Source organism: Neisseria sp. P0008.S010 (assembly GCF_051962715.1).
Classification (GTDB): Bacteria; Pseudomonadota; Gammaproteobacteria; order Burkholderiales; family Neisseriaceae; genus Neisseria; species Neisseria elongata.
In genome coordinates this window covers 1-53,949 of record NZ_JBQCVA010000014.1, presented here as the reverse complement: position 1 = coordinate 53,949, position 53,949 = coordinate 1, and the positions used below count along the sequence as shown (strand labels likewise).

Sequence of the window (53,949 nt, the reverse complement as noted above, 5' to 3'; positions counted from 1 at the left end):
AGGTCAATAATGCGCTTTTCTGATCCTTGCCGATGATGGTGTCGGCCTCCCAATCGCCGATGCGGGTTTTCCGATCGACAATGGCGGGGCGGTTTTCTATGCCGACGCGGTTGGGTACTTTGCTTCCGGTCCGGGTGCGGCCGTAGCGTTTGCGGTAGGGTTTGCTGCATATTCCGAGGTGTTGCCACAAAGTGCCGCCGTTGCTTTTGTCTTGGCGGAGGTAGCGGTAAACGGTGCTGTGATGGAGCGTGATCCGGAGGTGTTTGCGCAGGTAGGCGCATACTTGTTCGGAACCGAGTTTGCGGCGAATAAGGGTGTCGATGTGTTGAATGAGCTGCGAATCGGGCTTATGGGGTTGTCGCTTATGCTGTTTGGTCAGCCGGCTTTGCCGTCGGGCTTTATTGGCGCTGTATTGCCGCCCTTGGGTACGGTGCCGCTTGATTTCGCGGCCGATGGTGCTTTTGTGGCGGTTGGGCTGTTTGGCGATTTCGGCGATGGTGCAGTGGAGGGACAGGTATTGGATATGGTATCGTTCGTCTTGGGTCAGTTGTGTGGCCCATGGCAATCTTTCTTGCAGGAAAGGCCGTATGCTGTCGCATACCGGCCTTTTTCTGTTATGGAAAGTTGCACTTCAAATGCGAATCCGCCCTGTACTAGATTAGCCCTAAATTCCATTTCAGACGGCCTTCCACTCGATGAATCCGCCAGCAAAGTGTACAATCTACCGTTTTTTATTACTCTTCCCTTCATGCAACGAACCCTCTCCTCCACTGCCATAGCCCGTCTAAAAAACCACCTCAAATACGGCGGTCTCATTACCTACCCCACAGAATCCTGCTACGGACTCGGCTGCCTGCCAACACACACAAAGGCACTGAAAAAACTTATCCGCCTCAAACACCGCCCCCAACACAAAGGCATGATCGTCATCGGTGACAAACTCGACCGCATCTGCACCCTTTTACAACCCCTCGACGAAACCGACCGCCACCTGCTCGAAAGCCAATGGCCGGCACGCAAAACCTTTCTCTTACCCGCCGCCGATCGCACCCCCACCCTACTGCGCGGCCGTAACCACCGTAAACTCGCCGTCCGCATCCCTGACCACACTGGCGCACGCAATCTCTGCCGCCTACTTGGCCAACCGCTAGTATCTACCTCCTGTAATAAAGCCGGCAAACGCCCCTGCCGCAATCAACGCGAAGCTCGCCGCCAATTCGGCCGCCACGCCCTCATTATCAACGGCCGCTGCGGTGGTGCGAAAAAACCCAGCCTGATTATCGACTGGGAAAACGGCAGACAACTGCGCTAATCAATTTGAAAATAACCCACTTACACCAATGAAAATATGAGTTTCACCACCGAAATTAAAAAACTATCTGCATTCCTAAAGTATAGGAAATCGAAAAGAGGATTATCGCCGCCTCGCAAACAAAGCAAATCGCTTGCTATGTTCCCAATGATAACTGGAACGGATATTTGCTAACGGGAAGCAGTCCGGCTCCAATTCAAGTCTATGAAGATGAAGAGGTGGCGGGAGAAAATAAATATATCTTTACGAACTCCATTTAAAACACAGGAATATTTCAAAAAACCAAAAACAACAGCCGGCAAAAACAAATGCAGTTTGCCGGCAATCATTCAAACCATAACAAAAAGCGCGAACCTTACGATTCGCGCTTTTTTCAGACGGCCTCAATTATTTCTTGTCGTCTTTTACTTCTTCAAAGTCGGCATCTACGACGTCGTCGTCTTTCTTGGTTGAGGACGGCTCGGCTTGTGCGCTTTCGCCTGCTTGGGCTTCAGCTTGCGCTTGTGCGTAAACCATTTCGCCCAGTTTTTGGCTGGCTGTGCCCAGCGCTTCGGCTTTGGCATCGATGGCGGCTTTGTCGTCGCCTTTCACGGCTTCTTCGGCTTCTTTCAACGCGGCTTCGATTTTTTCTTTCTCGGCTGCGTCGAGTTTGTCGCCGTAGTCCGCCAAAGATTTTTTCACAGAGTGAATCAGGGCTTCGGCTTGGTTGCGGGAAGCGACCAATTCAGTCAGTTTTTTATCTTCCTCGGCATTGGCTTCGGCATCTTTCACCATACGTTCGATTTCTTCTTCGCTCAAGCCTGAAGAACCTTGGATGGTGATGTTGGCGGCTTTGCCGGTGCCTTTGTCTTTGGCGGAAACGTGCAGGATACCGTTGGCGTCAATGTCGAAGGTTACTTCGATTTGCGGCATACCGCGCGGTGCGGGTGCGATATCGCCCAAGTTGAACTGACCCAAAGATTTGTTGGCAGCCGCGCGTTCGCGTTCGCCTTGCAGTACATGGATGGTTACTGCGCTTTGGTTGTCTTCGGCGGTAGAGAACACTTGCGACGCTTTGGTCGGGATGGTGGTGTTCTTCTGAATCAGCTTGGTCATCACGCCGCCCATGGTTTCGATACCCAAAGACAGGGGCGTTACGTCCAGCAGCAATACATCGCTGCGGCCGCCGCTCAATACTTCGCCTTGAATCGCTGCGCCTACGGCAACGGCTTCGTCAGGGTTCACGTCTTTGCGCGGCTCTTTGCCGAAGAAGTCTTTAACGGCTTCTTGTACTTTCGGCATACGGGACTGACCGCCGACCAAAATTACGTCGTCGATGTCGCCGGTGCTCAAACCGGCATCTTTCAATGCGGTGCGGCAAGGCTCGATAGAGCGGGCAATCAGGTCTTCAACCAGGCTTTCGAATTTGGCGCGGGTAATTTTCATTGCCAAGTGTTTCGGGCCGGTTGCGTCCATAGTGATGTACGGCAGGTTGATTTCGGTTTGCTGGCCGCTGGACAATTCGATTTTGGCTTTTTCGGCAGCTTCTTTCAGGCGTTGCAATGCCATCACGTCTTGTTTCAAATCAATGCCTTGTTCTTTTTTGAACTCGGCGATGATGTAGTCGATGAGGCGTTGGTCGAAGTCTTCGCCGCCCAAGAAAGTGTCGCCGTTGGTTGCCAATACTTCGAATTGTTTGTCGCCGTCGAGGTTGGCGATTTCGATGATGGAAATATCGAAGGTACCGCCGCCCAAGTCATATACGGCTACTTTGCGGTCTTTGTTGTCGCCTTTGTCCATACCGAATGCCAAAGCGGCAGCGGTCGGCTCGTTGATGATGCGTTTTACGTCCAAACCGGCGATACGGCCTGCGTCTTTGGTGGCCTGACGTTGGCTGTCGTTGAAGTAGGCCGGAACGGTAATCACGGCTTCGGTTACTTTTTCGCCCAAGTAAGATTCGGCGGCTTCTTTCATTTTACGCAGGACTTCTGCGGAAACTTGCGGCGGAGACAGCTCTTTGCCTTGCGCTTTCACCCATGCGTCGCCGTTGTTGGCTTTGATGATTTCGAAAGGCATGGATTCGATGTCGCGTTGGACTTCTTTGTCTTCAAATTTATGACCGATCAAACGTTTTACAGCGTAGATGGTGTTTTTAGCGTTGGTTACGGCTTGGCGTTTGGCGGGTGCGCCGACGAGGACTTCGCCGCCGTCCAAATAAGCGACGACAGACGGGGTAGTGCGTGCGCCTTCTGCGTTTTCAATAACTTTGGTTTGACCGTTTTCAGAGATGGATACACAAGAGTTGGTTGTACCTAAGTCGATACCGATTACTTTTGCCATAGTGTTAATACTCCTTCAAATAATAGAATTTTCAGACGGCCTGTTTTGTTTCCGACCGCTGTTGCTTGGCATGCAAAATAGGGGACAGACGGCGGTTTTCAAGTGCTGTGTTGTAAAAAAATGACAACTTTTTGAAATTTAAAATCAAAATGTTAATTTAATTTTTCCGTTTCCCCTTATGTTTCAGACGGCCTCTGAGGCCGTCTGAAAACAAAATGCGGGATGGTTTGGGAACTGCGCCTATTCGGCGTTTTCCGCACTTTTGGCCACAACCACCATGGCCGGACGCAAGATGCGGTCGTTCAGCAGATAGCCTTTTTTCAAGACGCGGATGATGGAATTGGCCTCTTGCTCGCTCTCCTCCGCCTGCATTGCCTGATGTTGGTGCGGGTCGAGTTTATCGCCGGGCTGCGGGTTGATTTCTTTGATATGCGTGGCATCGAACGCTTTTTGCAGTTCGTTCAGCGTCATCTGCACGCCCATTTTCAGCGCGTCGAAATTACCGCTTTGGTCGAGCAGCGCCATTTCGAGATAGTCTTTGACCGGCAGCATTTCGGCGGCGAATTTTTGTCCGGCGAATTTGTGCGTATCGGCGATTTCCTGCTGATGGCGGCGACGCAGGTTTTGCTCGTTCGCCAAGCCGCGCAACTGTTCGTCTTTCAACTGTCCTTGTAGTTCTTCCACTTGCGCCTGCAATTCTTCGTAAGTGGGTGCGGCGGCTTCGGCTGCGGCATCTTCCTGTTCGGTCGGGATGTTTTGTTCTTCTTCGGGTGCGGTGTTTTGTTCGCTCATGGGTTTGCCTTTTTTAAAGTAACGGAATGGATTTTTCATGGGCGGCAATATAAGGCCGTCTGAAGCAGTTTCAAGCGCGCGAAAGGTTTCTCCGGCGTTTTTTGTGCTTTCAGACGGCCTCTATCCATCAGTGGCTGTTATTTATTGTTGGGCTGTGATTCCAATGGTGCGGAAAGCGGCAGCTCGGGCATGGTTCGTGCCGATTCGGACACACTGCCGGACAGGGTGTTCAGGAAGGCGACGATATTGTCCGTATCCTCTTTAGACAATTCTTTGCCCAACTGCGCCATGCCCATGATATTGACCGCCTTATCCAACTCCCGAACGCTGCCGTTGTGGAAATACGGATAGGTTTTGGCCACATTGCGCAAACCGGGCACGCGGAAGAAGAATTCGTCTTCGGTTTTTTTAGTTACGTCGGCACGGCCTTTGTCGTGTTTCGGGTCTTCGATAAACTTCCAATACGGGCCTTTGACCAAACCGAATTTCTGGAAGCTGTTGCCGCCGAGGTTGACGCCGCTGTGACAGGCGATACAGCCGTTATCCATAAAGGCGCGCACGCCTTTGCGTTCCTGCTCGCTTAAGGCGGAAACGTTGCCTTTGAGGTATTCGTCCCAACGGGTCGGTGTCAGCAGGGTGCGTTCGAATGCGCCCAAGGCGGTAGTGATGTTTTTGAAGGAAACCGCGCCGTCTTCAGGGAAGGCGGTTTTAAACAGTTCTTGGTATTCGGGGATTTTGGCGATTTTGGCTGCGGCTGCTTCTTGCGAGTCGTTTGCCATTTCCACAGGGTTCACCAAAGGTCCGCCGGCTTGTTCTTCAACGTCGGCCGCGCGGCCGTCCCAGAACTGCATGCCGAGCAAGGCGGCGTTTAAAGCGGTCGGGGAGTTGCGTCCGCCGAACTGTCCTTTATGGCCTTGGCTGGTCGGCAGGTTGTCCACGCCTGCGGTGGCAAGGTTGTGGCAGGAGTTGCAGCTTACGGTGTTGCCTTTGGAGAGGCGCGGCTCATACCATAATTGATGGCCGAGTTTGACCTGTTCGTCGGTAAACGGGCGCAGTTTCTGCATTTCTTCGGCACTCGGCAGCGGTTTGAAGATGCCTTGTGCGCGTTTGAGCAGCTCTTGATCTTTAGGTGAGGCATTGCTGTCGGCAACCACGGCGGAAGCCGCAGAAGCCGCATTCGAAGCGGCATTTTCGGCAACAGCAGGAGAGGCCGTCTGAACGGCGGTTTCCGAAGCTCCCGAAGCCGCTTCAGGCGGAAAGGGTAAACAATACGGCCAACTCCGTCATTGCCTGCCCGCGGCCTCAAAACGCGGCAACGGCTTTTATGGCATAATGACAGCTTTCCGGCAGCCGTTTTCCGCCCGTCCCACAGGGCGGCACCGCCACAACCGAATACCGCAGATTATTTTCAGACGGCCTTGCCCTTTCCGCCGCCGCGCGAAAGCCCGAGGCCGTCTGAATACCATGAAGGAACAAACAATGAACCCCTTTTCCTCCTTAGGCCTCGGACAGGAAATCGTTTCCGCCCTCACCGAGCAAGGCTACGAAAACCCCACGCCGATTCAGGCCGCCGCCATTCCCAAAGCCCTTGCCGGACACGACCTCCTGGCCGCCGCGCAAACCGGCACCGGCAAAACCGCCGCCTTCATGCTGCCCAGCCTCGAGCGGCTCAAACGCTTCGCCACCGCTTCCACCTCCCCCGCCATGCACCCCGTTCGGATGCTGGTACTCACCCCCACCCGCGAACTGGCCGACCAAATCGACCAAAACGTGCAGGCCTACATCAAAAACCTGCCCCTGCGGCACACCGTCCTCTTCGGCGGCGTAAACATGGACAAACAAACCGCCGATTTGCGTGCCGGCTGCGAAATCGTCGTCGCCACCGTCGGCCGCCTGCTCGACCATGTCAAACAAAAAAACATCAACTTCTCCAAAGTCGAAATCGTCGTCCTCGACGAAGCCGACCGCATGCTCGACATGGGCTTTATCGACGACATCCGCACCATCATGCAGATGCTGCCCAAACAACGCCAAACCCTGCTCTTTTCCGCCACCTTCGCCGATCCGATACGCAAATTGGCGCGCGACTTCATGAACAGCCCCGAACAAATCGAAGTGGCGGCGCAAAACACCACCAACGCCAACGTCGAACAACACGTCATCGCCGTAGACACCTTCCAAAAACGCCGCCTGCTCGAACGCCTGATTGTCGATTTGGACATGAACCAAGTCATCGTATTCTGCAAAACCAAACAAAGCGTCGACCAAGTCACACGCGACCTGCAACGGCGCGAAATCTCCGCCCAGGCCATCCACGGCGACAAATCGCAGCAAACCCGCCTCGAAACCCTTTCCGCCTTCAAAGAGGGCAACCTGCGCGTCCTCGTCGCCACCGACGTCGCGGCACGCGGGCTGGATATCGCCGAACTGCCCTTCGTCATCAACTACGAAATGCCCACCCAGCCCGAAGACTACGTCCACCGCATCGGCCGCACCGGCCGCGCGGGGGCGGACGGCGTCGCCATTTCGCTAATGGACGAAACCGAACAAAAAATGTTCGAAGCCATCAAAGAGCTCACCGGCAACAACATCCCCATCGAACGCATCGAAGGTTTCGAACCGCGCTGGTGGGACAACGGCGGCACGGAAGAAAGGCCGTCTGAAAACGGAAGGCCGCGCCGCGGCGAACGTGCGGAACGCGGGGCAAGCAGCCGCGGCGAAAGGCGCACACGCGGCGACAGCCGGGCCGAGCAGGAATCCCACCCCAAAGACCCGGGCGAATCCTGCGGCAAAATTGCCGGCCGCAGCCACCGCAACCGGCGCGGCGAACGTGCCAAATGTGCATTGGTCCAGCCCAATTTCGGCGTGAAATAACCCGAAATCACCCATAGCAAAAGGCCGTCTGAAACACCCCGAACAGGGCTTTCAGACGGCCTTTTGCCGTTATCCATCATGACGGACGGAATATACAAGCGGCAGCGTACCTCAAAAAACGAAAGAGATTGGATTCCCAATCAGGCAAAACGCCATACCAATTACTTTCGCATGATGCCTGCCGCCGGTTGCCATCCTGTATGGCAACCGGCAACGCCGCTATTCCAAACTGCCATACTCCTGTTTTTCCTCATCCCAGCGGTAGACTTTCCGTTCGCCGTTTTTCATACCCTTCTCTCGCCAAATGATGTCGTAAAATCCATTATGCTGCTGCGGCGACATTTTCAGGATGTATGTGTCGGTATATACATCATGCTGGCGTGTGCCGTCCTTATTCCAGCTGCCGGCAATGTTTTCAAGCGTAAAAGTGTTGGCGTTCAAAACGGGTTTCAGACGACCTTCAATAACGGCAAACAACACCATAAACTCTTCCAAACTGCCGCCTCCTGCATAACCGACCGTATTCTGCAAGCACAGGCCGAAGGCATCGGTTTTATCGTTCAGGCGATAAGCGGCAAAATCGAGACGGGCGGGCAGTGCGATTTGCAAACCGCTATCGGGGATTTGCACGACAAATTGCCGCTTCCCTTCCATAGCAGGTTTGGGGGATGGATAAAATTCGTCTTTTTCTTCATATTCATAATGTTCGGTATAAGGCGTGGCAGCAAGGGCGAATTTACCATCGGTATCCTTTGTCAGCACGGCAAGGGTCATTTGAGCGACGGGGTTGCCCGAGTCGGCTCCGCATTGCGCGTAGTGATTCGGGTTTTCGCGGTAAACATCGCCAAGCGGATGTTTGTTCAGGCACACCAGCGCGACTTGGAGGCCGTTTTTCCAAGGCCGCAGCGACATCATATTCAGTTTTTCCACGTCTGCGTCGGGTGCAACCAAACTCAGGATTTCGCGTACGCGCGCATCTTGGCGCGACAGGCTGCCGAAGCCGTCGGCAAGCGGCTTGCCGTCCGTTTGTTTTGTATGCTGCTGCGTGATTTCCGTATTTTTGACCTGTGTCCGCCCTTTGCCGGATGAGTGTGCGGTTTCCGCCGTGGAAGGCGGGGCGGCGGCGAAGAACGCCAAGGAGAGAAATAATCCGGTTTTATTCATGTTTTGTATCCTGCTTGTTCGAATAAATGTGGCGGGTCGTCTGAAAACGACAGGCTGGAAATGAAGTCGGGATTCTAGCAATACAAACCGGCAAAAGAATCAGGCTTGATTTTCAGACGGCCTTTTCTTGCTACAATCCGTTTTTTGCCATACCCGACATCATGAAAACCGCCACCCGCCTTTCCCTGCTTTTACTGCTCGCCGCCTGCCAACCCGACTCCGCAGCCGTAGATACCGCCGCGCCGACCGCGCGCAAGCCTTCTTATTTTGAGTCTGACAAACGCCAAGCCGCCACGCCGGTTAAAACGCAAACGCCCGCGCTGTCCGCCATCCGCAGCCGCGCCGATTTCGACCTGCTTTCGCGCGTTTACGAACAAGACAGCGAATACGAAATCCCGCACGTCCTCTTCCTTATCGACCGCGAAGACAACAACCGCACCGACTACATCAACACGCCGAAATACCGTCTGCACGAAACCTATCTCGCCGAGATTTTGAAGCCGATGCCGACGCGCAAAGAATTGTTCGAACAATACCGCAGCCCGAACCGCCGCTTCCTGTTCGGCACCATCAGCTGGCAGAACAGCACTCAAGAATACGTTTACGAATTTTGGGAAGGCGACAAAATCACGCCCGAATTGCTGAAATTGGCAGAAGGCCGTCTGAAAGACAGTTTCTTCGCCCCGCTGCGCTACAAAACCAATTCCCTGTGGCAGGAAACCGTTGCCGCGCAAAGCAAAGTCCCCTTCGTCACCCAAGAAAGCCTGATACAGAATTTCCCCTATCTGCCGTTGCATAGGGGGAAAGCGGTAGGCACATTGCGCGTCATCACTCAGGAAGACGACCTTTACGATGTCGGTGCGGACGACATCATCATCTTGAAAGAAGTGCCGCTGGTGTTGCCGCCCGTAGCAGGCATCATCAGCGAAAAACCGTCCACCGCGCTGTCGCATGTGAACGTCTTGGCGCGCGGCTGGGGCATTCCCAACATCTACCTCAAAGATGCCGAAAAAATCCTCGCCCCCTATATCGGCCGCCGCATCGAATTGGAGGCAGACGCAAAACAATACCGGGTCGCCCAAACCAACCGAAACACAGCCGCCAAGACATTTTCAGACGACCTCTCCCTGCCGCAGCCCGACACTGCCGATTACAGCCTGCGGCCGCTTGCCAACTTGCGCCGTGAAGACAGCCGTTACTGCGGCAGCAAAGCCGCCAACCTCGGCCATATCCGCGCCCATATCGCAGGCAGCAACGTCCCCGACGGATTCTGCATCCCCTTCGCCTACTACCGCGCCATGATGGACAAACTCGGCATCAACGCGGCAACACTGGCGCAAATCGAAACGCAAAGCGGCGGCGACAACCGCAAACGCCGCACCGCCCTGCTCGCCTTGCAGAAAAAAATCACCGATGCCGAAATCCCGTCCGAATGGAAACGCACATGGGCGGAACAATGGCGCAGCCAATTAAACAGCAAAGGCGTGTTCGTCCGCAGCTCATCCAATTCCGAAGACCTGCCGAATTTCAGCGGCGCAGGACTGTACACCACCGTGCCGAACGTAACCGGCGAAAACGCGCTGGCCGAAGCAGTGAAACAATCTTGGGCTTCCGTCTTCAATTACAGCGCGTACGAAGCCCGCCGCATCGCCGGACTACCGCACGACAGCGTGAAAATGAGCGTCTTCGTCCAGCAAAGCATCAATGCCGACCTCTCCGGCGTACTCGTTACCGTCAATCCCTACGATACCGCGCAAAAAAACACTTCCTACATCGCCGCCAAACGCGGACTGGGCATTCGCGTGGTCGAAGGAAAACGAGTGGCGGAACAAGCCGTTTACAACCGCCGCAACGACGCCGTACAACGCCTCAGCTCCTCCAACGAAACCACCGCGCTGCAACTGGATGAAAACGGCGGCGTCAGGGAAGTGCCGATAACCGGCGGCAACGTCATGAACCACGACCAAATCCGCCGCCTCGACCAAACCGGACAGCAAATCAAACAGCTTTTCGGCAACGGCGAACAAGACATCGAATGGGCTTTCGCGGGCGGAAAACTCGTCATCCTTCAGGCAAGGCCTTATTTAAACGGCAGGCGGTAACATGGAAAGGAAAGAGGCCGTCTGAAAACGCAAATAAACCGATTCGGCATTGTCCGTTTCTAATGCGGGAAACAAACGCCGCCGAACATCGGACAAAACAGTTTTGACCCAATTCAAACATATGTTTTCAGACGGCCTTCCAAGCCCCTGCGCCTTCGGTTATGATTCCGTTTGAAATACCAACAACCAAACGTTAATAAAAGGAGCGAAACATGGCGACACAAGACGATCTGAAACGCATGGCAGGTGAAAAAGCGGTGGAATTTGTGCCCGAAAACGAATACATCGGCATCGGCACAGGCTCCACCGTCAATTATTTCATCAAAGCCCTGGCCGCCAGCGGCAAACAAATCAAAGGCGCGGTCAGCAGCTCCAAAGCCACCTCCGCGCTGCTGGAACAATACGAAATCCCCGAAGTTACCCTGTCCGACGTCATCCGCCTGGCGGTGTATATCGACGGCGCCGACGAAATCAACCACAGCCTGCAAATGATTAAAGGCGGCGGCGGCGCACTGTTGCGCGAAAAAATCGTCGCCAGCGCGTCGGACAAATTCGTCTGCATCGCCGACGAAAGCAAATACGTTTCGCGCCTGGGCAAATTCCCGCTGCCGGTGGAAGTTATCCCCGTCTCCCGCTCGCTGGTGGCGCGCCAACTGCTGAAACTGGGCGGCGAACCGCAACTGCGCGTCGGCTTCATCACCGACAGCGGCAACGAAATCCTCGACGTGGCCGACATGGATTTGTCGCGCCCGCTGACGCTGGAAGACGAGCTGAACAAAATCACCGGCGTGGTCGAAAACGGCTTGTTCGCGCGCGATGCGGCCGACGTGCTGATTCTGGCGCGCGCCGGCGGCGTGGAAGTGATTAAAGTCGGCGGCTGATAAGGCGTTATTCAGGCATCAAAGGCCGTCTGAAAACCCGCAATCCGGTTTTCAGACGGCCTTTCAAATACAAAATACAAACCCGCCCCTCTGCCGGACAACGAAGTTTCCCGCATATCGGTTAAAATGCCCCCTTTTGATTTTTAACCAGCATCCCGCGCTATGCCCGATTGGAAAATCCCCGCCCTGTGCCTCGTTGCCGCCCTAGCGTTTATCGAACCGTCCGACATCTTTTCACGGCTCAAAACCCCGCTGGCCGCCAAAACCGTACGCGGCCGCAGCGGCACATCCGCCCGGCCCGCGCCGCAAGGCACGCATTACCGGGGACGGGTAACGTCCGTGCACGACGGCGACACCGTCCGCATCACCGACACCGACGGCCGCAGGCACAAAGTCCGCCTCGCCTACATCGACGCACCCGAAATCGGCCAAGCCCACGGCATCGAATCGCGCGACCGCCTGCGCCGCATCCTGTCGGATAAAACCGTAGACGTACAGGTAACCGATACCGACCGCTACGGCCGCGAAGTGGCCTACCTCTTTTCAGACGGCCTCGACATCAACCTGAGCCAAATCGAAAACGGCGCGGCCTGGCACTACACCTCCATCGCCAAAAAACAACAGCTCAAAGCCGATTTCGCCGCCTACGCCGCCGCCGAAGCCTACGCCCAAGCCGGACGCACCGGCCTTTGGGCGAAGCGCGAACCCCTCGCGCCCTGGCTGTTCCGCAAACAACAACACACCGCACAACCGCAATGAACAAACAAACCCGCCAAGAAATGTTCGAACGCTGGCGCGCCGAAAACCCGCACCCGCAAACCGAACTGAACTACACCACACCCTTCGAACTCTTGATTGCCGTCCTGCTTTCCGCGCAGGCCACCGACAAAGGCGTAAACAAAGCCACCGCCAAACTCTTCCCCGTGGCCAACACCCCGCAGGCCATGCTGGACTTGGGCTTGGAAGGCGTGATGGAATACACCAAAACCATAGGCCTCTACAAAACCAAGTCCAAACACATCATCGAAACCTGCCGCATCCTATTGGACAAACACGGCGGCGAAGTGCCGCAAACGCGCGAAGCACTCGAAGCCCTACCCGGCGTAGGGCGCAAAACAGCCAACGTCGTCCTCAACACCGCCTTCGGCCAACCCGCGATGGCCGTGGACACCCACATCTTCCGCGTCGCCAACCGCATGAACCTCGCCCCGGGCAAAAACGTGCGCGAAGTGGAAGACAAACTGATCAAAGTCATCCCGAAAGAATTCATCCTCGACGCCCACCACTGGCTCATCCTCCACGGCCGCTACACCTGCAAGGCGCAAAAACCCCTCTGCCACCGATGCATCGTCAACGACCTGTGCGAATACAAAGGCAAAACCATAGAACAGGCCGTCTGAAAACATGGGCTTCCGCGTAGTTGAAACGCAGCCGCCGCACAATACCGAACCGGCGAGCCATTCCCCAACCACACCGACTGAAACACAACCTACCCGACCATGACACACACACACGATAAGCCGTCTGAAACCCGCGTAACCGCCCTTTCAGACGGCCTCACCCCCTCCTTTGCCGACCGCCTGATACACTGGCAGAAACAACACGGCCGCCACAACCTGCCCTGGCACAGCCGCGACCCCTACCGCGTCTGGCTGTCGGAAATCATGCTCCAGCAAACCCAAGTCGCCACCGTGTCCGGCTACTACCCGCGCTTCCTCGCCGCCTTTCCCACCGTATCCGCCCTTGCCGCCGCAGCCGAAGACGACGTACTCGCACTCTGGCAGGGATTGGGCTACTACAGCCGGGCGCGCAACCTGCACAAAGCCGCCAAACAAATCATGGCCGACTTCGGCGGACAGTTCTCGACCGAACGCACCGAATTGGAAAAACTGTGCGGAGTCGGCCGCAGCACCGCCGCCGCCGTTGCCGCCTTCGCCTTCCTCAAACGCGAAACCATACTCGACGGCAACGTCAAACGCGTACTCTGCCGCGTCTTCGCCCAAGACGGCGACCCGCAGGACAAAAAGTTCGAGCACACCCTCTGGACACTGGCCGAAAGCCTGCTGCCGCCCCAAAACGCCGACATGCCCGCCTACACACAAGGCCTGATGGACTTGGGCGCGACCGTATGCAAACGCAGCAACCCCGCCTGCCCCGCCTGCCCCATGAGCGACATCTGCCAAGCCAAAGCCCAAGGCCGTACCGCCGAACTGCCGCGCAAAAAAACGGCGGCAGAAGTCAAAACCCTGCCGCTCTACTGGCTGATATGGCACGACGAAAACGGCGCGCTCCTGCTGGAAAAACGCCCCGCCAAAGGCATCTGGGGCGGCCTCTACTGCACCCCCTGTTTCGACAGCCTGCAAGCCCTGCACGACTTTGCCGCCCGACACGGCCTCACCGCCGAAGACTTAACTGAACTCCCGCCCCTAACCCACCGCCTGACCCACCGCATGCTGCTGATTACCCCGTTTGCCGTTGCAGGAAAAAAGCCGTCTGAAAACCTTTCAGACGGCCTCCGGGTGATGCCGGAAAAACTGGCGGACTACGGCCTGCCCAAACCGCTGGCGGCATGGCTGGCGGGAAAACAGCCCACCCTGTTTTAAAAGAATAAAAGGCCGTCTGAAAGCTGGGAAAACGGATTTACCGCCGTTACCCCCGCTTTCAGACGGCCTTTTATGCCCCTGGTGCGACAATTCAGATAAAGACAGATTCACTGACGCTTCAGCCCACAGCCGTACCCGACCTTCCATACAGGCTTGCTCCATCGGCGGCTTACCGCCTGACACCGGGAAACTGTTTATCCGCAGCGCACTAAACCGCCCGCCCGGTTTGCAGCGGTACACCGCTCAAACGGCTCATTTCCGCCACATACGCCGCCACCTTCGGCGGCATCTCCAGCCCGCGCACAATCGTCAGATTGCGCAAAATCGGGAATACCAAAATATCCTCCATCCCCAATTCTCCGCCCAATGCGTCGGCAGAAACCACCAAGCCTTCCAATTCGGCAAAATCATCCGCCAAACGCGGCAGATATTCCGGCGTTTTCGCCATATTTTCCGCGAAATTGCCGATAATCTGCTCCTTTTTCGCTGTGAAGTAATCCACTGCGCTTTGTTCGGCAAATTCGGGCAAATCCGCCAGCACGTCCCGCGGCTGTACCAACTTATTGACATAAGTGCCGACTTTGTCCAACCAAGCCTGCACCTGCGGCCGCACTTCTTCTTTCAGACGGCCTTTCCCTGCCATTTCGTCGATATAGCGCACAATATCCAAACTCTCGCCCATAAACGAACCGTCGTCCTTCTGCAAAATCGGCACCTGCTTCGCGCCAATCATCTTAATCGGCGTTTCCTCGTCGTTATTCTGTAAGATAACTTCTTCAACCGGCATGCCGCGCAGGCCGAAAATCATACGGGCGCGGACGCAAAACGGACAATGGTCGTAAATATAAAGTTTCATCGTCTCTTCCTTTCCCCAAGCGGGAAACATCATGATTAAAAAAGCCGGGACAGCCAAATTCCTCATCGTCCGGCCTGCGATACACCTCTGCCGGAATCATACCGTAAACCGCATATCTGGCAAAGCGTTGTTTCAAATGAATGTTTGACAAAATTTTACAAAAATAAATGCACAAATTTTAATCAAATCTTTATTATTGTTTTTTCTAAAATATTTTCTAAAAAATGAACAAGCGGTAGTTAATTTAGATTAACGGGCACACAATATGCCTGTTTTTCACTCATTTTCATGATTTACTTAAGCCGTTTGCAGGCATATACTGCCCGCAACTTTACTACTGTTTGAAAACAGAGGTGAACGTCGCCGGGCGGTCCGGTTAAAAAACCACACTTACTTATTGATTAGAACAAGTAATCCGCCTATGCCCCTGTGCCGGCTCAGGCAGCTTCCTCTTACCTAACACAATATCTTTGGAGTTTATTATGAATTACGATAAAGCAGTATCTGAAATGTTGAACGTTGACGGCGCATTGGCCGCAGCAGTTGTTGACTTCGCCAGCGGCATGATGCTCGCAGGCGGCGGTTCTCCCGCAATCGACCTTGAAATTGCCGCTGCCGGCAATACCGAAGTGGTCAGCTCAAAAATGAAAACCATGAAAATGCTGGGTCTGAATGACGTTATCGAAGACATCCTGATTACCTTGGGCAAACAATACCACTTGATTCGCCCACTGCAAAAACACGAAGGCCTGTTCCTGTATTCCGTATTGGACAAATCCAAATCCAACTTGGCTTTGGCTCGTCGCTCTTTGGTTGATGTAGAACGCAACCTGAGCTAATTTTTATTATCAAAAAATCGGCTGTTTTACAGCCGATTTTTTTTATCTTATAATATCTCGGTATTATTTATAAATCTTTAGAATTACACGCACCTAACCCATCCTTTTAGTTTTAGGATAAATTTTGGGATTAAACCATTTTATTAATTCACTTACGTTTGGGAGTTCATTATGAATTACGATAAAGCAGTATCTGAAATGTTAAATGTTGACGGTGCTTTGGCCGCGGCAGTTGTGGACTTTGCCAGCGGCATGATGCTCGCAGGCGGCGGCTCTCCCGCAATCGACCTTGAAATTGCCGCTGCCGGCAATACCGAAGTGGTCAGCTCCGAAATGAAAACCATGAAAATGCTGGGTGCAACCGATGCCATCGAAGACATCCTGATTACCTTGGGCAAACAATACCACTTGATCCGCCCGCTGCAAAAACACGAAGGCCTGTTCCTGTACTCCGTATTGGACAAAGCCAAATCCAACTTGGCTTTGGCCCGCCGCTCTTTGGTTGATGTAGAACGCAACCTGAGCTAATCCCTTTCTTGAAAACGGCTGGTTTCCAGCCGTTTTTTGTTTTTGCAGACAACCTGATTTCCACAAATAATCGGCGTTTTAGCTTCTCAGAAACCTTGTTTTCCTACCCTGCCCGTTTCAGCTACAATATTCGTCCATCCCTTCTCCCATACCGTTTCGGAGCATCCCATGGCTGGCATTAACCCTGCACCCTCGTCATCACAATCCGATTTTCAGACGGCCAAACAATGGTTCGAACAATACTGCTCCCAACAAAACGATTCCGACCGTGCTTTATTACATCATGCCTTAGAACTAGCCGAAAACACCTATCCGCCCGAGGCAACTACTGAAAGCGGCGAGCCGCTGTCAGAACACCTGCTGAAAGCTGCACAAATGGTGGCAGACATTGACCTGCTGCCGGAAGCAGTCGCCGCAACCATACTGACCGACATTTCCACCTATCGGGACAACTGGTTCGAAACCGTTGCCGAAAAATGCGGAAAACCCGTTGCCGAACTGGTGCGCGGTATCGACGAAGTACAGAAACTGACCCAATTTATCCGCGTCGACAACCTCGCCACTTCCGAAGAGCGCGCGCAACAAGCCGAAACCATGCGTAAAATGCTGTTGGCGATGGTCACCGACATCCGCGTCGTCATCATCAAGCTGGCTCTGCGCACACAAACCATGCAGTTCCTCAGTAACGTCCCCGACAGCCCCGAAAAACGCGCCGTCGCCAAAGAAACCCTCGACATCTTCGCTCCGCTCGCCAACCGTTTGGGCGTGTGGCAGCTCAAATGGCAGCTCGAAGACCTCGGCTTCCGCCATCAAGAACCCGAAAAATACCGTGAAATCGCGCTGCTTTTGGACGAAAAACGCACCGAACGCCTCGAATACATCGAAAACTTCCTCAACATCCTGCGCGCGGAGCTCAAAAAATACAACGTCCACTTCGAAGTCGCCGGCCGCCCGAAACACATCTACTCCATTTACAAAAAAATGGTGAAGAAAAAACTCAGCTTCGACGGGCTGTTCGACATCCGCGCCGTGCGGATTCTGGTCGATACCGTCCCCGAGTGTTACACCACGCTGGGTATCGTCCACAGCCTCTGGCAGCCCATTCCCGGCGAGTTCGACGACTACATCGCCAACCCCAAAGGCAACGGCTATAAAAGTTTGCACACCGTCATCGTCGGCCCGGAAGACAAAGGCGTGGAAGTGCAAATCCGCACCTTCGATATGCACCAATTCAACGAATTCGGTGTCGCCGCCCACTGGCGTTACAAAGAGGGCGGCAAGGGCGATTCCGCCTATGAACAAAAAATCGCTTGGTTGCGCCAACTTTTGGACTGGCGCGAAAACATGGCGGAAAGCGGCAAGGAAGACCTCGCTGCCGCCTTCAAAACCGAGCTTTTCAACGACACGATTTACGTTCTGACTCCGCATGGCAAAGTCCTCTCCCTGCCTACGGGCGCGACCCCCATCGACTTCGCCTACGCTCTGCACAGCAGCATCGGCGACCGCTGCCGCGGCGCGAAAGTCGAAGGGCAAATCGTGCCGCTGTCCACCCCGCTCGAAAACGGACAGCGCGTCGAAATCATTACCGCCAAAGAAGGGCATCCTTCCGTCAACTGGCTCTACGAAGGCTGGGTCAAATCCAGCAAGGCAATCAGCAAAATCCGCGCCTACATCCGCCAGCAAAACGCCGACACCGTGCGCGAAGAAGGCCGCGTCCAACTCGACAAACAGCTTGCCAAACTCACGCCCAAACCCAACCTGCAAGAACTTGCCGAAAACCTCGGCTACAAAAAACTCGACGACCTCTACACCGCCGTCGGACAGGGCGAAATTTCCAACCGTGCCATCCAGAAAGCCTGCGGCACGCTGAACGAACCGCCGCCCGTGCCCGTCAGCGAAACTACCATCGTCAAACAGTCCAAAATTAAAAAAGGCGGCAAAACAGGTGTACTCATCGATGGCGAAGACGGTTTGATGACCACACTTGCCAAATGCTGCAAACCCGCGCCGCCCGACGATATTGTCGGCTTCGTTACCCGCGAGCGCGGCATTTCGATACACCGCAAAACCTGCCCGTCTTTCCAACACCTCGCCGAACAAGCGCCTGAAAAAGTGTTGGACGCAAGCTGGGCGGCGTTGCAGGAAGGACAAGTGTTCGCCGTCGATGTCGAAATCCGCGCCCAAGACCGCTCGGGACTTTTACGCGACGTATCCGACGCGCTCGCCCGCCACAAACTCAACGTTACCGCCGTGCAAACCCAGTCCCGCGACTTGGAAGCCAGCATGAGGTTCACGCTCGAAGTCAAACAAGTCAACGACCTCCCGCGCGTCCTCGCCAGCCTCGGCGACGTCAAAGGCGTCTTGAGCGTAACGCGCTTGTGATGCGGATACATCCGGCCCTACCGCTTTAACGCCTGGTTTTGACTCAACCTTCATCCGCAAAAAAAGGCCGTCTGAAAACGATATTTAAGGTTTTCAGACGGCCTTTTCTCGGACTACTTCAATTCACAAGGTCTAAGCCATATTTTCAGCCACTACCCCGCGTTCTATCGGCTGCAACAGCGGCAAACCGTTCAACCGCTCCAAGGCCGTCTGAAAAGCAGACAGACTGACCGTTTCCGAACCGAAACGCTGCAAATGATGCGTATCCTGCTGGCAGTCGATTAACCCGACACCGCAGCGGGCAAGGAAAGGCACGGCGCAGGCAAAGGCGATTTTCGATGCGTCGGGCATACGGGCGAACATTGATTCGCCGTAAAACACCCGCCCGATCTGCACTCCGTAAAAACCGCCTGCCAACCGCCATTCCCCGGCTTCATCAGGCAACCGGCACTCGAAAGAATGGGCATGGCCTAAACGGTGCAGCCTGCCATAGGCCGTCTGAAAATCCGGCGTAATCCAAGTTCCGTCCTGACCCGGGCGCGGCACTGCGGAGCAGGCGGCGATAACGTCGGAAAAACAAGTATTGACGGTAACGCGGTAACTTTTGTTCCGCAGCGTTTTCGCCAGCGAACGGCCGATATGCAGCTTTTCCGGCAGCAGTACGGTGCGCGGGTCGGTGGTAAACCAGTAATACAGCTCGTTTTCGGAAAACCACGGGAAAATACCTTGGCGGTAGGCCGACAAAAGCCGCCCCGCGTCCAAATCTCCGCTTACACCGACCAGCCCGTCATATTCCGCCGCCAAGCGGGCGGCGTTGGGAAACCTATAATCATTGGGAGACAGATAAGGAATTTGCATAAATCCCGCCGCAAAAAAACGGCCATTTTACGGGCAAATCCCATCCTCTGCCTCACCTTTGTTGCGGCAAATCGACAAATATTAACAAAACAACCGATTCTACTGCACATTTTTTGAAACACGACTAATTAGCGTTTATATTTCATTCCCTTTATCCCATTCCGCACACAGAAAAGGAAAAATATGCCTGCCCAACGCAAACTCCCCCTCTTCCCGCTGGCCGTACTGCCGCTGACACTGGCCGCCGCCTTCGCCCATGCCGACGGAGACACCGTCGTAGAAGGCGCATCGCTCGACACCGTTTACGTTACCGCCGAAAAACAACTCCAGCAATCGCTCGGCGTTTCCCGCATTTCTAACGAAGACATCGAAAAACGGCCTGCCGTAAACGATATTTCCGAACTTGTCCGCACCATGCCCGGCGTAAACCTCACCGGCAACACCGCCACCGGCCAGCGCGGCAACAAACGCCAAATCGACCTGCGCGGCATGGGACCGGAAAACACCCTGATTTTGATTGACGGCAAACCCGTCCATTCGCGCCAGTCGGAACGCATCAGTATGCGCGGCGAACGCAACACGCGCGGCGACAGCAACTGGGTGCCGGTTGAAGAAATCGAATCCGTTACCGTCCTGCGAGGCCCCGCCGCCGCCCGCTACGGTTCCGGCGCGATGGGCGGTGTGGTCAATATCGTTACCAAAAAAGTACCGAAAGAATTCAAAGGATCGGTGAACTATTACACCAACCAGCCGCAAGACAGCAAGGAAGGGGCGACCAACCGTGTCGGCTTCAACCTCGGTGGCCCGATTATCCAAGACGTATTGGGCTTCCGCATCTACGGCAATTTCAACAAAACCGATGCCGATTCCACCGACATCAACCGCGATTCCATCACCACCCTTACCACGCAAAACGGCCCGATACGGGAACGCGGACGTATCGTTGTGCCTGCCGGACAAACCCGCACCGTTACCAACACCACCTATGGAGCGGCAGGGGTGGAAGGCGTGAAAAACAAAGACATAGCCGGCCGCCTGCAATGGAAAATCAGTCCGTCGCAAACCCTGATTTTCGACAGCGATTACAGCCGTCAGGGCAATATCTACAACGGCGATTCGCAAAATTCCAATGCCGCCAATACACGGACCGTCATCACCGATACCGCCACAGGCGCGGTGATTTCCGACACCGAATCGACCCTGCGCGAAATCTACCGGAGCGGCATCAAGGAAACCGCCCGCCTCTACCGTTCCTCCTACGCCCTGACCCATGACGGCGCGTGGGACTGGGGCGACACCAAAAACGTATTGAGCTACGAACGCACCACCAACAGCCACCTGCCCGAAGGTTTGGCAGGCGGGCCGGAGGGTAGCTATGTCGGCACGGAATACGTCCAAAGCCGTCTGAAAAACCTGCGTTTCAGCAGCGAGGCCAACATACCGCTCAAACTCGGCGTAGAAAACGTACTGACCGTCGGTGCGGAATTTACCGACAGCAAGCTGGACGATCCCTCATCCAACCGCCAAGGCTTTACCGACCAAGGCCAAACATCGACCTTCCCGGGCGTTTCCGCCATACGCGGCGGCAAAACATCGCAGCAGAACAAGGCAATCTATGTCGAAGACAATATTTCGCTGACCCCGTCCACCAAACTGATACCGTCCCTGCGCTACGACCACAACAGCAAAAGCGGCGGCAACTGGAGTCCCGCGCTCAACTTCTCCCAGCAGATTGGCGCAAACTTGCTGGTCAAAGGCGGCATCGCACGCGCCTACAAAGCCCCCAACCTGTACCAAAGCAACCCCGAATTCATCCTGTATACGCGCGGCAACGGCTGCCCCGTGGAATTGGGCAGCAACCCACACTGCTACTTTATGGGCAATGCCAACCTGAAACCCGAAACCAGCGTCAATAAGGAAATCGGCATCGAATTCGACAAAAACGGCTGGCAGGCCTCGGCAACCTACTTCCACAACGCCTACCGCAACAAAATCATCACCGGCACGGAAATCATAGCCCGCAGCAGCACCAGCACGGGCATCCTCTACCAATGGGACAACTCGCCGAGGGCGACTGTTTCCGGCCTAGAGGGCAACCTCGTCGTGCCCCTGCACAACACGCTGAAATGGAGCAACAACTTCACCTACATGCAGAAATCGGAAGACTACAAAGGCAACCCCCTGTCGCTGATTCCGAAGTTCACCATCAACAGCACGCTGGCCTGGACGCCGAACGAACGCTTTGACGCCAACCTGACCTTCACCCAATACGGCCGCACCAAACCGCGTTCGGTCGCCATCAACAACATCGAACAAAGCGGCAGCGGCGGCAGCGGCGAAACCCTGGCTTCCGCCCGCAACCAAACCGTTTTGGGCGGATACGGCATCTGGGGCATCAACGCCGGCTACAACTGGAACAAACGCGTGGCCGTGCGCGGCGGCATCAGCAACCTGTTCGACAAAAAACTGTACCGCACCGGCAACGGCGCGCAGACCTACAACGAACACGGCCGCGCCTTCTACGGCAGCTTAAAAGTATCGTTCTAATTAGATTCCGTATCCGTAGGCAAAGAGGCCGTCTGAAAACATCTTTCAGACGGCCTCTTATCCCGTACGCACTTTATACCCATCCCCGTCGAACACTATTTTTCAAAACCGTCCGAAACCGCGCGGGCATCAATAAGCGCACAACGGCAACCGGCATTTTGTATAATCTGCCTATTCCGTGCCCACACTGTCCGCAGCCTGTTTTCAACCAAGCGGCCCGTTTCAGACGGCCGGCAAAACATCCCAATCAAAGAGACCCCATCATGCAAAAAACCATCCTTTTCCTCTCCTGCCTGCTCGCCGCAACCGACCAAGCCGCACCAAACTTTCCCGGCCTGCGCACCCAACTGGGCGATTGGGACACCGTTTGCGACAACACCGGCACCTGCCGCGTAGCGGGCTATCACAATGACGGTTCGGACAATGCCGTATCCGTCCTGTTCACCCGCCCCGCCGGCAAAAACGCTGCCACCACCGCGCAGATTCAGATTATCGAAGAATGCGAAACACCCGCCGCCTGCGCCCAAGCCGACAACACCGGCGGCGAACTGTTTTTAAACGGCCAATCGCTGGGCACGGTCGCCTTCGGCAAAGACGACTACACTGCCGCACTCAGCCCGAAGCAGACGGAACAACTCATCGCCGCCTTCGCTGAACGCCAGCCGCTGTCGATTTCCGACCGTCAGGGCAAGGTGTGGATAATCCCCGACAAAGCCTTTGACCAAGAACGACTGGCCGAAGGCAAATTCTGGGTGACGTCCGTACAATCGTTTGACTTTCCCCGTGACCATGATGAAACCAACAAAAAAAACGCGCTAAAAAATCAAACCGTCGGCCTGTTTGCAAACGGCAGCAAAATCACCGACATCCTCATCGATGAAGACTTCACGCTCGCCACCATTCCCGAAGGCGGCCGCGCCGCCGTCGAAGCCGTGCTGGCGACAGCCAACCGCGTAACCCTGCGTATCGGCAGCAAAGAACGCGAACTGTCCGACGACGGCGCATACGCCGCACTGCTCGCCGCCGATGCCTATCAAGGGCGCGTGGGCGACGGCAGCGCGTGGGTGAAAAACGGTGCCACACGGTTTGCCGCCCAAAGCCCCGCCGTGCTACCGCCCAAAGCTGTGCCCAAAATTCAGGCCGCCCGCGTACCCGCCGAAACGAAAGGCAAAGAATACGCCGCCGGCACGCCCGAATACCGCAAATTATGGCAGCTTATCCGTAAACCTTACCAAACCGGCGAATGCGCCATTCTGCAAGATTCCAAACGCAACCGCAGCATTACCGTTTATCCCTTAAGCGGCGGCAAAGTACTGATCGAAACAGGTTGCGAACTGTTTGCCTATAACAGCAACGGTTTTTTCGCCGTCGCCGACAGCAAATTCAGCCGCATCCACACCATATTGAAAGATTCGAGCCTGGGCGGATACGGCGGCTTCGACGTAGACAAGAACGGTACGGCTACACTTTCAGGCAACCAAAAAGGCCGCGGCTTGGGCGACTGTTGGAGCACGGTTGAATATGTGTGGGACGGCAAAGCCTTCATCCGCAGCAAAAGCGAAAGCGACACGCAGTGCAAAGGCTTTGCCGGCGGCGCGTGGGAGCAGCCCGACTTTGTGGCGGACGTGCTTGCACCGAAATAAAAGGCAGGCCGTCTGAAAACGGAGTTTCTGCGAAGCTAAAACGTAAAAATCAGTAGCGTTGTTTACAGTATTTCCAGGAGAATACTGAAACATAAACATGCACGAGAACACCCGCCACCCCGCACCACCGCCAAGCCATTTGGTTGGACTACACACAGGAAAAGGAAAGCGTCACCTCCCCGGCCCGATGCTACCAAGTCAGCCGCGTCACCATCTACCGTGCGCTTAAAACCGCAAGGGGCAGGCTGCTCAAACCCCAAACCGGCACCAACAACCGTTTCAAACAGGCCAAGTATGGAATGAAACGCCTGGCCAAGGTAGAACGCAGCATTCGGGAAAACTCAAAAAGCAGGCCAAACACTACAATCAATCCTACCCTGGGGAAATGTACATCCCGACACCAAACGGCTGCCGCTGCTCAAAGGGCAGAAAGCTGCCAATCAGCAGGATTACCTGTTTGTCGCCATCGACGATTTCTCAAGGGAGCTATACGCTGCTATTTCGCCGGACATTGCCGGGCGTTTCCAAAATGCGACAAATTGACTGAGTTTTTTGGGCGTGTGTTTGCCCTGACGATACAAACAAATCTGTCTGTTCGTCTGAAGACGAACCGCGCCGTATTCGGCGCTTTCTTTTTCCCGCTCAATGTTGACGGCAATTTTGCCCAAAAGCGTTAAGAATTGTTCCTGAAACAGGTTGAACGAATCGAGTATGTTGCCCTACGATGGTTCTGCGTATCAAGATGCACCCATTTGGTTGTTTAGATTCGCTTTAATGTAATTGAATTCAAATATTTAGAAAATTTTTTAGATAGCATTCGGCAGCAGGTATTTAACAAACGCAGGTCGGCTCAAACCCCAATAAAACGGTCAAGTTACCCGAAATGTTGGGTTTGAACCTAGTATATGCACGTGAGGGGCATTTGCCGCCTACGCGCCCTATGTTTCAAAATAGTCTGAAACCGCAAGGATGGAGGCATTTGCGTTTTTCAGGCTGCCCCAATTTACCGCTGAATCTGTGAGGTAATCGTGCTGTCGGTAATCTTGTCGTCTTCCGCCAGCAGCATGGCTTTGGAGAGGACGACCGAGAGCGTGTTGTCGCCCTCAAACGGGATAAACAGTTTGTCGGATGCGTCTTTTTTGCGGCTGTCGGGTACGATGCAGAGGTATTGGTCGTCCGGCAGCATCAGGATGTTGCTGCTGCCGATGTGGATTTTGTAGGTACGCAGCTTGCCCTGCACGATGAGGAAGTTGCCGTCTATGTGGGCAACCTTGGCGATTTTCAGGCGCGGCAGCAGGGTTTCCAGTACGGCTTTTCGGGTTTTGGCGACTTCGCCCAAATCGCCGAAGGAATAGCTCTGCCAGTAGCTGTAAAAACGTGCCTCTCCGCCGTTGTCTTCCCAAGTCGGGTCGTTACCCACGCTTGCCACGCCGACAAACAAATCGACGTCGCGCAGCACTTCGGAAAACACGCGCGGCGGAATATCAATTAAGTCCAGCGCGGTAGCATTGTAATCGTCGTCCAACCGGTGAAAGCGCACTTGGTCGGTGCTGACATACTGCCAGATGCCGCTTTCCGTCCATGCTTCTTCGCTGTCCACCGCGTTTGTCCAAAATTGGGCGAGCAGGTTGTATTCGGGCAAATCCAACGATACGGTTGCGTAGTCGCCACCGTCCCACGCGCCTGCCAGCGAGCCTCTCCAGCCGCGCCCCTTGGCAAGCGTCATGTATTGGTGTTGTTTCAGGATGTGGGCGGCAAAACGGTTGCTGTATGTTTTGGTGTTGATTTCGGCTTCGGTGAGCAGATAGATTTCGCGGTATGCCTGTTTTAGCGGCTGGCGGATTTCTTTGTCCAACAGCAGTTTGCGCCACCGGGCGATGCTTTGCTGCGTAGCGAGCGCGGGATGCCACAAGCTGACTTGCAGGCAGCCTGAAACATCGGTTTGCGCGCCCGTTTCGTCCACCCATGTTCCGTCCAGCCACAGCGCGGATTTGCCCTGCGTGTCGTTTTCGTCGCAGAAAAACTGCCACACCAGCGGGCGCGTGAGGCAGGACATCAGCCCGTGCTGCCAGTAATACTGTTCGGCGTGTTCCAGCGGTACGCGGTGTTCAGAGCGCATCATCTGGTCCAAGCGGTCGCGTTGGGCGGTGAGCGTGGCGTTGAGGTTTTTCTGTGTGGCTTTAATCTTTTTCAGTTTGTCGGCGTAGTCGGTTTTCACAAAGGCGGGCACGGTTTTCTGCGGCGAGCCGTCGGGTTTGAACCAGCGCAGTTCGGACTTGCCCACGCCCGTAACCGCCAGACGGCAGGTGTATCCGCCAAAATCATAGTCGCGGCAGCCTTCCTGCAAGCCGAAGTCGTCCACCGCCATGTCTTCGATTTCGTTGCGGGACACGCCCCGCTGTGCGGCGGCTTCGTCCAGATATTTGGTAATCGCGCTTTGCACGTTGCTGAACTTAATCCGCAGGCGCAGGCGTGAAAGGCAGGCGATGCCGTCCAGCCCTTTGGAGCGGAACAGCGCATAGAAGCAGGCATTGCCCACGGCGGCATAGCGTGCGCCGAGATTGGGGATTTTTTCGTATGAATGCAGCGCAAGCTGGGTAAGGGCGGACAGGGTGGCGCTGTCGTGGAAATGGCTGCACATCCACACCAGCCCTTTGAGCGCGGTCTGGTTGAGGCTGCAAACGGGCAGGACATGGGTGTTGTAGCTATATGACCCGCCGCTGTATTCCTGGGTAACGGTTTCGGTCTGCACTTCGCTGCCGCAGACAAATTCTATCCAGACGTACAGCATTTTTTTGAACCTGTCCGCACCCAGCGCGTCAATCAGCGTTTTGGCTTCTTTCAGGTATTTTTCGCTCGGCTTACCCGCATTGGCGGACAGGGCAAGCGTAATGATTTTGCTCCACACGTCCTGCTGTTCGGGCGGCAGCGCGGCAAGCTGCGGATTGGCGTATCGGGCAAACGCATCGTCTTGGGCGGGAAAGCGGGCTTCGGCGAAACTGCCTGCCAGTTCGGCCAGGGCGGCAAGGTTGGCGGTGGCGGCTTTTTTGTCCCACAGGTGTTTCGCAAAGACGCGGTAACGGTCGCAGGCGTTTTTCAGGCAGCCTGAAAGCGTTTCGCTCGGATTGGGGAATTGTTTTTTAATTTGGTTTATCAGATATTTGAGCGGATAGAAATCTGCCTGCTGCTCGGACAGTCCGTTGTCATCCAGCATAGCGGCAAAAATGCGCTGCACATCCTGCTCCGTCATCGGCAGTGTTTTGCGCGCCAGAGCCACCGCCACTGCCGCACGGATGGTGTCGTAATTGTGCAGCCCGTCCCTACCTTTTTTGTTAAAAACTTTATTCCGTCCCCAGCCGCGTATCAAATCGATGCAGTGGATCAGTAAATCGACGCGGTATTCGGGCGCGGCTTTCTCCACTTCGGCAAAGCTGGGGCAGAGTTTCAGATTTATCGTGGCGTATTGGTGCGAACGTTTTTGGCCCCATTCATTTTGCAGTACGCTGAGAAGCTGATTGAACTCAGCACGGCGGCTATCAGAAATTTGCACGGTTTGGTTTTGGGTCATGGGGATTTCCTTATGTGTCGGGGATTGGGTCATTTCGCCGCAAAGGCGGACAACGTCGGCAAGCGTTTTCTTGTCCGCGCTGTTCAGGCTGTATCGGGTGGCTTCGGCAAAAGCGCGGTAGCGTTCTGCGGCGGTTTTCAGGCTGCCTGAAAGTGCGGCGGAGACGGCGTTGCCGTGCTGTTTTTGGATTTGGCGCAGCACGGCGGCAACGGGGTAAAATAGAAACGCCGCTTCGGTGAGCAGGCCGTTGTCGGCAAACATCGCATCCAAAATACGCACGGCCTGCGCTTCGGTCATCGGCAGGTTTTTGCGGGCAAGGGCGGCGGCCACGGCAGCCTGAACGGAACTGTAAATCTTGGGATAGTTGTCCGTTTCGTCCGCCAGCCATTCGAGGTTGTCCGCACCGCGTATTTTTTCCACTGCCATAACCAGCACGTCCACGCGGAAATCGGGTGCGGCGTTTTCTATTTCGGCGGCATAAGCGGGGATTTTCTTGGTGTCCGCGCGTTCGTTGGGGCCTGCTTTCTGCCTGTGCCATTCGGCCCGGCAGGTGTCAAAAATGCGGTTGATTTGTTCGCGCCGTTCCGTGCTGATGGCGGGGTCTGGTCAGTAAGATTGTGGCATGGGGACTCCTTAGGGATTGGGGGGAAAGGCAATTTCCACGGGTTGGGGCATTTCAAAGCAGAAGTTTGCGTAGGGTGGGCACTTGTTGCACACGCGTTTTCAGGCTGCCTGAAAGCCCTTTTGTGCGGGCGGCCGACGGGATTTGCCGCACGCCCTATCTGCCGCAGGGCTGTTTGAAGGTTTTGATGCGGGTTTTGCCGCTTCGGGCAGTATAGACGACTTTCAGGCTGCCGTCGGGCAAAAAGCGTGTGCCTTGGTAATCCAGCGTGGAAAGCGGGGTGGCGGTCTGCGCCATGTCGGGCAGGACGATGCGGCGGCGCACGGTGTTTTCGCGGTCGAACAGTTTGGCAACGGCAAGCCTGCCCTCCCCGTCCGTGCCCAAATAGCAGCCGCTTGGCTGGTGCAGGGCGACAAGGTTGGGGGCGGTGTAGCGGCGTGTGCCGTCCGTGAACTCGTCCGCGCTGCTGTAATTTCCGGCGGAAATGTGGACGGACGCGGTGTTGCCGTCCCAACGGATTTCGGGTTTGTGCGGGGTGGCCGTCCATTCTTTCAGGCTGCCTGAAAGCCGGGTATAAAGCGTGTAACCGTCGTCCGTGTGGCTTTGCAGGATGTGGAGTCTGCCGTTTGGGGAACGGGCAATTTCCACGGGTTGGGGGGCGGCTGCGGCGGCAAGGGCGGCGGTCAGCAGGAAGGCGGGGAACATTGTTTTTGGGTGCACGGCAGTGTCCTTTTCGGCGTTAGGAGAGATTTCAGGCTGAGGCCGAAGTTTGCGTAGGGTGGGCACTCGCTGCCCACCCTACAAAAACCTTGGATGTTGCAGCGGTTTTCAGGCTGCCTATCCGCCCACCAGCGGCGTGAGTTTGATGAAATTGACGACCAGCCCGTCGTGCAGGTACACGGTGTCGTCCAGCGTTTCCAGTTGGCGGTTGTCGGCAAGGATGAAAAATGCGTTCTGCTCAAAAGCGTTCAGGGCGACGGCAATTTGCTTTTCCGCGTCCACAGGCTGCGGGTGCGCGCCTTTTTTGCCGTGCGCTTCCCGAATCACGATGTCACCCCGCTCGGTGGGGATAACGAGGCTGTGGCGCAGCAGGGCATCGGCGGCGCGGCCGTTGTAGGCGGCGACCTCCTGCCGCACGCGTTCGGCAATCAGTTCCGCCGCGCTGATGCGGTTGGTTTGGAACTTCAAAAACAGCTCGTGCAGCACTTTGCCGCCGAGGTTTTGGTCTTGGATGGTGATGGTGGCTGCGGTCATGGATGACTCCTAACAAACAGAAAACAAATGAATTATACTGTTTTTGGAGCGGTTCAGGCAGCCTGAAACAAAGCATCCTGCACTTTGATGGAGATAAGTGCAGGATGCTGTTTACATTTTAGCTCCGCAGGAGCTTTGTTTAACTTCATTGAAGTTCACGTTTTCACACGGCCTTCCGCGGCAGGTATTTCCCCGCTTCGCGCAGGCTCAGTTTGGCCATTTCGTGCCGGTGGTGGTCGATAAAGCTTTGTACCCATTCGGGGTTGGTTTTGCTGTAATCGCGCAATGCCCAGCCGATGGCTTTGTTGATGAAAAATTCTTTTTGCCCCAGATTGTTGCAGATGATTTTTTCCAGTAGCGCGGTGTCGGTGCGTTGTTTGCGGAGCAGTTGGTGGTCGATGGCGACGCGGCGCAGCCAGATGTTGTCGTGCGTACTCCATGCCAATAGGACGGTGCTGGCTTCGGGGTGACGTAGGGCGATGTTGCCGACAATGCGGTCGAGTACGTCGGAGCTGTCCCACCATGATTTTTCGGTAATCAGCGTTTGCAAACGCGGGATGTCCTGCGGGGTCAGGTGCTGCTGCATTTTTTTCAGATATTCGAGCGCGGTGTATTGCAATTCGCGGTGCGGGTCATCCCAGCAGCGGCGCACAAAATCCCAATCGACCGGCTGTTTGGCGGCGTCTTTGAGAAACGGGCGGCACAGGCGGGCAAGCTCGGGTTTGCCGATGCCGAAATAGGCAAAACGGTGTTTCATGTATGCCTGCATTGGCACGGCGCGTTCGGGATTGGCGTGTTGTTGCAGGACGGCGAGCAGGGCGGGGTAGTCCATAGGGTTTCCTTATCTTGGAAACGGACGGGTTCAGGCCGTCTGAAAGGGTTTTGAATTGGGGTGCAGGCTGCTTTTGTTTTCAGGTAGCCTGAAAACGCTTGGCCGCTACTTCCAGCATTTTCCATTCACCCCCGCGCCCGTGGTAGGTTTCGGCATCAATCTCGAACACGGCTTTGCAGTGTGTGCATTGGAAATAGTGGGTCAGGAAATCGTACCAGCCGTGCAGGCGGCGGTTGCCCTGCGGGTCGGTGTCGATGATGTAACCGCTGCGGGCGAAGGTTTCGACATAATCGGTGTTGATGTGTTCCGCTTGGGCATAGGAGAGCGTGATGTCGGCCAGCGTGCCGTCTGCCAGGCGGTCGGCGGCGCGCAGCAGTATTTTCGATAGTTTTTTGCGGGGTTTTGATGCGGACGGTGGGGCGCAGATCGGCGCAGTAATCGCACATGGTTCGGGTCTTTCGGTGGGGAATGGGGTGCAGGCTGCTTTTCAGTCCCTCATTCCACCGTAATCTCACACTCACATTCCACTTCGAAATTCAACGAATTGGCGATAAAGCACAGGCGGTGTGCTTCGTGGTGCAGGGCTTTGGCCTGTTCGACGTGCTGCGCTTGGGTGATGGTGACCTGCGGGCGCAGCGTGGCTTTGACGAACTTGCCCGGCCGGGCATTGTCGCCTTCGTCCATCACAGCTTCGGCGTGGTCAGCGTAGGCGGTGACGGTGATGCCCGCCGCGCTGCACAAGTGCAGATACCAGAGTTTGTGGCAGGCGGAGATGGCGGCCAGCAACATGTCTTCTGGATTGTGACGGGTTTTGTCGCCTCGAAAAGTGGGGTCGGACGAGCCGAGAAGATCGGGTTTGCCGGCGATTTTGACGGTGTAATCGCGCGAATAGGCGGTGTAGGACGATGTGCCGCTGCCCAAATTGCCCGTCCATTCGATAGTGGCGCGGTAGGTGTGCTGTTTGCTCATGGGGTTTTCCTTTATGGTGTGGGTTGTCGGGTTGTAGGCAGCTTTTCAAACGGCCTTCGGATAGCAATGCAGGCTACCTGAAAACTGCCTACACTTTGGTTTTATACGGCAAACGGCGAATTACAGCAACCCGCCCCGTGGAAGAGGGAGAATGGGGCAAGCGCACCTGCCGATATTTCAGGTAGCCTTTGGGCGGTCGGATCGGGTTAGAGAATCCGTCCCACAGTTACTGCCTGTAAGTGCGAGTTTCAACAAGGTTAAAACCATGTGCGTGTGTTTTGTATACACCCTGCCCATGCAGGCTACGCTTGCTCACACTTCATCAGCGTAATTATTATTAATAAATTCAATACATTCTTTCAATTTTTCTATAACAATTTCAGTTGGCATGACCACTACGATTTCATCAGTTAATAGGCTGTCTATCTTTGTCATCTCTTTGCCGACAATTACCCCAAAGTGCTCTCGATACTGCTCAACTTCACCGCCATTAGGCACTTCTTCCAATATTTCCTTCAATAGGGTTTCAGACATTTCTAACAAATGCCGAACCCCCAATCCACCGTCATCCATTAAGAAATTTGCTAACCAGCCAAAGTTTTCATACCCACTACTCTCATGAAACAGCACTCCAAACCGGTTACTACCGCTTTGAAAGAAATCTCTTGTAAAAATTAAATCCATACTTAAGATCCATTAAATTATTTCATCAGAGGGCAAACAGCAGGCGTAGCCCGCATAGCGGTAGTCGCAAGTCGGACTCTTGAATCCGACATTTGTGCATAACGCCTGCTTCGTTGAATCTACGCTTTCAGGTAGCCTGAAAGGGGCTACCTGAAAATTGAAAACCGCGTACGTGTGCTCCGCATACACTTTGCCAAGCGGACTACACTTGCTGAGTGTCAAACGGATTAGGCGGTTGAAGAAGCCCTCAACCGCTGAGCGAGAAAGGCATTGGATGATGAGATGTCGGGTGATTTGTTTTTAGTGGCGATCGCCAATAGCATTTAAGCATTGCGCTTGAATTGCGAATACAAGGGCATCACAAATCGTTCATCAATAACCTTTCTGATTTAAATAACGGTATTGGCCACAGCCTTCTTGAACTCCACCATCACATGCTTTACCGAACCATTCCTTGCTAAGATGAAAGTCTTGGTGCACACCTCCTCCGGTGAAATACATCGCACCCAGATTATATTGGGCTTCGGCATACCCCTGTTCCGCTGCCTGGCGGAACCATTTGCCCGCTTCGGCATAGTTTTGGCGTACGCCGCGTCCGGTGGCATACATCGCACCCAGATTAAATTGGGCTTCGGCATACCCCTGTTCCGCTGCTTTGCGATACCATCTGACTGCTTCGGCATCGTCTTGGCGCACGCCATATCCTTTGGCATACATCAGGCCCAAATTAAATTGGGCTTCGGCATATCCCTGCTCAGCCGCCTGCCGATACCATTTGACCGCTTCAGCATAGTCTTGGCGCACGCCATCTCCGTTGTCATACATCAGGCCCAAATTATATTGGGCTTGGGGAAACCCCTGCGCTGCCGCCTGCCGATACCATTTGACTGCTTCGGCATCGTCTTGGCGTACGCCGCGTCCGCTGTCATACATCAGACCCAAATTAAATTGGGCTTCGGCATACCCCTGTTCCGCTGCTTTGCGATACCATCTGATCGCTTCGGCATAGTCTTGGCGCACGCCTTGTCCTTTGTCATACATCCCACCCAAAGAAAATTGGGCTTGTGCATTTCCCCGTTCTGCCGCCTGCAAGGTCTCCCGAAAATCTAGTACGCCATCTGCCCATGCCGCTTGGTTCAAACCCAAGGCAATCAGGGCGGCTGCGAGTAATTTTGTAGGATGTTTCATTTTAAGTCTCCTATAGTTTTTAAAACGTTAATGGATGGGCACGTGGTATGTGCCCGAAATCTTCGTATCGCCTGAAAAACGGATTTTATCCCCTGAATTTCATGGCGGCTATTTTATCCCGCCATAGGGATTTCTCCCTACTGCCGCACCAACCCGCAAAACGCCTGTGCGCAACCTGTGTCATATTCTTGTTTGGCACAGAATTCGGTTTATGCATTCTTTTGCGATGTGCAGGCTGCTTTTTTACGCTTTCAGGCCGTCTGAAAACCTATTTCACCGCCGAATTTCCCCCATCCGCAGATATTGCCGCACCCGTGATAAAACTGCTCATCGGGCTGACCAAAAATAAAATTGCGGCAGCGATTTCTTCCGGGCGGGCAATGCGTTTGACTGCGTGCAGCCCTTCTACCCACGCGCGCTGTTGAGGGTCGGCAGACATCATTTCCGTGTCCGTGCCGCCAGGCAGCAGGGCGTTGGCGCGGATGCCTTGGGCGGCGTAATCGGCGGTAATGCTTTTGGCCAATGCGGAAAGTGCGGCTTTGGCACAGCCGTATGCACCCATGTTCGGCAGGGCGCAACTGGTGCCGACAAAGCTGGACGTGAATACCATCGCACCGCCGCCGCGTGCCAGCATGGCGGGGATTTGGCTGCGTGCGCCGAGGAAGGCGGCAGTCAGATTGCCGTCCAGCGTAGCCCGCCATTCTTCGGGAGAAAGCTCCGCCAGAGGCTTGTACGCACCAAGCATGCCTGCATTGTTGATTGCGATGTCCAAGCCGCCGAACTCGCGCTGCGCCGTGCGGACAACCGTTTCGTGCGTTTCAGGCAACACCGCATCGCCTGCCACGGTAACCGCCCGTCCGCCTTGTGCACGAATCAGGGCGGCGGTTTCTTCCAGTTTGTCGGTACGGCGGGCACACAAAACAACATTGGCACCGTGTTCCGCCAACAGTAGCGAAACTGCGCGCCCGATGCCTGACGACGCACCTATGACGGCGGCTGTTTTATCTTTTAAATCCAATAGGTTTGACATAGTCTTTTCCCAGTATTGCTGTTGAAAACGGCTCAAGTTTAGGGAAAGACCTAGGTGAAAGCGACCCGATTATTGATGGGATTGCAGTTCGGGCAGAAAAAGCAGCCTGCACATTTGGCAAACAAAGTGCAGGCTGCTTTTTAGCTTCGCAGAAACTTCTTTTTAACTTCGTTGAAGCTCCGCTTTCAGGTAGCCTTCCCCACCGCCCGCTGCACCCCGAAAATCGAAGCCAGCACCAGCACGAAGCCCGCCAGAGATTTCACATCCATGCCCTGGCCGAGGAACAGCCAGCCCAGCACAAAGGCGCAGACGGGGCTGAGCAATCCCAGCGAAGACACGGCGGCGGGCGGCAGTTTGGCGATGCCGTCGAACCACAGCACATAAGCCAGCACCGCGCCGAACAGGCACAGATACAGGTAGCCGCCGAGGTTGGCCGCGCTTAACGCTTCCAACGGCGGTTCGGCCAGCAGGGCGACGGGCAGCAGACACAGTCCGCCGATAAACAGCTGCCAGCCGGTGAACGCCAACACGGGCAGCGAAGTGCGGCGATGTTTCGACAAATACACGCCCAAGGCCATCGCCGCCGCGCCCGCCAGTGCCGCCAAAATGCCCAGCGTGTCATAGCGCGCCTGCGGCGACAGCACCAACAGCGCAATCCCTGCCACGCCCGCCGCTGCCCAGCCCCAAGCAGCTTTCGGCGGCATGGTTTTGCCAATCAACCAAGTGAACACCAGCACCATCAGCGTTTGCGTGGAACTCAAAACCGCCGCCAAACCGCCCGGCAAGCGGTACGCCGCCACAAACAGCATGGCCTGGAAAAAGCCGATGTTCAGAAAACCGAGCAAGAGAACCATCGCCCATTCGCCGCGTTTAGGTATCCACCGCGTCCACGCCAAAAGCAAAAGTCCTGCGGGCAAAACACGGATTAAAGCGGCAGTAAACGGCCGGTTTGGCGGCAGAAATTCGGTGGTGACCAGATAGGTGCTGCCCCAAATCAGCGGGGCGAGCGCGGTGGCGAGGATGGCGGTGGTGCGGTTGGGCATGGTGGGTTTTCTTTTGTGTGTGGCGCTTTAGCTTCGCAGAAACTCGCTTCGCTTCGTTTTAACTTCGTTGAAGCTGCGCTTTCAGGTAGCCTGAAGGCCGTCTGAAAAACGGGAGGGGGGTGATGGGACAAAAGCAGCATCGCAGGCACACACATCGGTTGGCTGAATTAAAAAATCAGACCGATGGCAGCCTGCACTTGGGTTTTGTGCGGCAGACGGTGGGGCGGTACCAACCTGCTCCCTCCCCTGTGGGGGGAGGGCCGGGGAGAGGGCTTTTGGGGTTTACTGCGATTTTGGGTGCGGGCTGCTTTTAAATTTTCAAGTAGCCTTTCAGACGGCCTGAATATCTGTCCGAAGGCCGTCTGAAAGCCTTATTGTTTCGCCGCCCCGCCTTGACGGCAACTTCGTTTCGCTGCATTATGGCACAACCGAAAGGCAATGATATTCATTGTAATCCAATACATTAGGAGATAAAAAATGACTGACGCACACAAAATCTACACCGCATGGACGCAGATGTGGAACGGCCATCTTGATATTGCCGACGAACTGTTGTCGCCCCATTTCAAAGCCCACCTGACCGCCGACTCCACCCCGCCGCCCGCGCCCGTTACCGACATTGCCAGCGCGAAGGCCTGGATTGCCACCATCCGCGCCAAAGCCGATTTGCATTACGAACTCGTGCTCGGCCCGTTTTGCGACGGCGACATGATTTCCGCCTATTGGCGCGTTACCGCCACGCTCGGCGGCAAAACCGCCGTCAAAGTCGGCACGGATTTCCTGAAAGTCAAAGACGGTAAAATCACCGACTGCTGGACGATGAACAACAACGCCGCATAAAGCGAAGCCCGATGGGTTTCAGGCAGCCTGCACTTGGGTTTTAATAAAGTGCAGGCTGCTTTTCATTTTGCCAAATGTTTATTTAGATGTTTTTTAATAACAATCAATCATGGCAGAAGCGGTAGCCCCAACTCCTTTAAAAATTCATTATGTTTCGCCGTAGCCTCTTTAATTTTTAAATCCAAATCCATCAAAACACTATGATTAGCGACCAAATCGATTTCTTCCTCAATAGGGGTATTGCTGACATAACGGGCAATATTCAGATTGTAGCCGTTATCCTCAATTTCCTGCATAGATACACGGCGTGAGTAGCTCTGTTCTTCTTTGCGGTATTGGTAGCATTCCACGATTTTATCGATATGTTCGCCTGTCAGGCGGTTTTGGCGTTTGCCTTTTTCAAAATAATCGGCGGCGTTGATAAACAAAACGTCGTCTTCTTTTTTACATTTTTTCAACACCAAAATGCAGACTGGAATGCCTGTTGAATAAAACAAATTGGCAGGCAGTCCGATAACGGCGTCGATATTGCCATCTATAAGCAGTTTTGTGCGGATTTTTTCTTCCGCACCGCCTCGGAACAATACGCCGTGCGGCAGAATGATTGCCATCGTGCCGCTATCGCTTAAAAAATGGAAACCGTGCAGCAAAAAGGCGAAATCTGCTGCCGATTTAGGGGCGAGCCCATAGTTTTTGAAGCGGAAATCGTTTGCCAAATCCTCTTTCGGCTCCCAGCGGTAGCTGAATGGCGGATTGGCAACAACGGCGTCGAATTCCAGCTTCTTCGCAGGATTCATTTCATTCAAAATATCCCAATCGTTGAGCAGGGAATCGCCGTGATGAATGGTAAATTCTGTATCCTTTACACCGTGCAGCAACATATTCATCCGCGCCAGGTTGTAGGTGGTAATGTTCTTTTCCTGTCCGTAGATTTTGCCGATATGCCCGTCTGCTTCCACCATCTGATGACGCACATTCAGCAATAAAGATCCCGAACCGCAGGCAAAATCCAGCACATTGTCCAGCTTTTTCTTTTTACCGCTGGCGGGGTTTTGGCTGTCGAGCGTAACAATCCGCGACAAGATCGTAGAAACCTGTTGGGGGGTATAAAACTCGCCAGCCTTCTTGCCAGAGCCGGATGCAAACTGGGCAATCAGGTATTCATAGGCATCGCCCAAAGCATCGCTATCGGTAGAAAATTCATTGATGCCTTCAGCGATTTTCTTGATGACCTCGCTTAATCGCTTATTTCGTTCTTCGTAACTTCTGCCAAGCTTTTCCGAATTTAAATTAATTTCGGAAAACAAGCCGCCAAACGTACTTTCAAAAGACTCGTTTTCAATATATTTAAAACCAGCTTGCAAAGTATTTAATAATTCACTGCTTTGAATACGTGCAAGTTCAGCAATGCTGCCCCAAAGAAACTCGGGCTTAATCACATAATGTACTTTACGGCGCATCTGTTTTTCAAAATCAGCGACGAAGTCAGCATTTTGTTCATACCACACGGCAAGCGGTGTGCGTTTGTCTTCATCGCCCAATTGCGGATAATCTCGCCCCAATTCCTTTTGTGCAGCAAGCTCGTAATTGTCGGACAGATAACGTAAAAACAGAAACGACAGCATATAGTCGCGGAAATCGTCGGCATTCATCGCCCCGCGCAGTTGGTCGGCGATTGCCCATAGCGTTTTGCCGAGTTGGTTTAATTGTTCTTGGGTCATGGTTGCTTCTCGATTAATTGGGGTAAAGAAAAATGGTATTTTTCTAAGAAATTTTGGAAGATCTCTTTAAATAAATCCTTATTATCTTGATTCATTTCCCTGGGTTCATAAATAGAGTGATTACCATGACTCAATAAATTTAGAGCTCGAGCATATAGAATCTCATCATCAATACCTGTCAGGCAATCTGAAAAATCATTGTAACCTAAGAAACTAGAAGTTTTTTCTAAGATACTTCTTAGCATATTAAAGTGATATGTATATATTGAATCACTATCAATAGCCGCTTGTATCTTACTAAGGCTGGCTACATGATGGAAAAAAGGGACATCATCAGTTGCTTGGAGATGAAGATAATTTTTCGTTTTATCTTTGTGTAAAAAATATTTCTTATGCTCCTGTTTTTTTAATTCATTGCACATGACATTAAAGAATAATCCATGATGTGATGAAATGATTGCTTTAAATTGATTTTTATTTTCCTTTAATAATTTTGCCAAATCACAAGCAATTGAAATAGTGTTGTTATCATCTAAAGATGAAACAGGGTCATCAATATAAATATATTTAACCCATTGGTAAGATTCATGTCCATCTGAAACTAATTGGCATAATGCAAGAAAAAAGCACCAAATAAATATGACTTCTTCACCTCGAGAAATTTTAATTAATTTTTCTGGAGCCTTTAGATTGGTAAATGAGATGAACCAATTTTTATAGTCAATTTTAAAATCAAAATCCGCATATCGATTTAGATAAAATGAAATTTTTTCTTCCAATGCTAGGTCTTCCAGTCCACTAAAGAATTTTGAATCAGAATTGAGTAGTAATTTTGGTTCTTTCCCCTCATTAATAAAATCATTATTCCAAAAAAAAAGATCTTCGGTATATGCATTGAAATAAAGAGTATTGGTTTGGTTATTATTCCTCTTTTGATTTTGTTTTTTTACTTCCATAGATAAACAGGTTTTACCTGTGGCATTGTAAGCATAGAGCAAGACAAAATCTTTATTATTCAAATCATCTCGAATTCTATTGGCAAGCCCTCTCATGGTTTTATAGGTTGTGATTTTTATTTTATTATTATTCATGTTAGTTCCTAAATATTGGGAAAAGCTGCTGCATCAGTCCCTTCTTATGGTCTTTCAGACGACCTATCTGTTCGTTTTCTTCGCTGATCAGCTTGTCTAGTGAAGACAGGCATTCGGCTATGGCTGGTTGTTCTTGGGTGGATGGAAAGATAACTAAAATATCATTTAGTCTCTTTGTTGAAATACCTAAAACTTTTGTTCCCTGAGATTCTTTTTGAATTTGTTTTTTCATTAAATTTGACTGAAATAAGTAGCCTAAAAATCCAATAGAAAAGTAACTCTCTATTGGCCTCGCTAATAGAGTGTGTAAACCCGAAACCATAATCTCATTATTTAAATTAACAATTTCTATTGCCTTTCCAATATCATCCAAATCTTCAGAAGCATCTGCAAAAATTAAATCTCCTTCTTTGCAATAATGATTTTCTCTAATTTTTTTCATAAAAGCATCAGAGATAAAAGGTACGCTTTCTTTTTCTATATCAAACAAAGCAGAGAATTTCGTATGAATATCCCCGTAATGAATATTTTTAATTGTTCCATTTCTTTCATCAAGTTTATCTCTTGAGAAAGAATTGGTAGGGAAAAAATTGAATATACTACCCAAGCGCATAACCCTCCAACCTTTACAATCCTTAAATTGCGGGAATCTAAGTTTCGGATAAACTATTGCTTGCTTGCTTGCTTGCTTGCTTGCTTGCAGATCATTGTGGCTTGGGAATAACTGCTGCATCAAGCCTTTTTTATGCTGTTTTAAGGCAGCAAGTTTTTGTTCTCTAAAATTAATCAGTTCGTCGATTGATGAAAGGCAGTCGGCGATTTTTTGTTGTTCTTTCATTTGTGGAATTAATACATTAACTTCATTGAAAAATTCTTGAATCCCAATATTTAATAGCCCATGATTTCTTGCTCCTTCTTGAGCTATTTTCCCAATTTCATTATTTTGCATTCCGGACTCGAAGTAATGTTCAAAAAAACTTCCATATTTTGAGTATTTATCCTTTAACTTGAAACAAATATACAAAGTTGAAACAACGCCTTTATCATAGAGTTTTAAAGGTTTTATTGCTCCGTAAGGATAACCGCTCGAATAACTTTTGTTGTAAGCAAAATCCCCTTTTCCTAGCAAATAATATCCAGTAACATCTTTTGCTGATACGGCTTTATTAAAGAAATCTAGCTGGCTAATTAATCCGTACTGTGCCGAAATTGTCAGAACATTTTGGTTATTCTCTTTATTCTTTAAAGTAATTCGATTAAAAATATCTGATAAAGGTAATTTTTTCCACCCCAACATCGTTTGAAATTCGGGAAACCGCAGTTTGGGCGTGATGTCTGTCTCTTGCTGATTGTTTGTTGTATTCATTGTCTGTGCTCTTTAGTCTTTGCTTAGAAAATATTCAAATAACGGGTCATGACATACATCCTTCCACGTTTATTGCCCGTTATTTCCTGCAAAATGCCCAACTTTTCAAATTCTTTTAACAGTGAATTGGCAGTTGATGACGATACGCCCAAGTTTTTTTCTACGTATTGTGCGGTCTGTATCGGTTGTGTATAAAGCAGTTTCAACAGGCTGTTTGCGGTTTCTGCCCGCTTGCCCAAACTCATAACAACAGTGTGCATTTCTTGTTGCAATGCCAGAATTTGACGAAAAACCTGACAGCCTTTTTTTGCCGTTTCTTCTACACCTTTTAAAAAGAATAAAATCCAATGTTTCAAATCATTCTGCAGGCGTACCGCCATAAGTGCATCGTAATAGCTGGCCCGATTGCGCTCAAAAAAATCTGATATATAGAAAGACGGTTTTTCCAATACGCCATGGCCAATTAAATACAAGGGGATCAGTAAACGCCCGACACGCCCATTACCATCTAAAAATGGATGAATGGTTTCAAATTGGTAGTGGCTGATGGCGATACGAATAAGATGCGGCACAAATATGTCTTCATTGTGCCAAAACAGCTCCAAATCACCCATCAATTCAGGCACGTTCTCATGATGCGGTGGGATAAATGCTGCGTCCATTAAACTTGAACCGCCAATCCAGTTTTGACTGCTGCGAAATTCACCGGGCAGTTTTTCTTTGCCCCTTGCTCCGCTGATTAAAGTATGGTGTGTTTCTTTAAGCAGGCGGTTGGACAGCGGCAGTGTTTTTAGCCCGTCAACTGCTTGGTTCATGGCTTTGATGTAATGTTGTACTTCACGCCAATCATCGCGTTTTTCAGGTTGGATTTGATCTTCGGGCATTAATGCTTCGTCAAGCTGAGTTTGCGTACCTTCAATTTTGCTGGATGTTTGTGCTTCTTTGGTGATATGCATTTGAATAAATAAGTCAATATCAGGCACAATCAGTGAAAAAGCATTCAGTTCGCCCAAGGCTTTGGTTGCCCGCTCCAGCATAAAGTTGATTTTGGGATCTTCCCACGACCACGGCTTGTTGATGAGCGTCGGCTCAAAGCTTTTGTATTGGTAGCGTTTTTCCCATTTGCCTGCTTTGAAAGTTTCGATTTTTTGTGTTGCTGACATAAATTCACCTTGATTTTGTGTTTTCCTTAAAATAGCACACTTCCTTATTTCGAGAAAATGCATTTTCTCAAAATTATAAACGCTGTTATTTCGAGAAAACAGCTTTTCTCAAAATAATTATTGCCGTTATTTTGAGAAATCGCACTTTTTACTCATAAGCCTTCAACCCTGAAATTTCTTTGCCTTTTGCCAATTTTTTCAGCAAAGGCATGAGGTCTTCCATCAGGGCGAGTTCTTTAATACGGCGTTCTTTCCAGCTTAAATCCAGCGGCTCAAGCAGGTCGGTCAGCTTTTCACCGTCGAAAATCATCCTGTCTATGATTTCGTTGATGAAGGCGGACAGAGTTTCGTTAGCGATACCGTGTTTAGCAGAAAGTGCGGTCAGTTTTTTGTCTGTTTTTTCTTGGCGGAATGCCTGATATCCTGTTTTTAATTCATCTACGCTGGTATGTTTATTCCAATCCAAACTACGGATATATTCGATAATATCTTCTTTTTCATCAACTAAATCACTGCTAGAAGCAATGAGTTCTTCAACTTGCTGAATGCTCATTTTTTGTTTTTTCGGTTTAGACGGGTTTTCGGCAATCAATCGTATGATGTAGTCGTAATCAATGATGGCGGATGAAAAGAGAACGAATTCAAAATCCAGTTGTTCAATTTCTTGGGGTAGAACGGCGTCTTTTTTACTTGTTTGTTCTTTGTAACGTTGCGCCATATCTAGATATACGCCCTTGAAAGCACGCTGGGTATCGGCGGGCAGGATGGCTTCTATTTCCTGCTTTTGTTCTTCGCTTAAATCGGTGTATTGCCCAAGCTGGGTTTTGTAGCGTTGTACCTCTTTAAATAGGTTAAGAAAACCTGCTCGGGCGTTGTCGCCTTTAAGGTTATAAGCTTCGGATGGTTCGCATGCTACGCCTTGCGATGACATAAAGTCTTCAAGTTGAGTCATGGCGTTTTTCAGTTTGGTCATGACGATTTCTGCGGGATCGACTATCCAGATTTCTTTGGCGCGCTCTGCGTCCTGCCCTGAAAAGCGTTTGATGGCTTCATCTACCTGCGCCTCTTGTCCGCGAAAATCGAGGATATTGCCGTAGGGCTTGCTTGCGTTCAAAACGCGGTTGGTACGGGAAAAGGCTTGGATTAAGCCGTGGTACTTGAGATTTTTATCGACATAGAGCGTGTTCAGATATTTGCTGTCGAATCCGGTCAACAGCATATCGACGACGATGGTGATGTCGATTTTGTTTTTGTGCGCATAGTCTTTATCGGGATATTGGTGGTCTTTGATGCGTTTTTGAATATCCTGATAGTACACGTCGAATTCACCGATGCTGTGGTTAGTGCGGTATTGGCGGTTGTAATCTTCAATAATAGCTTTTAAGGCTGCTTTTTTGCCTTCAGGATCGGTTTGGTTATCGATTTTTTCCTGTTGCAAATCTTCCTGCATTTGAACGATGTCGGATTGGTTTTTGCGGTCATCTTTCTGCATTGCCTGTGCAGGCGGCGAGAAAACGCAGGCGATGTTCAACGGCTCAAATTCGGGGTTGTCTGCTTGCAGCTTGGCTTGGGAGGTCTTGAATAATTCGTGATATTCGATGGCGTCGTTAATGGATGCGGTGGCAAAAATAGCGTTGAAGCGGCGTTCGCCGCCCGTTGCTGCATCGTGTTTGCTTAAAATGGAATCGACAATCGCCTGTTTGGTGGCGGGATGGGCGGCGGAAACGGGTTTATCGCCTTCGGCTTTGTAATAATCAATATGGAACTTCAAGACGTTGCCATCGTCAATGGCATTGGTGATGGTGTAGGCGTGCAGCTGCTGTTCAAAGATATCCAAGGTTGTCTGAAGTGTGGCGTCTGTGCCGTCAATGCGTTTGTAACTGGCGTTTTCTTCGAAAATTGGCGTGCCGGTAAAGCCGAACAGCTGAGCTTTCGGGAAGAAGTTTTTAATCGCCCGATGGTTGTCGCCGAATTGGCTGCGGTGGCATTCGTCAAAGATAAAGACCATGCGCTTGTCTTTGAGTGTGCTTAATTGGTTGTGGTATTTGCTGTTTGGTTTGAGTGCCAAGCCGAGTTTCTGAATGGTGGTTACGATAACCTTGTCGGCGTAATCGTCGGACAGCAGGCGGTTTACCAAAGTTTGGGTATTGGTGTTTTCTTCAACACAGCCTTCTTGGAAACGGTTGAATTCCTCACGGGTTTGGCGGTCGAGGTCTTTTCTATCTACAACAAACAGGCATTTGTCGATGTCGGAATTATCTTTAAGCAGGGTTGAGGCTTTGAATGAGGTCAGTGTTTTGCCGGAACCGGTAGTGTGCCAGATATAGCCGTTGCCGCGATTTTCATGAATGCAGTCCACAATGGCTTTGACGGCATAAATTTGGTAAGGACGCATCATCAATAGTTTCTGTTCGCTGGCAACTAAGACCATATAACGACTGATCATTTTGCCTAAGGTGCATTTTTCTAAGAATTTATCGGCAAAGTCGTAGAGATGGTTGATTTTGTTGTTGGCTTCGTCGGCAAAATGGTAAACGGGCAGGAAGCGTTCGTCTGCGGCGAAGGTAAAGTGTTTGTTTGAGTTATTAGCAAAATAATAGGTACTGCTTTCGTTACTGACGATAAAAAGCTGCATAAAGCATAACAGGCTGTTGCCGTAGCCGTTTCCGGTATCGTTTTTGTAGTCAATAATTTGCTCAATGGCTTTTATCGGCGGTATATGCAGCATTTTTAGCTCGATTTGCACTACCGGAAGCCCGTTAATCAGCAAAATCACGTCGTAACGGTGATGGCTGTTCTCGGTATTGATGCGCAGTTGGTTGATGACTTCGTAGTCGTTCTTACACCAGTCTTTGATATTGACCAGCGTGTAGTTGAGTGGAGTTCCATCTTCGCGGATAAAAGTATTGGTCTCGCGTAGGCGTTTTGTGGCAGCAAATACGTCGGGGGTGATGATTTCCTGTTTTAAGCGTTCAAATTCGCTATCGGTCAAACGGACGCGGTTTAACTGCTCAAATTTTTGGCGAAAATTTTGTTCAAGCGATTCGCGGTCGTGAATATCAGGTCGGTGGGTGTATTTTAAATCAATCAGTTTTTGAATGAATTTGTGCTCGATGGCTGATTCGGTGTAAGTCATGATAAAGTTTCAATCATTATAATTTTAACTATTTTAACATAAAAATAAGCAGTTACTATATAAAAAGCAGCCTGCACTTGGGTTTTGCAAAGTGCAGGCTGCTTTTTGCAAGTTCGGCGTGTGGCCAGACTAAACCAGCCCTGCCTTCTCCAATCCTATCAGGCCGTCCATGCTGCCCGCCGGGGTGGCAAAAGCCACATTCAGGCGGTTCCAGATGTTGATGGTGTTGATGACGTGGGTCAACGCCACCAGTTCTTCTTCATCAAAATGGGCGCGTACCGCTGCGTAGTCCGCATCGCGGATACTCTGCTCGGAGATGCGGGTCAGGTTTTCCGCCCATTGCAGCGCGGCCCGTTCTTTTTCGGTAAACAGGGTTGATTCGTGCCAAACGGCCAAATGGTGCAGGCGCAGTTCTCGCTCACCGTGCAGCTTGGCTTCTTTGACGTGCATATCAACACAAAAAACGCAGCCGTTGATTTGCGAAACACGCAGTTTCACCAAATCTTTCAGGGTACTATCCAGCGTGAGGCTGGCTTCCAAAGCCAGCAGTGCCTTATAGCTGTCAAGGGCATATTGGGAATAATGTAAGCGCATAAGTCCTCCAAATAAATGAACAAATAAATGAATAAGCGGATGGGAAATTTGGCCTGCCGGAAATTTCTTCTTCAAGTGCAGACTGCCATCAGTCAAAACTCTTGATTTTATAGTGGATTAAAATAAAAATGAGACAAGGCGGCAACGCCCGCCGTGTACGGGTAGTACATAAGGGCGTTGGCAACGCCGTATCATTGCAATTTTAATCCACTATACCAACCGGGGAATGTCTGTGTTGCTGATTTTCAGGCGTTTATTCAATCCAATCAACCACATCGTCTACTGCCTGTCGCATTTTGGCGCGCTTGGGTTCGCCTGCGCGATAGCCAAACGCCGCCATGACGCTGACGCGGTATTCGTCAACATTGATTAAACCTTTTTCCGACAGCAGTTTTTCCACATTTTCTTTTTGAAAGCCTTCTATCGGCGTGGAATCCACACCAATCAACGCGGCAGCGGTCATCATATTTGCCAACGCGATATAGGTTTGTTTGGCTGCCCAGTCGTTAAATGCGCGCGGATTATCGGCAATGGCAAAATCGGTTTCGGTAAACTGTTTGAAAAATTTTTGCATCATCCCAATAGTTTCAGGCGGCATTCCATGCGCGCCACCCCAGATTTTTTCTTGATAATCCGCTTGCATGGCAGCCTGCGTGCGCGCCAACAAAATCACAAAATGGCTGCAATCCATAATTTTTTCCGCCGCGCCCCATGCGATGCCGCACAACTCTTGGCGCAGAGTACGGTTCTGCACCACCAAAAACCGCCAAGGTTCCAGCTCGAACGAGCTGGGCGACATGCGTGCGGTTTCCAGAATATAAGCAAAATCATCGGCAGGGATTTTCTTCGCCGCATCATAACTTTTACAGGCGTGGCGGAAACGGAAGGCGTTTAAAACGGCTTGTTTATCGGCAAACATGGTTTTCTCCAGCAAAATTATCTTGACTTCAAGCTAAATATAACTGGAGATTAGCTTGAAGTCAAGATAAAATAATCGCCATTGAAAACCGAACGGGGCATTCTATGACCGAACACCTTGATGCTGCGGCCCGCGCAGTTGCCCAATGGAAGCAGGAACTACCAGAATTGGAAGCAGAGAACATGTTGTTAATAGGTCGTCTGAAACGCGCCGCTGCCTTCATCGCGCGCGAATTGGAAAAAGTTTACGGAGAATATGGTTTAACCGAAGGGTCGTTCGATGTGCTGGCCACTTTGCGCCGCAGCGGCGCGCCTTATACGCTGACCCCGACCGAGTTGTTCTCATCGCTGATGGTAACGTCCGGCACCATGACCACGCGCCTGAAAAATCTGGAAAACCAAGGCTTAATCGACCGCCTGCCCAACCCAGACGATGCCCGCAGCCTGCTGGTCCGCCTGACGGATAAAGGCAAAGAATTGATTGAAAAAGCCGTGTTCCCGCATGTGGAAAACGAAAAGCGGCTGCTGGAAAAGCTGGATGCGGACACCCGCACGCAACTCGAACAAGGATTGGCGGCATGGCTGAGGGCTTTGGAGACGTGAAGGCCGTCTGAAAACATAAAGTCGGCATAATAAAAAGCAGCCTGCACTTCAATTTCCAAAGTGCAGGCTGCTTTTTCACTTAGTTGAAACTCCGCTTTCAGGCTGCATCAAATAACCGAAAGGCCGTCTGAAAGGCTACCTGAAAATGCGGGAAAACAAAGCTATCCCCGCCCCGAAGTAATCACCGCGTGCTCGCGGAACACGCGCCATTTGCCGTCGTTCCCGATACGCAGCATCAAGGTAAACACGATTTCCTGCTCGCCCGCGCCGTAGCCCAAATCCATGCGGCGGGTGGCGGTAACGAAACCTGTGCCGCCCTGCACTTCGGCGATGTTGAAATGAATGGACGTGTTAATCGGCGGTGCGCCCGCATCGCGGCGTTCGCGGAAAAACGCCATGTTCTGTTCGTAGTCAAACGACAGCACATTGCCGTCCGGCTGGACGATAAAGATGTGCAAATCAGGCTCGTAGCAACCCGCCAATTCGTCCAAACGGTAATGGCAGCCTGCATCGCTCAAAGTGCGGACGGCGTTCATCAAATCTTGGTTCAAGGTCATTTTTTGCTCCTGTTGTGGTGTGAAAACAGGATTATCGGCGGTTTTTTATTGACGATAAATCCGTCAATCTACAAAACACTTCTGCTAAAATCACAGCAATTTTTTCATCTTTACTCTTTAATAGAAAATGACCACATCAGTAATGAAACAATTCTTGGCAAAATCTGAAGAATTTTGCAACGCCATGTTTAGAGAAATAAAAAAGATACCGTGTACGGATGAAACAGAGCCTCGCATATCGGCCACATTGATTATGGCGGATATCTCTTCAGAGCATCACTCTGCCATCCTCACGCTGGCAAGAAATGGAAACTTTATATCTTCAACCAGTTTGTTACGGTTGCAGTACGAAGCATTATTGCGTGCGTATTGGTTATATTGGTATGCGAAAGACGAACGTGTCGATGCCTTACATCAACCGATTTCCGAACAGAATGTTAAGAAAATAGAGAATTGGATGCCTAATATTACAGAAATGCTGGCAGATTTGAATAAAGCCGTTGACGCAGAAAAATTACCGAACAAAGCAGTTCAGTTATTTCAAGAATTTAGAGAACGGCACATTAAGCCGACCAATTCATTCATACATGGTGGAATGCACGCTTTCAATCGGCAGCGGGATGGTTATATTGAACCCATGCTCATTCAAATTGTACAAAACTCTAATGGAATTCAGACATTAAATGCAATGTTGCAGGGAGCAATGTGTGATGGAAGTGGGTTATCTTTATTTCCTATTGTCCAAATGCAGTATCTATATATGGATTGTTTACCTATGGATTTAGATAAAATTATTCAAAAATTTTACAGCAAGGAAGTAACATCGTTATAGATTGCCGCTAATATAACTAAACATTTTAAATTTAAAAATTAAAAAATAATGCAAACCCATTCAGACGACCTCCGTTTTTTCGTTGCCGTAGTGGAAAACGGTGGCTTTACCCGCGCGGCGGCAGTGCTGGAAACCGACAATTCCGCCGTCAGCCGCAGCGTGAAGCGGCTGGAAGCCAAGCTCGGCGTTACCCTGCTCAACCGCACCACGCGCCAAATCAGCACCACCGAAGAAGGCGCGCAGTATTTCCGCCGTGCCAAAAAGATTCTGGAAGACATGGCGCAGGCGGAAGCGGAAATCCGCGCGGCAAGCGGCGCGCCGCAGGGTTTGCTGCGTGTCGATGCCGCCACCGCGCTGGTGTTGAACCGCCTTGTGCCGCTCATCGGGGCGTTTTGCCGCCGTTATCCGCAGGTAGATGTGTCGCTGACCTCGTCTGAAAACCGCATCGACCTGATTGAACGCAGGGTCGATGTCGCTATCCGCGCGGGGCGGCTGGACGATTCGTCCCTGCGCGTGCGCCCCCTTTTCGACAGCTACCGCAAAGTGGTCGCCACGCCCGCTTATCTAGCGCGACACGGTACGCCGCAGAACCCTTCCGAATTGGAACGGCACTGCTGCTTGGGCTATTGCGAGCCGAGCGTACTGAACGTATGGGACATTGCCTGCGACGACGGACAGGCATACACCGCCCGCCCGAAACTCTGCGCCGACAGTTGCGAGACGGTCAAACGGCTCTGCCTATCCGGGCAAGGCATCGCCAGCCTGCCCGATTTCACGGTGGACGCGGATTTGGCAGCAGGACGGCTGACGGAACTCTTCCCCGACCGCCGACTTGCCGTGCCGACCCCGTTCAACGCCGTCTATTACGCAGGACATGCCGTCAGCCCGAAAATCCGGGCATTTGTGGATTTTTTGGCGGAGGAATGGGGGCGGGATACTGTGTTTGAAACACCGCCAAAAGGCTAACTGAAACGGGATTTCTGCGACGCGGAAAAAGCAGCCTGCACTTTGATTTGCAAAAGTGCAGGCTGCTTTTCGTGTTTTTAAACAGTCCCGAATAGCCAAAAGGCTACCTGAGAACCATGTTCAAGCAGCCTGCACCCCATCCTAGCGCAAACTGTCCGAAGCAATCTGCACCCAGCCGCTTTCGGTTTGCCGCACCGCAAACGGCACGCCGCTCACGCCGAATTGTCGGGCGAGTTTTGCGCCTTCGGCAATACGCTGCTTGGCTTGCGCTTCGGCGGCGGGGTTGGTCGGGATTTCCGCTGCCTGCGTGCAGCCGATTTGCCGCAATACGTCGGCCAACACGTCTGATTTCGCCGTGTCTAAGCCGTCTGAAAAACGGGATGGGGGTGATGGGGCAAAGGCAGCATCGCAGGCACGCTCATCGGTTGGCTGAATCAAAAAATCAGACCGACGGCAGCCTGCACTGTTTCAGGCAGCCTAAAACAGGCTACCTGAAAACTGGGAACTGCGTGCGTATCGCATACACACTACCTAAGCGGGCTACGCTTGCTGCCAATCTGTGTTAGCCCCTTTTAATTTTATAGGTAACTGTCAAGCACCACAGAAAGCTGAGATAGGAAAAATGGCTTAAAGTTGGTATTATTTTAATAAAATAGGATGACGAGGAGGTGTTTTATGTCGACAATTAAAATTGAAAACCTCAGTTTCTCATATCATGGATATGTAAAACCTATATTTGAAAATGTATCGTTTTCCTTTGAGACAAACTGGAAAATAGGGTTGATAGGAAGAAATGGAATTGGCAAATCAACGCTATTTAAGTTGCTTTTAAATGAAGAAACTTATCAAGGTAAAATAATCAAGGATGTTGAATTTATTAAATTTCCACCAAATATAACTGATACTTCAAAATCAGGAATTGAGTTATATAAAGAACTCATGCCAGATGGGGAAGAATGGAAATTATTTAGAGAACTTAGTTTGCTCAATGTAGATGAAAACCTTGTTTATAGGGAATTTGAAACGCTTTCTAAAGGAGAACAAACAAAAATCCTTTTAGCTATTTTGTTTACAAGAGAAGATGGTTTTTTACTTATTGATGAGCCGACAAACCATTTAGATATGCACGGTAGAAAAATTGTAAGTGAATATCTGAAAAGTAAAAAAGGATTTTTGCTCATATCTCATGATAGAGATTTTTTAGACGGCTGCATCAATCATGTTATCTCTATTAACAGGAATTCTATTGATATTCAATCAGGAAATTTTACATCATGGTATGAAAACAAATTGATGAAAGATCAATTTGAAATCAGTAAAAACGAGAAATTAAGAAGAGATGTTAAACGGTTAAAAGAAGCTGCAAGGCAATGCCAAATTTGGTCTGATAAAATTGAAAAGACTAAAAATGGTGTGAAAATATCAGGCGTAAAACCGGACAAAGGATATATAGGTCATAAAGCAGCCAAAATGATGAAAAGGTCTAAGAATTTGGAGAATAGGCAAAATAAGGCAATAGAAGAAAAACAGAATTTACTAAAAGATATTGAAACGAAGGAAAATCTATTATTGCATCCGTTACATCATCGCAAAAATCCTCTAATATCGGTTAGTAATTTATCATCATACTATGGAGAAAAACAGATATTAAGGAATGTGAGTTTTGAGATAAAACAAGGCGATATAGTAGCTATATATGGTAGTAATGGAAGTGGAAAATCGACCTTGATTAAAATTTTATTAGGTCTGAATCACGAGTATACAGGCGAGGTAAATTTAGCAAGTAATTTGGAAATATCGTATATCCCTCAAGATATATCTGATTTAACGGGCAGCCTAAATGAGTATATTCATAAGCAAGATGTTGATGAAACATTGTGTAAAACAATTCTTATAAAACTAGATTTTTCAAGAGAATTATTTGAAATGGATATGAAAAATTATAGTGATGGGCAAAAAAAGAAAGTTTTAATTGCCGTCAGTTTGTCAAAGCCGGCTCATTTATTTGTTTGGGACGAACCCTTAAATTATATAGATGTAATATCCAGAATACAGATTGAGGAAGTCATAAGGGAAGCAAAGCCTACACTTATATTTGTGGAACATGATAGGCGATTTGTGGAAAATGTGGTCAATAAAATCATACAATTATAAATGAAATAAACCATTAAAGTTTAGAACAAGGCCAATATTGAAACAGTAAATCAAAAAAGGTTTACTGTTTTCTCTTGGCCAAAAAACAGAAAAACCCAACATTTTTGCCGCGTCTAAGCCGTCTTCGTAGCGGGCTTTTGGGCAGGCGCGCGCGGGTTCGCACGCGTTGTTTTGCCGTGGCCTCTTACCCGATTAAAACGGAAGTCATGCTGATTGAGCCGAAGGCGAGTTCGTCATTGAATATTTCCATATCGTCCTGCGGTTCGCGCAGCGCGGCGGTGTAGAGCAGCGGCAGGTAGTGTTCGGGCGACGGCACGGAGAGCGCGGCGGCGTCCCCCAGCCGTTCGTAATGCACCAGCGTGTCGTTGTCCCGCGCGGCAAGGGCGCGGTTGACGGCATCGCGGAAGTCTATTGCCCAGTCATAGCCTGCGGCGGGTTCGCGGCGCATGGCGCGCAGGTTGTGCACGATGTTGCCGCTGCCGACCACCAGCACGCCTTGTTCGCGCAGCGGGGCGAGTTTTTTCGCCAAATCGAAATGCCATTGTGCAGGCTGCATCAGGTTCAATCCGAGCTGTACCACGGGAATGTCGGCTTCGGGATACAAGTGTTTCAGCACCGCCCACGCGCCGTGGTCGAAGCCGCGTTCCGGGTTCATTTCCACATTTTCAGGCTGCAACAGCGAGCGCACCTGCCCCGCCAGTTCGGGCGAGCCGGGCGCGGGATATTGCACTTGGCTGAGTGCTGCGGGGAAGCCGTAAAAATCGTAAATCATTTCAGGGTGTTCGCCGGACGTTACCTGCAAACGGTTGCCGTACCAGTGCGCCGAAATCATCAGAATGGCTTTGGGCTTGGCAAATTTCTGCGCAATGCGGCGGAAGCCTTGGTTGAACGGGTTTTCCGCGTTCAGCGCGTTCATCGGGCTGCCGTGTCCGACAAACAATACGGGCATTTTGTTCATGGTTTTTCCCAATTCGTTTTGAGGCGGATGATTTTACGGGAAACTTTTGCGCGAACCATCCGGTTTGGGGAAGAATATGTTTTCTCGATAAGAAATAATTGGTCGCTTCAATGCCCTCATGTTTTACTCTCATGCTTTTTAAAGGCTACCTGAAAACATGGGTAGGGGCATGGTTCGCGTATGAAAAGCAGCCTGCACTTTGTTTTCCCAAGGTGCAGGCTGCTTTTTTGTGCTTTCAGACGGCCTTATCGGAAGAAAGGCTGTCTGAAAATATCTGCCGCATGATCCGGCTATTCCCCTTCCAACCTTTCCAGCAAATCCTTCGGGGCGACATATTCCAAAGCGTTTCCCGATTTGAACGGCACCAAGAATTTATATTCTCCCAGTTTGCTCAAATCGCTGCGGGCGGTATTTAAAGAAATACCGTATTGGTTGGCAATTTCTTGTGCAGTAAAAATTTTTCCGCTTTCTTCCACCGCTTTTTGCAGGATGCCGATTTGCCGCTGGTTCAACTTTCCTATCTTTTCGGTATATTGGGCAATCGCTGCTTTGAATTCCTGCTGGTGTTTTTGTTTGTTGGCAATGTAGCGCTCCAAATCGGCAACCGCTCGTTTGATGATGTCGCATTGGTAATAGATGAAATAGGTTAAGTCCAAATCGTCGGTTTCCGCATACAGATAGGATTTGGCGTATTGGGCGGGGGCGTTTTTCAGCAGGCGGCTGATGGATATGTATTCAAACAGCCAGTAGCCGTTTTTGAGCATAAACCAATAGAACAAAGCCCGCGCCGTCCGCCCGTTGCCGTCGCCGAACGGGTGGATGTAGCCAATCAGGAAGTGCAGGATGATGGCGTGGACAACCGGGTGGATAAACGGATTTTCCGCGCCGTCATAGGTATTATTGGCAAACGCACACACCGCTTCCATCAGCGTATGAACCTGTCCGTGCGGCGGTGGTTGATACAGGCTGTTGCCGTCGTTATCGGCGATAAAGATTTCGTCATCCTGCCTGAATTGCCCGGGCTCGGCCTTGTTTTCAATAGCGTTGCTGGTAGCAATGCGGTGCAAATCCAAAATCATTTCAACGCTTAACGGCGTATTTTTCAATTCAACCGCTTTTTTCATCAGGTGATAGTTGTTCACTATCATAATTTCGTCTTTGGTTTTGGGCTTGCGCTGCGATTTGAGCATGTCCTTGGCCACTTTGCGCGTGGTGGCCGCACCTTCCAGTTGGGCGGATGTAATCGCTTCTTCCATAATCAGCGATTTGAGCAGGAACCGGTTTTGCTCGTTCCTGCCGAAACCGCCCAAGCTGGACGTACCGATAGTGCTGCCGCAGCTTTTGTCAATCAAATGAAGCTGTGCCTGTAAAGAATCGGGAATGCAGAATCTGAATTGGTGGTTAAACGGAAAATCAATCGGTTTTTGGATTTTCATGCGGCTCTCCTTGACGGCGAGCCACTTCATCCGCGTGTCTTCCGTGTGAATCCGGCGGAATTTGTCCCAATGTAGATAGGTTCCGTTTTCATCGGTCACGGAGAATTTGGAATAATCTTTGATTTCCTTAAGAAAATTTGAAATATCTATATTGGGATTGGCAGAGGTAGAATTAAATGAATCAGCAGTTTTTGCCATATTTTCAATAAAAGATAGTGCATATTCCTGCCGCAACAGGGCAAATTCCGGAGGTCTGGAGATTTTCATGATAAATACCAAAATCGCTCAAATTTTTATAATTGAGTGATTTTAGTCACTTTAAAACAAAATGGGAAGTGTTTTATAGTCGATTAAAATAAAAATGAGACAAGGCGTACAGGTGGTACGTCAAGGCGAGCCAACGCCGTATCATTGCAATTTTAATCGACTATAACAAATTATATGAAATCATTGCATTAACACATGGCTGTCTAATAACATGGATTTTTATGAAATGACGGACTGAAAAGCAGCCTGCACTTTGTTTTCCTAATGTGCAGGCTGCTTTTTATTGGGGTCTGTACTAGATTAGTCCTAAATTCCACACCAAACCCGCAAGATTTTTAGCTGTTGGGACGGTGTGCCGAAGTTAAACCGAAATTCGCATTCTGAGACCTTTGCAAAAATAGTCTGTTAACGAAATTTGACGCATAAAAATGTGCTAAAAAATTTTCAATCGACTAAA

The 53,949-nt window shown here is 51.3% G+C and carries 46 protein-coding genes and 2 pseudogenes; 19 read left to right on the top strand and 29 right to left on the bottom strand.

Going from position 1 to position 53,949, the window contains the following annotated elements; translation table 11 throughout:
• A partial coding sequence (locus tag ACTHSL_RS05530; RefSeq protein WP_440380653.1) for an IS30 family transposase occupies positions 1 to 565 on the bottom strand: 565 nt, incomplete at its 3' end.
• A gap of 183 nt (positions 566 to 748) precedes the next feature.
• On the opposite strand from ACTHSL_RS05530, the gene ACTHSL_RS05525 reads away from it, so the two are divergent.
• Positions 749 to 1,312, top strand: a complete 564-nt coding sequence (locus ACTHSL_RS05525; protein ID WP_440380652.1) for an L-threonylcarbamoyladenylate synthase — start codon at positions 749 to 751, stop codon at positions 1,310 to 1,312.
• 387 nt (positions 1,313 to 1,699) lie between these two features.
• On the opposite strand, the gene dnaK is transcribed toward ACTHSL_RS05525, so the two are convergent.
• The 3 genes from dnaK to ACTHSL_RS05510 all read right to left on the bottom strand — a co-directional run bounded on the left by dnaK (position 1,700) and on the right by ACTHSL_RS05510 (position 5,577).
• On the bottom strand, positions 1,700 to 3,631 hold the full coding sequence (gene dnaK / locus ACTHSL_RS05520; protein WP_049254709.1) for a molecular chaperone DnaK: 1,932 nt from the start codon (positions 3,629 to 3,631) through the stop codon (positions 1,700 to 1,702).
• Between the two features lie 240 nt (positions 3,632 to 3,871).
• Positions 3,872 to 4,423 carry a nucleotide exchange factor GrpE gene (grpE, locus tag ACTHSL_RS05515; RefSeq protein WP_049254760.1) on the bottom strand — a complete coding sequence of 184 codons (552 nt, stop codon included), beginning with the start codon at positions 4,421 to 4,423 and terminating at the stop codon, positions 3,872 to 3,874.
• A 137-nt stretch (positions 4,424 to 4,560) separates the two neighbouring features.
• A complete protein-coding gene (locus tag ACTHSL_RS05510; RefSeq protein ID WP_440380651.1) occupies positions 4,561 to 5,577 on the bottom strand; it encodes a cytochrome-c peroxidase in 1,017 nt (338 codons plus the stop codon).
• A 325-nt stretch (positions 5,578 to 5,902) separates the two neighbouring features.
• Here ACTHSL_RS05510 and ACTHSL_RS05505 point away from each other — a divergent pair, with 325 nt between their 5' ends.
• A complete protein-coding gene (locus tag ACTHSL_RS05505; RefSeq protein WP_107885026.1) occupies positions 5,903 to 7,297 on the top strand; it encodes a DEAD/DEAH box helicase in 1,395 nt (464 codons plus the stop codon).
• A 219-nt stretch (positions 7,298 to 7,516) separates the two neighbouring features.
• Here ACTHSL_RS05505 and ACTHSL_RS05500 read toward each other — a convergent pair whose 3' ends face one another.
• Positions 7,517 to 8,461 carry a hypothetical protein gene (locus ACTHSL_RS05500; RefSeq protein ID WP_440380650.1) on the bottom strand — a complete coding sequence of 315 codons (945 nt, stop codon included), beginning with the start codon at positions 8,459 to 8,461 and terminating at the stop codon, positions 7,517 to 7,519.
• A gap of 161 nt (positions 8,462 to 8,622) precedes the next feature.
• On the opposite strand from ACTHSL_RS05500, the gene ACTHSL_RS05495 reads away from it, so the two are divergent.
• The 5 genes from ACTHSL_RS05495 to mutY all read left to right on the top strand — a co-directional run bounded on the left by ACTHSL_RS05495 (position 8,623) and on the right by mutY (position 14,047).
• The gene (locus tag ACTHSL_RS05495) at positions 8,623 to 10,563 is read left to right on the top strand and encodes a PEP/pyruvate-binding domain-containing protein (RefSeq protein WP_440380649.1); all 1,941 of its coding nucleotides are present in this window, start codon (positions 8,623 to 8,625) and stop codon (positions 10,561 to 10,563) included.
• Between the two features lie 212 nt (positions 10,564 to 10,775).
• Positions 10,776 to 11,444, top strand: a complete 669-nt coding sequence (rpiA, locus tag ACTHSL_RS05490) for a ribose-5-phosphate isomerase RpiA (RefSeq protein WP_440380648.1) — start codon at positions 10,776 to 10,778, stop codon at positions 11,442 to 11,444.
• 162 nt (positions 11,445 to 11,606) lie between these two features.
• Positions 11,607 to 12,203, top strand: coding sequence for a thermonuclease family protein (locus ACTHSL_RS05485; RefSeq protein WP_440380647.1), 597 nt, complete (start codon positions 11,607 to 11,609; stop codon positions 12,201 to 12,203).
• Entirely contained in the window at positions 12,200 to 12,844 is a 645-nt protein-coding gene (gene nth / locus ACTHSL_RS05480; protein WP_107854082.1) for an endonuclease III, read from the top strand. Before ACTHSL_RS05485 ends, nth begins: the two co-directional genes overlap by 4 nt.
• A gap of 99 nt (positions 12,845 to 12,943) precedes the next feature.
• Positions 12,944 to 14,047 carry an A/G-specific adenine glycosylase gene (gene mutY, locus ACTHSL_RS05475; RefSeq protein WP_440380646.1) on the top strand — a complete coding sequence of 368 codons (1,104 nt, stop codon included), beginning with the start codon at positions 12,944 to 12,946 and terminating at the stop codon, positions 14,045 to 14,047.
• Between the two features lie 208 nt (positions 14,048 to 14,255).
• Here mutY and grxB read toward each other — a convergent pair whose 3' ends face one another.
• Complete coding sequence (gene grxB, locus ACTHSL_RS05470) at positions 14,256 to 14,903, bottom strand: glutaredoxin 2 (protein ID WP_440380645.1); 648 nt, start codon at positions 14,901 to 14,903, stop codon at positions 14,256 to 14,258.
• A gap of 482 nt (positions 14,904 to 15,385) precedes the next feature.
• On the opposite strand from grxB, the gene ACTHSL_RS05465 reads away from it, so the two are divergent.
• From ACTHSL_RS05465 to ACTHSL_RS05455, 3 genes are all read left to right on the top strand, one after another.
• On the top strand, positions 15,386 to 15,742 hold the full coding sequence (locus tag ACTHSL_RS05465; RefSeq protein ID WP_049249461.1) for a hypothetical protein: 357 nt from the start codon (positions 15,386 to 15,388) through the stop codon (positions 15,740 to 15,742).
• Between the two features lie 171 nt (positions 15,743 to 15,913).
• Positions 15,914 to 16,270 (top strand): hypothetical protein, encoded by a 357-nt coding sequence (locus ACTHSL_RS05460; protein ID WP_049254693.1) that lies wholly within the window; start codon positions 15,914 to 15,916, stop codon positions 16,268 to 16,270.
• Between the two features lie 168 nt (positions 16,271 to 16,438).
• Complete coding sequence (locus tag ACTHSL_RS05455) at positions 16,439 to 18,652, top strand: RelA/SpoT family protein (protein WP_440380644.1); 2,214 nt, start codon at positions 16,439 to 16,441, stop codon at positions 18,650 to 18,652.
• A 132-nt stretch (positions 18,653 to 18,784) separates the two neighbouring features.
• Here ACTHSL_RS05455 and aat read toward each other — a convergent pair whose 3' ends face one another.
• Entirely contained in the window at positions 18,785 to 19,510 is a 726-nt protein-coding gene (gene aat / locus ACTHSL_RS05450) for a leucyl/phenylalanyl-tRNA--protein transferase (protein WP_440380643.1), read from the bottom strand.
• Between the two features lie 183 nt (positions 19,511 to 19,693).
• Here aat and ACTHSL_RS05445 point away from each other — a divergent pair, with 183 nt between their 5' ends.
• The 3 genes and pseudogenes from ACTHSL_RS05445 to ACTHSL_RS05435 all read left to right on the top strand — a co-directional run.
• Positions 19,694 to 22,057, top strand: coding sequence for a FepA family TonB-dependent siderophore receptor (locus ACTHSL_RS05445; protein WP_440380642.1), 2,364 nt, complete (start codon positions 19,694 to 19,696; stop codon positions 22,055 to 22,057).
• A 263-nt stretch (positions 22,058 to 22,320) separates the two neighbouring features.
• Positions 22,321 to 23,700: a DUF1176 domain-containing protein gene (locus ACTHSL_RS05440; protein WP_440380641.1), complete on the top strand. Its 1,380-nt coding sequence runs from the start codon at positions 22,321 to 22,323 to the stop codon at positions 23,698 to 23,700.
• 91 nt (positions 23,701 to 23,791) lie between these two features.
• Positions 23,792 to 24,210: pseudogene (locus ACTHSL_RS05435) on the top strand (IS481 family transposase); the annotation flags it as partial.
• On the opposite strand, the gene ACTHSL_RS05430 reads toward ACTHSL_RS05435, so the two are convergent.
• From ACTHSL_RS05430 to ACTHSL_RS05410, 5 genes are all read right to left on the bottom strand, one after another.
• Positions 24,150 to 24,281, bottom strand: a complete 132-nt coding sequence (locus tag ACTHSL_RS05430) for a MepB family protein (protein ID WP_440380654.1) — start codon at positions 24,279 to 24,281, stop codon at positions 24,150 to 24,152. The pseudogene ACTHSL_RS05435 and the gene ACTHSL_RS05430 sit on opposite strands and share 61 nt — an antisense overlap.
• Before the next feature lie 422 nt (positions 24,282 to 24,703).
• The gene (locus ACTHSL_RS05425) at positions 24,704 to 27,694 is read right to left on the bottom strand and encodes a DUF4132 domain-containing protein (protein ID WP_440380640.1); all 2,991 of its coding nucleotides are present in this window, start codon (positions 27,692 to 27,694) and stop codon (positions 24,704 to 24,706) included.
• 352 nt (positions 27,695 to 28,046) lie between these two features.
• Entirely contained in the window at positions 28,047 to 28,610 is a 564-nt protein-coding gene (locus tag ACTHSL_RS05420) for a hypothetical protein (RefSeq protein ID WP_440380639.1), read from the bottom strand.
• Positions 28,611 to 28,727: 117 nt separating this feature from the next.
• Positions 28,728 to 29,144: a hypothetical protein gene (locus tag ACTHSL_RS05415; protein WP_440380638.1), complete on the bottom strand. Its 417-nt coding sequence runs from the start codon at positions 29,142 to 29,144 to the stop codon at positions 28,728 to 28,730.
• Positions 29,145 to 29,307: 163 nt separating this feature from the next.
• Complete coding sequence (locus tag ACTHSL_RS05410) at positions 29,308 to 29,976, bottom strand: DNA alkylation repair protein (RefSeq protein ID WP_440380637.1); 669 nt, start codon at positions 29,974 to 29,976, stop codon at positions 29,308 to 29,310.
• Between the two features lie 73 nt (positions 29,977 to 30,049).
• On the opposite strand from ACTHSL_RS05410, the gene ACTHSL_RS05405 reads away from it, so the two are divergent.
• Positions 30,050 to 30,364, top strand: coding sequence for a hypothetical protein (locus tag ACTHSL_RS05405; protein WP_440380636.1), 315 nt, complete (start codon positions 30,050 to 30,052; stop codon positions 30,362 to 30,364).
• Positions 30,365 to 30,471: 107 nt separating this feature from the next.
• Here ACTHSL_RS05405 and ACTHSL_RS05400 read toward each other — a convergent pair whose 3' ends face one another.
• The 5 genes from ACTHSL_RS05400 to ACTHSL_RS05380 all read right to left on the bottom strand — a co-directional run bounded on the left by ACTHSL_RS05400 (position 30,472) and on the right by ACTHSL_RS05380 (position 34,890).
• Complete coding sequence (locus ACTHSL_RS05400) at positions 30,472 to 30,945, bottom strand: OsmC family protein (RefSeq protein ID WP_079541068.1); 474 nt, start codon at positions 30,943 to 30,945, stop codon at positions 30,472 to 30,474.
• 312 nt (positions 30,946 to 31,257) lie between these two features.
• The gene (locus tag ACTHSL_RS05395; protein WP_440380635.1) at positions 31,258 to 31,629 is read right to left on the bottom strand and encodes a hypothetical protein; all 372 of its coding nucleotides are present in this window, start codon (positions 31,627 to 31,629) and stop codon (positions 31,258 to 31,260) included.
• A 372-nt stretch (positions 31,630 to 32,001) separates the two neighbouring features.
• A complete protein-coding gene (locus ACTHSL_RS05390) occupies positions 32,002 to 32,817 on the bottom strand; it encodes a tetratricopeptide repeat protein (RefSeq protein ID WP_440380634.1) in 816 nt (271 codons plus the stop codon).
• A gap of 268 nt (positions 32,818 to 33,085) precedes the next feature.
• Entirely contained in the window at positions 33,086 to 33,847 is a 762-nt protein-coding gene (locus ACTHSL_RS05385) for an SDR family oxidoreductase (RefSeq protein WP_440380633.1), read from the bottom strand.
• Between the two features lie 185 nt (positions 33,848 to 34,032).
• A complete protein-coding gene (locus ACTHSL_RS05380) occupies positions 34,033 to 34,890 on the bottom strand; it encodes an EamA family transporter (protein WP_440380632.1) in 858 nt (285 codons plus the stop codon).
• A gap of 477 nt (positions 34,891 to 35,367) precedes the next feature.
• Here ACTHSL_RS05380 and ACTHSL_RS05375 point away from each other — a divergent pair, with 477 nt between their 5' ends.
• Entirely contained in the window at positions 35,368 to 35,730 is a 363-nt protein-coding gene (locus ACTHSL_RS05375; protein ID WP_049256085.1) for an ester cyclase, read from the top strand.
• Between the two features lie 107 nt (positions 35,731 to 35,837).
• On the opposite strand, the gene ACTHSL_RS05370 is transcribed toward ACTHSL_RS05375, so the two are convergent.
• The 7 genes from ACTHSL_RS05370 to ACTHSL_RS05340 all read right to left on the bottom strand — a co-directional run bounded on the left by ACTHSL_RS05370 (position 35,838) and on the right by ACTHSL_RS05340 (position 45,720).
• A complete protein-coding gene (locus ACTHSL_RS05370) occupies positions 35,838 to 37,451 on the bottom strand; it encodes a type I restriction-modification system subunit M (protein WP_440380631.1) in 1,614 nt (537 codons plus the stop codon).
• Complete coding sequence (locus tag ACTHSL_RS05365) at positions 37,448 to 38,542, bottom strand: AAA family ATPase (protein ID WP_440380630.1); 1,095 nt, start codon at positions 38,540 to 38,542, stop codon at positions 37,448 to 37,450. The genes ACTHSL_RS05370 and ACTHSL_RS05365 overlap by 4 nt, the downstream gene beginning before the upstream one ends.
• A gap of 1 nt (position 38,543) precedes the next feature.
• Positions 38,544 to 39,908, bottom strand: a complete 1,365-nt coding sequence (locus tag ACTHSL_RS05360) for a restriction endonuclease subunit S (RefSeq protein ID WP_440380629.1) — start codon at positions 39,906 to 39,908, stop codon at positions 38,544 to 38,546.
• A gap of 23 nt (positions 39,909 to 39,931) precedes the next feature.
• Positions 39,932 to 41,071, bottom strand: coding sequence for a Fic family protein (locus ACTHSL_RS05355; protein WP_440380628.1), 1,140 nt, complete (start codon positions 41,069 to 41,071; stop codon positions 39,932 to 39,934).
• A gap of 148 nt (positions 41,072 to 41,219) precedes the next feature.
• Positions 41,220 to 44,207, bottom strand: coding sequence for a type I restriction endonuclease subunit R (locus ACTHSL_RS05350; RefSeq protein WP_440380627.1), 2,988 nt, complete (start codon positions 44,205 to 44,207; stop codon positions 41,220 to 41,222).
• Positions 44,208 to 44,336: 129 nt separating this feature from the next.
• A complete protein-coding gene (locus ACTHSL_RS05345; protein WP_440380626.1) occupies positions 44,337 to 44,801 on the bottom strand; it encodes a carboxymuconolactone decarboxylase family protein in 465 nt (154 codons plus the stop codon).
• 253 nt (positions 44,802 to 45,054) lie between these two features.
• Positions 45,055 to 45,720, bottom strand: a complete 666-nt coding sequence (locus tag ACTHSL_RS05340) for an NAD(P)H-dependent oxidoreductase (RefSeq protein ID WP_440380625.1) — start codon at positions 45,718 to 45,720, stop codon at positions 45,055 to 45,057.
• 104 nt (positions 45,721 to 45,824) lie between these two features.
• On the opposite strand from ACTHSL_RS05340, the gene ACTHSL_RS05335 reads away from it, so the two are divergent.
• Positions 45,825 to 46,322 (top strand): MarR family winged helix-turn-helix transcriptional regulator, encoded by a 498-nt coding sequence (locus ACTHSL_RS05335; RefSeq protein ID WP_440380624.1) that lies wholly within the window; start codon positions 45,825 to 45,827, stop codon positions 46,320 to 46,322.
• 161 nt (positions 46,323 to 46,483) lie between these two features.
• Here ACTHSL_RS05335 and ACTHSL_RS05330 read toward each other — a convergent pair whose 3' ends face one another.
• Complete coding sequence (locus tag ACTHSL_RS05330; RefSeq protein WP_308861816.1) at positions 46,484 to 46,879, bottom strand: nuclear transport factor 2 family protein; 396 nt, start codon at positions 46,877 to 46,879, stop codon at positions 46,484 to 46,486.
• 142 nt (positions 46,880 to 47,021) lie between these two features.
• Between ACTHSL_RS05330 and ACTHSL_RS05325 the strand changes: the two genes are divergently transcribed.
• Together ACTHSL_RS05325 and ACTHSL_RS05320 are read left to right on the top strand one after the other, a co-directional pair.
• The gene (locus tag ACTHSL_RS05325) at positions 47,022 to 47,711 is read left to right on the top strand and encodes a DUF6988 family protein (protein ID WP_440380623.1); all 690 of its coding nucleotides are present in this window, start codon (positions 47,022 to 47,024) and stop codon (positions 47,709 to 47,711) included.
• A 48-nt stretch (positions 47,712 to 47,759) separates the two neighbouring features.
• A complete protein-coding gene (locus ACTHSL_RS05320) occupies positions 47,760 to 48,677 on the top strand; it encodes a LysR substrate-binding domain-containing protein (RefSeq protein WP_440380622.1) in 918 nt (305 codons plus the stop codon).
• Between the two features lie 141 nt (positions 48,678 to 48,818).
• Here the strand turns inward: ACTHSL_RS05320 and ACTHSL_RS05315 are convergent, their stop codons facing one another.
• Positions 48,819 to 49,115 carry a hypothetical protein gene (locus ACTHSL_RS05315; RefSeq protein ID WP_440380621.1) on the bottom strand — a complete coding sequence of 99 codons (297 nt, stop codon included), beginning with the start codon at positions 49,113 to 49,115 and terminating at the stop codon, positions 48,819 to 48,821.
• Positions 49,116 to 49,352: 237 nt separating this feature from the next.
• Here ACTHSL_RS05315 and ACTHSL_RS05310 point away from each other — a divergent pair, with 237 nt between their 5' ends.
• Positions 49,353 to 50,831, top strand: coding sequence for an Lsa family ABC-F type ribosomal protection protein (locus tag ACTHSL_RS05310; protein WP_440380620.1), 1,479 nt, complete (start codon positions 49,353 to 49,355; stop codon positions 50,829 to 50,831).
• A 184-nt stretch (positions 50,832 to 51,015) separates the two neighbouring features.
• Here ACTHSL_RS05310 and ygiD read toward each other — a convergent pair whose 3' ends face one another.
• The 3 genes and pseudogenes from ygiD to ACTHSL_RS05295 all read right to left on the bottom strand — a co-directional run.
• Positions 51,016 to 51,789 carry a 4,5-DOPA dioxygenase extradiol gene (gene ygiD / locus ACTHSL_RS05305; RefSeq protein ID WP_440380619.1) on the bottom strand — a complete coding sequence of 258 codons (774 nt, stop codon included), beginning with the start codon at positions 51,787 to 51,789 and terminating at the stop codon, positions 51,016 to 51,018.
• A 290-nt stretch (positions 51,790 to 52,079) separates the two neighbouring features.
• On the bottom strand, positions 52,080 to 53,492 hold the full coding sequence (locus ACTHSL_RS05300; RefSeq protein ID WP_440380618.1) for a Fic family protein: 1,413 nt from the start codon (positions 53,490 to 53,492) through the stop codon (positions 52,080 to 52,082).
• A gap of 306 nt (positions 53,493 to 53,798) precedes the next feature.
• Positions 53,799 to 53,879: pseudogene (locus ACTHSL_RS05295) on the bottom strand (IS1595 family transposase); the annotation flags it as partial.
• Positions 53,880 to 53,949 lie beyond the last annotated feature (70 nt).

What these genes read in the sequence shown, in the direction of transcription:
- ACTHSL_RS05300 (WP_440380618.1), bottom strand. Translation starts at nt 53,492, where the DNA reads ATGAAAATCTCCAGACCTCCGGAATTTGCCCTGTTGCGGCAGGAATAT.
- ACTHSL_RS05355 (WP_440380628.1), bottom strand. Translation starts at nt 41,071, where the DNA reads ATGTCAGCAACACAAAAAATCGAAACTTTCAAAGCAGGCAAATGGGAA.
- ygiD (WP_440380619.1), bottom strand. Translation starts at nt 51,789, where the DNA reads ATGAACAAAATGCCCGTATTGTTTGTCGGACACGGCAGCCCGATGAAC.
- nth (WP_107854082.1), top strand. Translation starts at nt 12,200, where the DNA reads ATGAACAAACAAACCCGCCAAGAAATGTTCGAACGCTGGCGCGCCGAA.
- ACTHSL_RS05390 (WP_440380634.1), bottom strand. Translation starts at nt 32,817, where the DNA reads ATGAAACATCCTACAAAATTACTCGCAGCCGCCCTGATTGCCTTGGGT.
- ACTHSL_RS05350 (WP_440380627.1), bottom strand. Translation starts at nt 44,207, where the DNA reads ATGACTTACACCGAATCAGCCATCGAGCACAAATTCATTCAAAAACTG.
- ACTHSL_RS05445 (WP_440380642.1), top strand. Translation starts at nt 19,694, where the DNA reads ATGCCTGCCCAACGCAAACTCCCCCTCTTCCCGCTGGCCGTACTGCCG.
- aat (WP_440380643.1), bottom strand. Translation starts at nt 19,510, where the DNA reads ATGCAAATTCCTTATCTGTCTCCCAATGATTATAGGTTTCCCAACGCC.
- ACTHSL_RS05325 (WP_440380623.1), top strand. Translation starts at nt 47,022, where the DNA reads ATGAAACAATTCTTGGCAAAATCTGAAGAATTTTGCAACGCCATGTTT.
- ACTHSL_RS05410 (WP_440380637.1), bottom strand. Translation starts at nt 29,976, where the DNA reads ATGGACTACCCCGCCCTGCTCGCCGTCCTGCAACAACACGCCAATCCC.
- dnaK (WP_049254709.1), bottom strand. Translation starts at nt 3,631, where the DNA reads ATGGCAAAAGTAATCGGTATCGACTTAGGTACAACCAACTCTTGTGTA.
- ACTHSL_RS05465 (WP_049249461.1), top strand. Translation starts at nt 15,386, where the DNA reads ATGAATTACGATAAAGCAGTATCTGAAATGTTGAACGTTGACGGCGCA.
- grpE (WP_049254760.1), bottom strand. Translation starts at nt 4,423, where the DNA reads ATGAGCGAACAAAACACCGCACCCGAAGAAGAACAAAACATCCCGACC.
- ACTHSL_RS05310 (WP_440380620.1), top strand. Translation starts at nt 49,353, where the DNA reads ATGTCGACAATTAAAATTGAAAACCTCAGTTTCTCATATCATGGATAT.
- ACTHSL_RS05335 (WP_440380624.1), top strand. Translation starts at nt 45,825, where the DNA reads ATGACCGAACACCTTGATGCTGCGGCCCGCGCAGTTGCCCAATGGAAG.
- ACTHSL_RS05505 (WP_107885026.1), top strand. Translation starts at nt 5,903, where the DNA reads ATGAACCCCTTTTCCTCCTTAGGCCTCGGACAGGAAATCGTTTCCGCC.
- ACTHSL_RS05380 (WP_440380632.1), bottom strand. Translation starts at nt 34,890, where the DNA reads ATGCCCAACCGCACCACCGCCATCCTCGCCACCGCGCTCGCCCCGCTG.
- ACTHSL_RS05500 (WP_440380650.1), bottom strand. Translation starts at nt 8,461, where the DNA reads ATGAATAAAACCGGATTATTTCTCTCCTTGGCGTTCTTCGCCGCCGCC.
- ACTHSL_RS05385 (WP_440380633.1), bottom strand. Translation starts at nt 33,847, where the DNA reads ATGTCAAACCTATTGGATTTAAAAGATAAAACAGCCGCCGTCATAGGT.
- ACTHSL_RS05425 (WP_440380640.1), bottom strand. Translation starts at nt 27,694, where the DNA reads ATGGCAGTGGAAAAAATACGCGGTGCGGACAACCTCGAATGGCTGGCG.
- ACTHSL_RS05345 (WP_440380626.1), bottom strand. Translation starts at nt 44,801, where the DNA reads ATGCGCTTACATTATTCCCAATATGCCCTTGACAGCTATAAGGCACTG.
- ACTHSL_RS05460 (WP_049254693.1), top strand. Translation starts at nt 15,914, where the DNA reads ATGAATTACGATAAAGCAGTATCTGAAATGTTAAATGTTGACGGTGCT.
- grxB (WP_440380645.1), bottom strand. Translation starts at nt 14,903, where the DNA reads ATGAAACTTTATATTTACGACCATTGTCCGTTTTGCGTCCGCGCCCGT.
- ACTHSL_RS05455 (WP_440380644.1), top strand. Translation starts at nt 16,439, where the DNA reads ATGGCTGGCATTAACCCTGCACCCTCGTCATCACAATCCGATTTTCAG.
- ACTHSL_RS05485 (WP_440380647.1), top strand. Translation starts at nt 11,607, where the DNA reads ATGCCCGATTGGAAAATCCCCGCCCTGTGCCTCGTTGCCGCCCTAGCG.
- ACTHSL_RS05495 (WP_440380649.1), top strand. Translation starts at nt 8,623, where the DNA reads ATGAAAACCGCCACCCGCCTTTCCCTGCTTTTACTGCTCGCCGCCTGC.
- ACTHSL_RS05360 (WP_440380629.1), bottom strand. Translation starts at nt 39,908, where the DNA reads ATGAATACAACAAACAATCAGCAAGAGACAGACATCACGCCCAAACTG.
- ACTHSL_RS05365 (WP_440380630.1), bottom strand. Translation starts at nt 38,542, where the DNA reads ATGAATAATAATAAAATAAAAATCACAACCTATAAAACCATGAGAGGG.
- ACTHSL_RS05320 (WP_440380622.1), top strand. Translation starts at nt 47,760, where the DNA reads ATGCAAACCCATTCAGACGACCTCCGTTTTTTCGTTGCCGTAGTGGAA.
- ACTHSL_RS05440 (WP_440380641.1), top strand. Translation starts at nt 22,321, where the DNA reads ATGCAAAAAACCATCCTTTTCCTCTCCTGCCTGCTCGCCGCAACCGAC.
- ACTHSL_RS05525 (WP_440380652.1), top strand. Translation starts at nt 749, where the DNA reads ATGCAACGAACCCTCTCCTCCACTGCCATAGCCCGTCTAAAAAACCAC.
- ACTHSL_RS05375 (WP_049256085.1), top strand. Translation starts at nt 35,368, where the DNA reads ATGACTGACGCACACAAAATCTACACCGCATGGACGCAGATGTGGAAC.
- mutY (WP_440380646.1), top strand. Translation starts at nt 12,944, where the DNA reads ATGACACACACACACGATAAGCCGTCTGAAACCCGCGTAACCGCCCTT.
- ACTHSL_RS05415 (WP_440380638.1), bottom strand. Translation starts at nt 29,144, where the DNA reads ATGACCGCAGCCACCATCACCATCCAAGACCAAAACCTCGGCGGCAAA.
- rpiA (WP_440380648.1), top strand. Translation starts at nt 10,776, where the DNA reads ATGGCGACACAAGACGATCTGAAACGCATGGCAGGTGAAAAAGCGGTG.
- ACTHSL_RS05370 (WP_440380631.1), bottom strand. Translation starts at nt 37,451, where the DNA reads ATGACCCAAGAACAATTAAACCAACTCGGCAAAACGCTATGGGCAATC.
- ACTHSL_RS05395 (WP_440380635.1), bottom strand. Translation starts at nt 31,629, where the DNA reads ATGGATTTAATTTTTACAAGAGATTTCTTTCAAAGCGGTAGTAACCGG.
- ACTHSL_RS05400 (WP_079541068.1), bottom strand. Translation starts at nt 30,945, where the DNA reads ATGAGCAAACAGCACACCTACCGCGCCACTATCGAATGGACGGGCAAT.
- ACTHSL_RS05340 (WP_440380625.1), bottom strand. Translation starts at nt 45,720, where the DNA reads ATGTTTGCCGATAAACAAGCCGTTTTAAACGCCTTCCGTTTCCGCCAC.
- ACTHSL_RS05330 (WP_308861816.1), bottom strand. Translation starts at nt 46,879, where the DNA reads ATGACCTTGAACCAAGATTTGATGAACGCCGTCCGCACTTTGAGCGAT.